Genomic DNA, 57,671 nt, shown 5'->3' with positions numbered 1-57,671 from the left:
TCCCATTGGTTCTATTCTTGGGTTTTCCCAAACACCATTGTTATAATCACAAATAAACATGTGGTCTGTGAATGTTGTACCTAATGGTATGTTGTTGAAGTCTATGTTTGAGACTTTAGATTCGGTTACTTTTTGTATAGATATGTTGTGGCTCATAATTTGCTGTCATTCCTGCGTAGGCAGGAACCTATTTAATTTATTATTTCATAGTGGATTCCTGCCTTCGCAGGAATGACAAATGATTTATATTTCTCTATTAGTATCAAATTGTTCGAAATAATCTGCTACTCTTCTTACAAAACTTCCTCCTAAGAATCCGTCTACTACGCGATGATCGAAAGAAAGCGATAAGTACATCATGCTTCTGATAGCTATTTCATCTCCATTTTCGGTTTCGATGACTTCTGGTCGTTTTTTTATAATTCCTAACGCTAAAATGGCAACCTCTGGTTGGTTAATTATTGGTGTTCCCATGACGCTACCAAATGTTCCAACGTTTGATATTGTGAAGGTGCTACCTTTAATATCGTCGCCTGCTAATTTATTTTCCCTTGCTTTTCCAGCTAATTCATTTACGTTAGCTGCAATGGTTTTTAAATCTTTAGTGTCTGCATTTTTTACTACAGGAACAATTAAATTTCCGCTTGGTAAAGCTGTTGCCATACCAATGTTTATATCTGCTTTAACGATGATGTTATTACCATCGACTGAGGCATTAATATTCGGAAAATCTTTAACAGCTTTGGCTACGGCTTCTACAAATAGTGGTGTAAAGGTTAAGCGTTCGCCGTGTTTTTCTTGAAAAGCTGCTTTGTTAGCATTTCGCCAGTTGACCATGTTTGTTAAATCGGCTTCAACGTAAGCAGTAACATGTGGTGATGTATGTTTTGAATACACCATATGGTCCGCAATCATTTGACGCATTCTGTCCATTTCGATGACTTTCCCTTTGCCTTTATCGAACTGTAATTGTGGAATTCTATAGGCTGTTGGATCTTTTTCGGCTACTGGTTGTGCGAATTTATATGGTCGTCCTTCATCTATATATTGAAACACATCGCTTTTACGAAGTCTGCCTTCATTTCCTGTTGCAGGAATTCGTGCTAATTCTTCAAAACTGATGTGATGCTCTTTTGCTATTTTGATGATTAATGGCGAAAAGAAGGTGTTTGCGTTTGATGTTGAAAATGAAGTAGAACTCGAGTTGGAAGCCTGCTGTACTGGCTTTGGTCTTTTAGACTTTACCTTATTCTCAGCAGCGCTCGAACTTGCAGCTTTAAGTTCATTTTGTAATTTCGATTTCTTCACTTCTGAAACTTCTAAAATCGCAAGAACTTCTCCTACTGGAACGACATCTTTTGCTTGAAACATGGTTTTAATTAAAGTTCCTGCTGCTGGTGCTGGCACTTCGTTATCTACTTTATCTGTAGCGACTTCAAGTATAATATCTCCTTCTTCGAAAGAGTCTCCTTCAGAAATTAACCAATTGATAATGGTGCCTTCGGTTATACTTTCGCCCATTTTAGGCATCTTTAATTCGAAATTCTTCAAGTTATCGTAGTTTAGAAATATAAGAATTAAAGATAATGCATATTGAATTATACAATTGTTAAAATCTTTTAATTTACCATTGAAAAGGATATTATTCTTAAAATAAACACCATTACAGATTATTAGACTTTTAATCATTAAATTTACCGCTTTAAAGCAACTAATTTTCTCATGCCACATACACTCGATAAAATAGACACACAACTGTTAGTTATACTACAAAAGAATAGCAATCGAACAACAAAAAGTATTGCTGAGGAACTCGGCATGAGCACTTCACCAATATTTGAACGTATAAAAAAATTAGAAAAGGAAGGGTATATTGAAAAATATGTCGCTGTTTTAAACAATAAGAAAATAGGTTTAAAGCTGACTGTTTTTATAGGAATCACTTTGCAAGGTCATACGCGAAGTTATTTAGAAAAGTTTGTAAAGGAAATCAACAACTTTCCTGAAGTTGTAGAATGCCATCGCGTCAGTGGAAATTTTGACTATTTATTAAAACTAGTTGTAGAGGATATTGAAGCTTATGAAACGTTTATCATTTCAAAATTAACGCTTCTTCCATATTTAGGGAATGTACAAAGCTTGATTGCTTTGTCTACGAGTAAAGAAACTAATGAGATTGATTTGAGCAGGGTTTTGTAGAATAGCTCATTTGAGACTAAGAGTCCATGTGTTTTTAAATCTCGTTTGTTTTTCGAAAACACCCCTAAAGTCCCCTCAAGGGGACAATCTTTACAATGTTACTTCTTAAACGTTTCTCGAAGTGTTTTATAAACATCATCTTGAATTTTCATGTTTTCCGGCACTTCTCTTAATGGTTCAACTTCTCGTAAACTCTCGTGACAATCTGCTGGTAATTGTTGGTACAACTGTGTGCCTTTTGTTTTCCAGTCTATCATTTCGTCAGTAACACCACGAATTATTTTTGCAGGATTTCCAACCACTAAACTTCGATACGGGATTTTTGTTTCTGCTTTTACAAACGACATAGCTCCTATAATACATTCGTCACCAATTTCGGAATCGTCCATAATAACAGTATTCATACCAATTAGGCAATTTCTACCCAAATTTGCACCATGAATTATCGCTCCATGTCCCACATGTGCACTTTCTTTTAGTGTGATGGACTTACCTGGAAACATATGCACTGTACAATTCTCTTGAATATTTACTCCATCTTCTAAAATAATTTGTCCCCAATCTCCACGAATGGCTGCTCCCGGACCAATATAACAGTTTTTACCAATAATGACATTTCCTGTTACTGCCGCAAGCGGATGTACGAAACTTGATTTATGTACTACTGGTGTGTAACCTTTGAATGAATATATTGCCATTTTTTTCTCGAGTTTATCATTCAGAGCGAAGCGAAGAATCTCATCAAGAGATTACCACGTTTTTCGTCCTCGCAATGAAATTTTTATTTAAATCCTTTTAATTTTTCTTTAGTGAACTCACTCAAAACTAGTTTTCCACTTGTTGCTGCACGTTCTGCTAATAAAGTATCCCAATGGTCTGTGCCTTGCCAGAATACTTTTTTCATTTCTAGCATCGCTTCTGTATTATAGGTACATAAATGCTCTGCTGTTGTTTTTACTGCCTCATCTAGTTCTTCGGTACTTTCATACACTTGCGTGAATAAACCTTTTTGTTTTACCCATTCTGCAGGATAAAATGTATTTGCGTCAATTGCGATTTGCGACATAGCGCTTAATCCCATTTTACGTTCTATTGCTGGCCCGACAACAAATGGTCCAATACCAATATTTAGCTCGCTTAACTTAATAGAAGCAAATTTTGTTGCCATACAATAATCTGTTGCTGCTGCAAGTCCTACTCCACCTCCAACAGTTTTTCCTTGAATACGTCCAATAATGAACTTTGGGCATTTACGCATCGCGTTGATTACGTTTACGAAACCTGAGAAAAACACTTTTCCAGTTGCTGCATCATTGATATTTATTAGCTCAGTAAAACTTGCTCCAGCACAAAATGTTCGGTCTCCTCCACTTTTAAGGACGATTACCTTTATAGCATCATTTTCGCCTGCTTCAGTAATTGTGTTTGCTAATTTTGCTAATACATCTCCCGGAAGAGAATTGTGAGCAGGATGAAAGAATTCTATGTAGCCTACTTCATTTTTGATTTCTAGTTTTACGTATGGTGTGTTCATTTTCTTAGTATGTCAATGCGCACTTGTTGCGCATTCGTATTATTTTAGTTCTTAATATATTTGGAAAGATCCCAGCCTAAACTCAAATCAATCCACTCAGGATTCATTTCCGTTATTTGATTCTTCTTCCATTCTTTTTTCCATTTCTTAATGGTCTTTTCTCTTCGAATTGCAATTCTGATATCAGAATGCTCTTCAAAATAAACTAATTTTTTAATATTATAATGTCCAACATGAGTTCCAAAAGTTGCTGCCTTATGTTCACTCATTCTTCGTTCCATATTATTTGTTACACCAACATAAAAGATGTGATTTCTTTCATGTGTTAGAATGTATGTATAATACTTTTTAGACATTACGTTTCAATTTAAGCGAATGCATTAAAGTTTTCCGTTAACATTAATGCGACTGCGCAACACGTGCGCAGTGACTTTCTATTAATAATTATAGTAATCCAAATTGTTCAAAATGATGATTTAAATGTTTTCTTTCTAACAAATACGATTCGTATTTATTCAATTCTCCGAATACTAAATTCTTTAATTTAGCCTCAGGATTTTCTTTAAAATACGCTAAATACTTTTCTCTTTGTGCTTTAAACTTTTCAATAGCTGTAGCTAAATCGGAATGCTTTAATGTATCTAAAGTGTCTTTTTCTAACTGAGGAAATTGAGAGTTCTTTGGGAATTTATCATAATTCCATAAACTATTATGTACTTTCTCTAGAATTTTTTCTGGTGTTGCTATTTCAAAATCTTGAATTTCTCCAGAAGCAATTTTATAAGTGTATTCTAAATGCTCAATCATATGCTGAGGTGTCATAATTCCCCATTTAGGTTTTGCATCATCTTTTAATGCATAAAGACATTCGTTAATTTTATCCTCGGTCATTTCAGTTAAAACTTCTTGCTTTTTCTGAACCATCGTTAAAACTGTTGCGAATGCTACTTTCTCATCGGTATTAGCATCAAAAATTTCGGCATACCATTTTACAATTCCGCTTGGATGTTCCGCTGAAGCGACATCTCTATCTACTTTTTGCTTACATGTAAGTCTTACATAAATCGTATCGTTGTGATATAATGGACGTAAAAATCTACATTCTTCTAATCCGTAATTTGCTGAAACTGGTCCTTTATTTGGATATACAAATAATCCTGCTGCAGCTGAAATAATAAAATAACCATGTGCAGTTCTTTGTTCAAAAATACTTCCGTCTAAAGATGTAATATCTGTATGCGCATAGAAATGATCCCAAGTTAGATTTGAAAAATTTATGATGTCTGTATCTGTAAATGTTCTGTTATGGGTTTTCATAGACATTCCTGGTTGGATGTCTTCCCAATGGTATTTAAATGGATGTTGTTCTGCTTCCTTATATTTCGCGTTTTGCTGGTAAATACCCGTAATCTCAGTAATAGTGGTTGGCGAACCTTGAATGGCAGTACGTTGCAAATAATGTTTTATACCACGCATGCCTCCCATTTCTTCTCCTCCTCCAGCACGTCCTGGACCACCATGAACTAAATATGGTAATGGTGAACCATGACCAGTACTTTCTTTAGCCATATCACGATTAACCACCATTATACGACCATGATGAGATGCTGCATTTATCACATACTCTTTTGCTATCTTATCGTCATTTGTGGCAATTGAAGACACCAAAGATCCTTTACCCATTTGTGCCAAAGTAATGGCTTCATCTAAATTTTTATAAGGCATTATGGTACTTACTGGACCAAATGCTTCACGTTCGTGAATGATTGTATTTTCAAAAGGATGATCAGAACGTAATAAAATTGGACTAATAAAAGCGCCTTTTTTAGCATCTGCTCCAGTGGTGTTTATTTCATCTAAACTGCCATAAACAATTTGTGCTTCTTTGGATAAATCATTTACAGAATCTCTGACTGCTTGCACTTGTTGATGACTTACTAAAGATCCCATTCGAACTTCTTTAAGTCTTGGATCTCCAATAGTTACTTTATCTAATGCTTTTGACAAGGCAGATTGCACATCTTCCACTAAATTTTGCGGAACAATAATTCTACGTATTGCAGTACATTTTTGTCCTGCTTTAACCGTCATTTCCTTTCTAACTTCTTTGATAAACAAGTCGAATTCTGGTGTTCCTGGAACGGCATCTTCTCCTAAGATGGATGCGTTTAAAGAATCGGCTTCCATTGTAAATGGTACAGATTCTTGTATTAATTGTGGATGCGCTTTTAATAAGCGTCCTACTTTTGCTGAACCTGTAAAGGTTACTACATCTTGAGATTCTACCGTATCTAAAATAGTTTTTACGGTTCCGTTTATAATTTGTAGTGCGCCTTCTGGTAAAATACCGGATGCTATTATTTCTTTTGCTACAGCTTCAGCTAAATAAGAAGATGAAGGTGCTGGTAAAACTACTGCTGGCACTCCAGCCATCCAGTTTACTGCGCACTTTTCTAACATTCCCCAAACAGGGAAATTGAATGCATTAATATGCACTGCAACTCCTTTTTTGGGCACCATAATATGATGTGCCATAAAGCGTCCGCCACGAGATAAATCGATAGCATCTCCTTCTACGTGATATGGCTGATTTGGAAAAAGTTTTCTTAGAGAAGCATTGGCGAATAGGTTTCCGAAACCACCTTCGATGTCGATCCAACTATCTACTTTGGTTGCTCCTGTTCTGTAACTTAATTCGTAAAATGCATTTTTTCTTTTGGTAAGATATAAAGCTAAACTTTTAAGCATGTTTCCACGTTCTTGGAATGTCATTTTTCGAAGAACCTCTCCTCCTTTTGTTCTACCGTAGTTAAGAATTTCAGGAACATCTAAACCTTCGATAGCAATGCTTGTAAAGGCTTCGCCAGTTACAGCGTCTAAGATTGGTGTTCCTTCTTCTTTACCTGTTGTCCATTGTCCTTGAACGTAATGCTGTATTTTATTCATCATTTTTACTTTATAGTGGATTCCTGACTCCGCAGGAATGACAAAACTTTAATTAATCACTAATCTTCACTGATAGGTGCGTTAGCGATTGAACGGTTTGTTTGAGCTCCTTTTTGTTTTTCTCAAAAAGAGCGAGTAGTGAAAGCGCGACCCTTGTGGTAACGCCCAAACTATATTACACATTCACATTTTCAATTATTGCTGCATACCCTTGACCAACTCCTATACACATTGTCACCAAAGCGTAACGTTTGTTGGTTTCATTTAATTCAAGTGCCGCAGAATACGCAACTCTTGCTCCTGTAACGCCAAGCGGATGACCTATAGCAATAGCGCCTCCATTTGGGTTTAGTCTTGGATCATCATCTGCTAATCCCCAAGCACGAGTACAAGCCAAGGCTTGTGCTGCGAATGCTTCATTAAGCTCGATGATATCCATATCTTCCATTGTTAAACCTGCTTTTGCCAATGCTTTATTTGAGGCTTGAACTGGACCAATTCCCATAATTCTTGGCTCTACACCAACAACTGCCGAACTTACTATTCGTGCTATTGGTTTGAGATTGTACTTTTTTACTGCATCTTCACTCGCAATAATGGTTGCTGCTGCTCCATCGTTTAATCCAGAAGAGTTTCCAGCAGTTACGCTTCCACCTTCTTTTTTAAAGGCTGGTCTTAATTTTCCTAAAATTGCTAAAGAGGTTGTTGGTTTTACAAATTCATCTTTTGAAAATTGAATAGGATCTTTTTTACGTTGCGGAATTTCTACCGTTACGATTTCTTTTGCTAAGCGTCCGTTTTCTTGTGCTTTGGTTGCTTTCTGCTGACTCCAAAGTGCGAAGGTATCTTGGTCTTCGCGAGATATATTATATTTTTCTACTAAGTTTTCTGCCGTCATTCCCATGCCATCTGTGCCATACATTTCGTGCATTTTCGGGTTTACAAATCTCCATCCGAAAGTAGAATCGTATAGTTTAGAATCGCCTCCAAATGCGGATGATGGTTTTGCCATGACGTAGGGTCCACGTGTCATGTTCTCGACTCCACCAGAAATAAACACGTCTCCATCACCTGTTTTTATGGCACGATTAGCGTGAATGATTGCGGATAGACCAGAACTACATAATCGGTTTACAGTTTCTCCAGGAACAGTATATGGTAATCCTGCTAAAAGCGAAGCCATACGTGCAACATTACGATTGTCTTCTCCTGCTTGGTTGGCACAACCCATAATAACATCGTCGTATGCTTCTTTTGGGATGTTTGGATTACGTTTTACGATTTCTGAAATTACTAAAGCTGCTAAATCGTCTGTACGAACAGCAGATAAAGTCCCTTTATAGTTTCCTATTGGTGTTCTAATTCCGTCTATTATGTATGCTTCCATTCTTGAATTTGAAATTGAAATTGAAGTCGAAAATTGAAACTTCTATTTCTAATTAATATTTTTATTTATTGTGGATTCCCGCCTTCGCAGGAATGACAAATTGTTATAAACAATAGATTGTCTTGTTTTAGCAGGAATTGGTTAATCTAAAAGTGCAGAAAATGTATCTCCATTTCTAATATCGCCTGTGTTGTAGCCTTTCATAAACCACTCCATACGTTGTTGCGATGTGCCGTGGGTAAAACTATCAGAGTTTACACTTCCTCTAGATCGTTTTTGTATAGCATCGTCACCAACAGCATTGGCAGCGCTTATGGCTTCCTCAATATCTCCTGCTTGTAAATATTTTTTATTGTGATGTGCCCAAACTCCTGCGTAAAAATCGGCTTGTAATTCTTGTGCAACAGACAATTTATTTGCTCCTACTTGATTTGTTTGACTTTGTAATTGTCTTACTTTGTTTGAAGTTCCTAAAAGTGTTTGGATATGATGACCAACCTCGTGTGCTGTGACGTAAGCTATTGCAAAATCGCCACCTTTTGCTCCAAAACGTGTTTTTAGTTCGTCAAAAAAAGCTAAATCCATATATAATTTTTGATCGCCAGGACAGTAAAAAGGTCCAGAAGCTGAAGTTGCACTACCGCAAGCTGTAGAAACCGCATCTGTGAATAATACCATTTTTGGTTCTTTATAATCCCCTAGATTGTAGTCTCTAAATATTTGGTTCCACACATCTTCGGTGTCGGCCAAAACAGTTGCCATAAAATCGCCCATTTCAAGCTCTTCGCTGGTTAAATCTCTTTGTTCTACTTGCTGAGTGGTTTGACTATTAGCTACCTGCTCTATGATTGGTGCTATTTGCTGACCAGTTTCACCTCCAAAAAGTTGCAATAAAATTACAACTACGGCAATAACTCCACCACCAGCTGCAACTTTACCTTTAGTTCCCATGCCGCGTTGGTCTTCAAGATTCCCGCTTTGTCGTCTACCTTTCCATTTCATAATTTTATATTTTTACTATTTTATTCCCAATCTTTTTGAGTTCTATAAACGACACCTTTAAAAAGTGCTACTAATTCTTCTCCTCGTTTTACTTCAATAATATTAAATCCTAATCTGTTTTTTACAGATTCTATTACAGATTCTGCGACAATATAATCACCTTCGTTTAAGGCTTCAATATGATTAATGCTTGTTTCGATAGAAACGGCATATTTACCATGTGTATTTGCAGCAAAACCGAAAGCTGTATCTGCTAATGAATAACTGATACCACCATGTGCTTTGTTCATGCTGTTTAGCATTTCCTTTCTAATGGTCAACGCTACTTTGCATCGTCCGATTTCACATTCTAGAATTTCTATTCCTAGCCACGTGCTGTAGGCGTCTTGGGATAGCATTTTATGTGGAATTTGCTCTGGTTTCATATTTATTCTTTCGTCACTTCGAGTGATTCCGATTTTTCCTCGGAATTGTATCGAGAAGCCTCACTTGTTCTCGATATAAAATTGCAGAAAAAACAATTTCACTCGAACTGACGTTATATTAAAAAAACGTTTTATTTTCTTTATTCATGTTGCGTAATAACGGACTACAACGGTATCTATCTTCGTGATATTCGTTATATAATTCATCCATTTTTTGCACGCACCAATCGATTCCTTTTTCGTCTGCCCAAGCCAATAATCCATTTGGATAATTAACCCCTTTGGTCATGGCATTATCGATGTCTTCAGCTGATGCGATATTTAAAAACAAGGCATCTACGGCTTCGTTGATGAGCATGACTAAGACACGATCAAAAATTTGATTTTTTAAAGTCTCTTCCTCTTCATAGGTTTCAAAAGTCCTTGCATTTGTATGATTAGTGTTAATAATTTTTCCATTTTGATCGTAATTATAATAACCTTTTCCTGATTTTCGTCCTAAATAACCTGCTTCTGAAAATCGTTTTTGGGTTAATGATGGCTTATATCTTGGATCGAAATAGAATGCTGTAAAAACGGTTTCGGTTACTGTGTAATTGACATCGTTTCCTATGAAATCCATTAATTCAAATGGCCCCATTCTGAAATCACCTAAAGATTTTAAACTATGATCGATCGTCGCAAAGTCTGCTAATCCTTCTTCATAAATACGTAAAGCTTCTCCGTAAAAAGGTCTTGCGACTCTATTGACTATAAAACCTGGTGTGTCTTTAGCGACTGCGACTACTTTCTTCCAATCTTTAATGGTTTGTATGGCTTTTTCTAGAACCTCATTTGATGTTTGAATAGCAGGAATAACCTCAACCAATTTCATTAAAGGTGCTGGATTGAAAAAATGAATACCTACACAACGCTCTGGTTTTTGTAATGAAGCCGCAATAGATGCTATTGACAAACTAGAAGTGTTTGATGCGATAATACAATCGTCTGAAACATAATTTTCTAATTCTGAAAATACTTTTTTCTTGATATCCAGATTTTCGATAATCGCTTCGATAGTTAGATTAGAATCTGCTAAATCTTTTATTGTATTTACATAAGAAATGTTGGATTGAATTCTGTTTTTTTCATCCGAATCAATTCTTCCTTTTTCAATTAAACGTGCTAATATTTTTTCTAATGAAGCTTTTGCTTTATCTAAAGCTCCTTGATTGGTGTCGTACAATTTTACTTGACAACCAGAAGTTGCTGCTACTTGTGCGATGCCGCTTCCCATGGTTCCTGAACCTATAATTCCTATTTTCATTTTTTTTACTTTTATTGTGGATTCCTGCCTACGCAGGAATGACAAAACTGTTTCTTTTTTTTATGAGATACTGAAACCAGTTCAGGTTAACAAATCAACCAAACGGTAGATTTTTTACATCTACATTACCACCAGAAATAATAATCCCGATGTTTTTATTTGCAAATTCTTCTTTATTTTTTAATACAGCTGCAAAAGCTACTGCACTTGATGGTTCTACTATAATCTTCATTCGTTCCCAAATTAATTGCATGGCATTTATAATTTCACCTTCTTCAACACGAATAATCTTATCTACATACTTTTGAATAATAGGGAAATTACGATCCCCTAAATGTGTTCTTAACCCATCTGCTACTGTATCAAAACTCTCATTCGTTTCTATTTTACCAGAAATTAATGAACGATATGCGTCATCTGCCTCCAAGGGTTCTCCACCAATCACTTTACAGTTAGTTGAAAAATAATATGCTGCCAAAGCTGTGCCTGCAATAAGACCTCCTCCACCGACTGGTGTTAAAATAACATCCAAATCTGGCTGTTCTTCTAAAAACTCAATTGCTGCTGTACTATTTCCGTAAATCACCTCATCTTGATTTGATGGATGTAAAAAAGTTGCACCTTTTTCTTCTTTTATCTTATTAGCTGTTGCTTCTCTTGCTTGAGGTGTCGATTCACATTCTATAATTTCTCCATCATACGTTTTAACACCATCTTTTTTTACTTGAGGTGCATTTTCTGGCATTACAATATAAGCCTTAACTCCTAATTTTTTAGCTGCCAACGAAACGGCTTGGGCAAAATTACCAGACGAATGTGTCACCACTCCGCGTTCTCTTTCTTTTTTGGAAAGTGAAAGGATGGCATTTGCAGCTCCTCGCATCTTAAAGGCTCCCATTTTTTGAAAGTTCTCACATTTGAAAAACAGGTTACAGCCTGCTTCTTTATTTAGCAATTCTGAGGTTAGCATTGGTGTTTTGTGAATAAATGGTTTTATCCGGTTGTGCGCTTCTATGAGAGTTTGTTTATTCATCCTATAATAGATTCCTGCCTTCGCAGGAATGATAAAACTTTAGTTTCCTTTAAAATTTGGTTGACGTTTTTCTATAAATGCAGCCACTCCTTCTTTGTAATCTTCGCTTTGTGCCGCTTCAATTTGTAATTTAGATTCTAAAGCTAATTGCGATTCTAAATCATTCGTCATCGATTTATTGAACAATTCTTTAATCATACCCAATGCTTTTGTAGGCATGTTTGCTAGTTTCAAAGCTAGTTTATCAATCGTTTCTTCAAATTCTTCTGTTGGAACACATTTATAAATCATGCCCATTTTTTCAGCTTCCTCAGCTCCAATTTTATCGCCTAGCATCGCTAATGCTAATGCTTTTTGAAAACCTATTAATCTTGGTAAAAAGAACGTTCCTGCGCTGTCTGGCACCAAACCTATTAAACTAAAGGCTTGAATAAAACTCACTTTTTCATGAGCGACCACAATATCACAAGCTAAGGCTATGTTTGCTCCAGCTCCTGCAGCCACTCCATTTATGGCTCCAATTATTGGTTTTTTAATGGAACGTATTCTAGTGATGATTGGGTTATAATGCTCTTCTAATATTTTTTTGAATCCTGGGTTTAAATCCGGATCTGTAACTTCTTTTAAATCTTGACCTGCACAGAATGCTTTTCCGTTTCCTGTTAAAACAATGGCTCTAACTTCAGAATTGGTTTCACAATCATCTAAAATACTTTGTAAACTTAAAGCCATTTCACGATTAAAACTATTAAAAACTTCAGGTCTATTTAGCGTGATGGTTGCTATTTTGTTTTCTATTGTTAGTTGGATGCTTTTGCTCATATTTTTCTTTTATTGTGGATTCCTGCCTTCGCAGGAATGACAAATTATTTTAAACATTTAAAATAATCAAATGGCTCTAGGCAATTATCACATTGAAACTGTGCTTTGCATGCTGTGGAACCAAACTGACTTACTAATCTTGTGTTTTGTGAACCGCAATTGGTACATTTTACTAATCGTTTTCCGTTTAGTAAAACCTCTTTATCTGCTTCTGCGCTTAAAGGTGCTGCGATTCCGTAATCTTCTAATGCTTTTCTTCCTCTTGGTGTAATCCAATCGGTGGTCCAAGCAGGATGTAATATCAACTCTATTTTAGACTCGTATCCTGCGGCTTTTAATGCTGATTTTATATCATCTCCAATCACATCCATTGCTGGACAACCACTATAGGTTGGTGTGATTTCGACTTTAACGATTTTATTTTCTATAACAGCAGAACGTATCACTCCCATATCCATGATTGATAATACTGGGATTTCAGGATCGGAAACTTTTTCCAGAATTGGAATTAAGACTTCGTCTATATTTTGTTCTGTTGTTGTCATATTCATTTCCCGTGAAAACGGGAATCTTATTTTATTGCTTCTCGATACAATTCCGATAAAAAAATCGGAATCACTCGAAGTGACATTTTGTTTTAATTTATGAGATTAGCTTCGTTAAACCTAAAGGTTCATCTGCCTTCGCAGGAATTTGTGTTACCATTCCATATTAGGATACGCACGTTGCATATATTGAAGCTCTGCTAATAAATACCCTAAATGTTCGGTGTGAATGCCTTCTTTTCCACCTTTTTGAAACCATTTTGATTCCGGGATTTCGAGTGTTGCTTCTTCTAAAATTTCATTTACCTTTTTATAATAGGTCTCTTTAAGTTTTGTTACATCAACACCAATTCCTTCTGCAACCATTGCTTTATCTGCTTCGGTTTGATGAAATAACTCATCAGTATAGGTCCATAAACCATCAATAGCATCTTGCATTTTCGCTTTACTTTCTTCTGTACCATCACCTAATCGCTTTACCCAATCTGAAGAAAAACGTTCGTGATAACTCACTTCTTTAATACATTTATTGGCAATTGCAGATAGTGTTAAGTCTTTACTTTTTTGAAGTTCCGCAAGAAATGCTAAATGGTACACATCGAATAAAAATTGACGCGCTATAGCGTAGGCAAAATTTGTATTTGGCTGTTCTACCAACAATACGTTTTTATATTCGCGCTCTTTACGTAGCATGGCGATATCGTCTTCTGTTCTATCGTCACCAGCAATTTTTGCCGCATACTGAAAATAGCTTCTTACTTGCCCAAATAAATCTAATGAGATATTAGTACAAGCAATATCTGTTTCTAAACTTGGACCATGACCTGTTAATTCTCCTAGTCTTTGACCGAGAATTAAACTATTGTCTGCGATGCCTAAGATATAATTGTATAGGTTTTCGTTTTTCATGTTTACTTCCCACGGAAATGGGAATCTTTTTAATTAAACATTTATTATTTCTTTATTGAAATTCTTCGCTTTGCTCAGAATAACATTTAGGTTCAATTGATGAATTTCCCACTTTCGTGGGAATTGTAATTTGAGCTTTGCTCAAATTACATATGTTTTACCTCGTCCGGTAAATCGTAAAATGTTGGATGACGATAGACTTTATCTTGAGCAGGCTCAAACATTTCGCCATTATGCTCTGGATTTGATGCTGTAATATTTTTAGATTCTACGACCCAAATGCTTACACCTTCACTTCTTCGAGTGTATACATCACGTGCATTTTCTAATGCCATTTCTTCATCTGCTGCATGTAAACTTCCGCAGTGACGATGTTCTAATCCGTTTTTACTTCTTACGAAGACTTCCCAAAGTGGCCAGTTTTTTTTATCAGACATAATTCTTAATGCCTGCGAAAGCAGGTATCTTATTAATTAAACTTTAGTTATTTATACCTGTCAGGTATTTAAAACCTGACAGGATAATTAAATTGCTTGTTTTTGTTTTCTTGCTTGTTTCTTTTCAGCATAAGCCATTGCAGCATCACGAACCCATTCTCCTTCTTCCCATGCACCAACTCTAGCTTTCATACGTTCTTTATTCATTGGTCCATGACCTTTAACGACTTGCCAAAATTCGTCCCAATCGATTTCTCCGAAATCGTAACTTCCTTTTTCTTCGTTCCATTTTAAATCCGGATCAGGAATGGTGAGTCCGATTAAGTCGGCTTGAGGTACCGTTTGATCTATAAATTGCTGACGCAAATCATCGTTAGACTTACGTTTTAATTTCCATTTCATGGATTGTTCTGTGTGAATAGATTCTGCATCAGTTGGACCTAACATCATTAAGCTTGGCCACCACCAACGATTTAAAGCATCTTGGGCCATGTCCTTTTGCTCAGGTGTTCCGTTTGCCAATTTTATCATGATTTCATACCCTTGACGTTGATGGAAACTTTCTTCCTTACACACGCGAACCATGGCTCTTGCATAAGGTCCGAAAGAGGTATTACACAATGGCACTTGATTGATAATTGCTGCTCCATCTACTAACCAACCAATAGCTCCCATATCTGCCCAAGTCACTGTTGGGTAGTTAAAAATGGATGAATATTTTGCTTTACCTGAGTGTAATTGCTCGTATAATTCATCTCGTGAAATTCCTAAGGTTTCGCAGGCAGAATATAAATATAATCCGTGACCTGCTTCATCTTGTACTTTTGCTAAAAGTGCTACTTTTCTTCGTAATGAAGGTGCACGCGTTATCCAATTACCTTCGGGAAGCATACCTACAATTTCGGAATGTGCATGTTGTGACATTTGCCTAATATGCGTTTTACGATATTTTTCTGGCATCCAGTCTTTGGGTTCGATTTTTTCGTCTCTTGCGATACGAGCCTCGAACTGTGCTTCTAGATTTTTTATTTGTTCTTCACTCATGATTTAGTTATTAGTGAATAGTTATTAGTTTATAGTGGATTAGCTTCGCTGAACCCATAGGTTTATCTGCCTACGCAGGAATGTCAAATTATAGAAATCCCTTTTTGCAAAGGGTTTTATTAAACATCGAAATCTACAATTACTTTTTCTGTTGTTGGTACTGCTTGGCAGCTTAAGACTAGGTTTTGTGAGACTTCTTTATCGCTTAATGCGTAATTTATTTTCATTTCAACAGCACCATCTATAACTTTACATTTACAAGTGCTACAAACTCCTCCTTTACACGCGAAAGGCAAATCAGCACCTGCGCCTAAGGCTGCATCGAGGATATTATCGTATTCTTTAGTCATGGTAAAAGCGAATTCTTTCCCTCCATCTACAATAACGACTTCAGTCCCTTCTACATTTTGTTGCGCTAAGCGTTCTGCACGTTTGATATCTTCGTCTGAAAGTCCTTTTACAAACAATTCAAAATGTATCAATTCTTTCGGCAATCCTGCATTAATTAAATATTCACTGACATAATTGACCATTTTCTCTGGGCCACAGAGAAATACTTCACTTGTATCTGGAATATCGATGAAGGTCTTGGTTAAAACTTTCATTTTTTCATCATCGAAACGTCCATTAAACAACTCAATATCTCTACGTTCTTTGGTTAAGAAATAATAAATTTCTAACCGTCCAAAATATTTGTTTCGCAATTGCTCTAGTTCTTCTTTAAAGATAATAGATTTTGCGGTTTTATTGACATAAAATAATTTACAGGTTGAATTTGGCTCGGCTTGCAAATGTGCTTTAACCATAGACAGAACAGGTGTTATTCCGCTTCCTGCAGCGAAAAACAAATAGTTTTTAGGTTTTTCTGCATTGACCTCTACACCAAACGTTCCGCTCGGAGACATCACTTCTAATTGGTCTCCAGCTTTTAATTCTTCATTTATAAAGGTGGAAAATTTTCCTCCTGGAATTAACTTTACAGCAACTTTCCATTGCTTATCATTTGGACTTGAACATAACGAATAGGAACGACGAACGTCTTCACCATTTAAATCTGCTTTTAATGTTAAATGCTGACCTTGACGAAACTTGAAAGCATCGTGTAATTCTAAAGGAACGTCAAAGGTGATTAACGAAGTGTCTTCGGTTTCCTTATATAGGTCTAAAACTTTTAATTTGTAAAATTCTGCCATCTCGTGCCACACGTTGAGCGTGGTATCTTTTAGTTTACCAATATGTTACACCTATTAGGTTTTATAAACCTTAGAAAATAACTCAAACTAACACTTGTTAGTTTACTTGACAAAGTTATAAAATTTATTCTAAAGATTTTGTTAACTTGATATTATGCTTTTGAATCACTGGTGAAAGCATTGCGTTTTTTAATTAGTCTTTAGCAATACCATTTATAAGTATATTGCTTAAGCTATCTGTTAATTCTTCAAGATTGATATCTTCTTTTTTTGGAATCCAGATGTAAAGGGAACGCAAAGTGGTGAGTATTGAAAACATCATAACGTCTGGTTTTACATTGATGATTTCACCTGAATTTATACCATCTTTTAAAATGGTTTTAAAATCAGTTTCGTAATCGCTACGCAGTTTCTTATAGTAGATTAATTGTTTTTCTAAATGCATCCAATCATTATTTAGGGATGCCATTCCGTAGCTGTTTTTACTTGATATATTAACGTGTAATTCTATGATTTTTTTTAGTTTCTCAATACATGAATCGTTAGACATGCTAATTTCTTTCATACCATTTGTAAACGCTTCTGCTAAAGAAATAATGATGGCATTTAAAATGTCTTTCTTAGAATTGATATGGTTATAAAGACTTGCCGCTTTAATACCCATAGCTTTTGCAAGATCCCGCATAGTTACAGCGCTATAGCCCTTTTCTTTGAAAAGTTTGGCTGCTACTCTTATGATTTCTTGTTGACGTGTTTCTGGTTTCATAGCTATTGTAGCGTACTAAAATAAGAAGATTTTTGGGTTGAAATCAAATTAATGTAACTTTGGTTACGTTTTGTTCCTAATGCTTTTCGGAATTTTGACAAAAAAATATATACTATGGGATTATTTAATGCTTTATTTGGAAAATCGACTAATAACGTTGCTGAATATATTGAAAAAGGAGCTATTATTTTAGATGTTAGAACTAAAAGCGAATATCAAGGTGGACATATCAAGAATGCGAAACATATTCCGCTTCAAGAATTGGGAAATAGAATTAATGAGATTAAAAAATTAAACAAACCTGTTATCGCTTATTGTGCAAGTGGTATGCGTTCTGGAAGTGCTTCAAGCATGTTGAAGTCTAATGGTGTTGATGCTATAAATGGTGGCGGCATAAGTAGTTTGCAACGAAAGTTGGGTTAATTTCCTAAAAGCATTAATACTCCTCACGAATAATCTCTGTATTAAAGGTTGTTACTATTCGCACATTGCATTTAGATAAAAGCTAAGATTTTGCCCATCTTTAGCCCAATTATCCATTGCTTTTTCTCTAAAAAAGGACGTATGCAATGGTGAACTTGCTGTAGAGATTGAAAAATATTTACTGTCTTTGTTTGTTTTTACACTTTCTATCCATTGAATGGTAACAGCAATTTCTTCTACTTCTTCATTAAAAAAAATATCGTAAGGCTCTAAATCGACTTTAAACCAACCTAATGAATTATTTGTTATCTCGAATATAATATTCTCGTGGACTATTAAATCCGTTGGAAGTCCATCTTCAATTTTATAAAAATTAACTCTAAATTTTAAAGATTTAAAATCATTTGAAGTGATATTGAAATTCAAATCCTCGATATGGCAATTCCGTCTCATCTTAAATTTCATTCCTCTTTCTTTACTTAACCTGTCATCCACATCTTTTTCATAATACGTATAAAAATTAGCGTGCATTAACCCGAGCCCTTTTGAGGTTCTTCCAATCTTTTTAGACTTTAACTTTACCTTATTTGAGTTTACAACGACTTCGTCTAATTCCAAATCTTGAGCTTGAAGTAAAATAGGCTCCTTTATTTTTTTCAATTCTGAAATTAAAAATTTTTCGATTTTGAAACCAACAAACGAGAAAACAACAGTATCTTTTGTAGTTATATTATCATTTAAAATCAACTTGAATATTCCATCCTTATTTGAGACTGTTCCAACAGATTTATTTTTAATTCCGATGTTAACATATGCAAGAGGCTCACCGTTATTGTAATTCTGAATCTTTCCTGATAGGGTTTCTTGCGAGTAGGAGAATAAACTTATTTGTAAGCATATAGATGCTATGAAAAATTTCATAAATAGTATTGATTTCATTTTGCAAACCAATATTAGAAAATCAAGACTGATTATCTGTTAAGAATTTTATAATTGGATTAATTTTAAGAATGTAGAGATATAATTTCGCTTGTACTAAACTTAATCCAAGATGCCTTCTAAATTTTGTAACTGAATTAAATCCTCAACAGGGCTTTCATTGTATTGTAATGTCCAACCTAAAGATTTTGTTAGGATAAAGAATTTAGAAAGTTCACTTATTAATCGATTCTGCGCGTTAGATTTTAAATCGGACGCTTCAATTTTTTTCATTAGTGATTTCTTTACTGTGTCCTTTATATTATTGTAGTCTTTCGCTTCGAACTGATTTAGGTAATCGGCTTGAACATCATAATATTCAAAATCTGGATTGATTTTAATTTCTTCTTTAGGAATACTTATAATTTGAAGCGTCTTAGTAGCCTCATCAATCTTGTATTCAATTTTACCTAAATCATAAGCCACGGTTACATCTGCATTCACCACAACAAGTGCTTTCTTTTCAGCAGACATTAAATCACCAAAAATGGCTTTAGAATTCTTATAGCTAAAGACTTCTGAAAAATGACCTTCGGTAACCACTAATTTTCCAACATTTTTAATTTGTTCTTGAATTAACGCACTATGTTCTTCAATAACAATTTTGTCTTCCTTTTTGTCTTCACAATATTTAAAAGTGAATAAAACAACCAAGGTAATTATGACACCAAATAAAATTTTTCGCATAAGCTAATTTAAACAAATTACAACTGAACACACCCAAAATTACGCATAATTAAATCTTGTTTTTTTGCTTTACGTCGTTAGTGAATGTTTATTATCTATGAAAAACGCAACATATCCTATATAAATGCAAGCTAAGTATTTAGGCTGTAAATTAGACCCTAAACACAATAAGTACTGTTACCCAAAAACAGACTAATTGTAAGCCCATTAACCTAAAAACAGTGATTATTATGATTAAAAACATAAGCACATTACTCGTCCTACTTTTGACTACAATTAGCTACGGTCAAAATATTACATTATTGCAAAACACCAACCCAAAAGCTAAAGAGCTAAGACATCGTTTAAACATCACTACGGATAGCTTAGTATTGGAATGTGACTCTAAAATTCAAAAAGTTGAAATTTTCAATAGAGATTATGAACAAACAGTTATAGTCGAAGCTAACAAAACACAAATTTCGTTACTTAATATACCGGTAGGTAATTTCGTTGTAGAGACTAAATTAGCCGAAAAGATTATAGTTATGGATTTAACAAAACATAACGATCCTTATAACACCTTTGATTCGAATATGGAGCAAACAATAGAAGGAAAAGGGATGATGTTAGATGAAGAGTTGAACGTTATTAAGAGTTCTCCAAATAAAAGTGTAGCCTTTCTACTGACTCGTGGAAGCACCAAAAATCATGATAATAAGAATGAAAAATACTTTTGGACTGTAGCACAGATTAATAATGACAGTGGCTCTAGTAAAACAATGAGATTAGTAGATCAGAAGTCTGCAGAAACTATGATTCTTAGACATAAATTGGAGATCAACAGCGATTCTGGAAAATTAAATAAACTGACTGTTTGGGAGGTTTATAACAAGAGTGAATTTATGGAGAACCAAGTTTCAAACCCTGAATTTGTAAATACATTAGCAACGGATTTATTTAATCCCAATCCTTATTATTCTACTTCTAATAATATACAAAGTCTATAATAGTAATCTTGTTTGATTTATCTTTTTCTAATAGCTAGAAATTCAATGTTTAGTATGGATTTTCTCATCATTATCAACGAAATCAAATCATATTAGAATATTAACGTAACACCTTACTCGATATTATTTGTGTTATATCGAGAGTTATAGCACATTAACTAAAAAACTTACCACGCACCTATTAATTAAGGTGGCACATAAAAAAGCCAATAACTTTGCTCCTATCATTAAGACGTTCTAATTGAATTGATTGGTATAAAAATTGTTTCCCCAAAACAAAAAAACCTACTTATTATGAAACTACTATACTTTATTGTATTATTATTTTTGTCAACCTTAGTGTATGGCCAAAAATCCGTTTTACTTCAAAACACAAATACAAGAGCCAAAGAGCTTAAGCACCAACTTAATAAAACTGAAGACAGTATAATCTTTAAATGCGACCGTACTATATACGAACTCATGATTTTTAATGATGATTTTGAACGCGTCATAAAAGTTAAGGATACTGTAGCAAAAATTCAAATTTCCGATATCCCAGTTGGGCGCTATGCTGTTGAAGCCGTACTACGAGATAAGTTAATTATAATTACATTATTAAGAAACGAATCTTTTGGTTTAGAAGAACTTACACCTATAGCACATAAAAGGACAGATCTTAATGACGAAACAATAGTAGACTTAAATACAAGCGTTGCTATTATTGAGAATGCACCTAAAAAGTTAATAAAATATGTGAAACCACTAGAAAAACTTGATTCTTTAGCGAAAAACACACCTTTTGGGTCTGAAAATAATAAAGGTAAAACCGAATTGAGATTATCTGGTAAAACAACCACACCTAGTCCTAAAACGGTCAAAGAAGAAATCAATGCTCCAACAAGGACACGCATTAACAATAGACTTGCGTTGTATACCAGGGAAGACGTAAAATCCGCCAAACCCGAACAGCCAAGAGGTAGAATAGCACGTGCAAAAACATATAATGCTCTTGCAAGATATTGGGTTATTTACAAAATGGACAATGGCTCTACTTCTGAAAAGGTACTAAAAATAGCAGACCAAGAAACTGTTGATCGTATGATTCGTAAGATTGAAATTGACATGAAAACCTCATCTGGTCGATTAAATGAACTTACCGTTTGGCAAATCTATAATACAACAAACTTTGTACAGCATAAAAGAAGAAACAAGAAAAACTACATGAACATTGATTCAGATAGTTTTAATCTCGTTCCTTATTTTAAAGTAACTCAGGATTCTGACAAATTATAAAACGACCTTACTTTTTAAGCTCTAGTTTTTCTGCGAAATAATCACAAAAATCTTTCATGGTTGCTGTCATTTTCTCGTCTTGAGTTGCTCTTAGAAAAGAATCGCTCATGGTTACTAAAGTTTGATGAAAGAAAAGCTTCATTTCATCTACAGGCATATCTTTAGTCCACAAGTCTATTTTTAAAGTTTCTTGTGCATTACTATCCCAAACAGATAACATAATTGCCTTAGCCTCTTCGTTATTAACACCACCATCTTGTGCTGACCAATTTAGTTTTTCTGGCACTCTGTTTTCATCGAGTTCAACGTTTAGTACTATTTTAGATTTTATAACTTTAGACATTACTTTTTTGGTTTAAATTTTGATTTTCTAAATATTTCTTCAGGTTCAGTTTGCATAATTTTCATTATACCATCACCCGAATTTTCTGCATAAGCTTTTACTATTTGCCAGCCAATATACTGACCTAAACGTCCTGGAGACTCATTATCTAACTCCAAATAAAACTTGGTAAACGGAGCATCCGCAATAAATCGGTTGGGTAACCTAGGATCTGTACTGTATAATAATTCTTTTTCAATAAAATAACTCCAAATCTGACTCTCATTGGCTTCAGCCCATTGTATTTGATTTTCAGTATAGCCAATTTTTTCAGCATCTGTTTTAAACGGAATCATTACATCTTTAAAATAGAGTAACTTCCCAAAATAAATCATCTCTTCTAACAATGCTTTTCTGGTTGATTGAAAAGCGTATTTCTTTGCATAACCATCAGCCAAATCTACTACGATTTGTTCTTTTTTAAAGTTTTTAGCGAGATACGCTGGAATATTACCATCGACATAGAACCGATGATCTTCACCTAAATAATTATCCAATGCTACTAGCACAATACTATCTGTTATAATAACTTTATCTCTATACTGAACATTATTAGTTAAGGTAATAATTCTTGGCGTAGAGAATACTTTATCATAATATTTTAGATGCTGAAACATTGACACCAAATCTTCTCTAGTATTGTCAAAATCCTTGAAAGCCGCATTAACCTCTTGTAAAATCTCGTGCTGTAAGCTGTCATTCATTCTATGGATCACAATAGAATCTGGTTCATGCTTAGAAAAGAAAAAAGGATAAGCACTTTTTAAGTTTGGAAGATCTTTTGGTGTCGCTTCATAAAATGCTTTATCAAAACGTTCTATTGTAAAATCTACTTCAACTTTAGCGATTTCTTTTTCAACTTTAGAATCTTCATCACAAGACAGTATTGCAAACCCTAATAATAAAATAAAGTAAATTCTTATCTGCATTTGGTAAAATATTTTTAATCCTAACTCGATTGCGTTATTTTTGTTGTGCAAAGGTACACTTCTTTATGAACTCGTTTCTATTTTTTAGGTTTTAGCAAAAATTAGATGCATATCGTTCAATTGAAAAAGTATAAACGAATTTAATTTAAAATTAGAAATATTATGCAAACCGAAAACGTAGTAAATCACATTGTAAATTGGCTAAAAGACTATGCCACAAAAGCGAAAGTTAACGGTTTTGTTGTGGGAATTTCTGGCGGAATTGATTCTGCAGTCACCTCAACGCTTTGCGCCAAAACAGGTTTAGACGTTTTATGCATAGAAATGCCAATTCACCAAGCGCCAAGTCATGTGACAAGAGCACAAGAACATATTTCATTTTTAAAACGTCAGTTTCCAAATGTGAAAGACACGGTTATAGATTTAACTCCAGTGTTTGAAGAGTTTAAAACCGAAGTCAGCCTAGAAGGCCAACAAACTACCGTAGATATGGCTTTAGCCAATACAAGAGCACGTTTGCGAATGACAACCTTGTATTATCATGCTGGTCTATTAGGGCTTTTAGTCGCAGGAACGGGTAATAAGGTTGAAGATTTTGGCGTTGGTTTTTACACAAAATATGGTGATGGAGGTGTTGATTTAAGTCCTATTGCGGATTTAATGAAGTCAGAAGTCTACGCTATCGGAACGTATTTAAAAGTATCTGAATCCATAATTAAAGCAGCACCAAGTGATGGTTTATTTGGAGATGCGCGAAGTGATGAAGATCAAATTGGCGCCTCTTATCCAGAATTGGAATGGGCTATGCAGGTAACAGAAGAAGGAAAAACGGCAACTGATTTTGAAGGGCGAAAACGCGAGGTAATTGAGATTTATTCTCGTTATAATTCTTCCAACAAACACAAAATGAACCCAATACCGGTTTGCGAAATTCCTAATATTTTTAAATAAATATTACATTTCACAAAATTAAATAGTTAATTTATTTAATTTTTAACTATTTTTACTCAACAGATCTCCACATAGTTTTTGATAATAGCATTTATTAACGTAATTATTAACCCTAACCAAAAACCAAAATATTATCATGATACATATTCTGATTGTAGATAGTCATCCTATTGTGAGAACGGGATTAGAACTATTCTTAAACAGTAAGGCAGATTTTAAAGTCATCGGTAGTTTAGGAAGTGGAATTGAGATATTTGAATTTGTAAGACGTCATAAAGTTGACGTTATAATATCTGAAATCGATTTACCAGAACTTAATGGAATCACTGCACTGAGAGCTATAAAAAAAGAGAACAAATCCGTTCAAGTTTTAATGTTTAGCCACCAACCCGAAGAAATTTATGCCATTAGCACCATTAAAGCAGGTGCATCTGGCTACTTAAACAAAGGAGCTAGTGTTGGCGCCATTGAAACCGCAATACGAAAAATTAGTGCTGGAGAAACGTCACTTAGTGAAAAAATGGATAAACATTATCGCTATGAAGATACGCGCAAAAGCAGAAGCCGTATGTTTAAGAAGCTTTCCACTAGAGAAATTGAAGTTTTAAAACTACTTTCTATTGGCCGTAAAAATAAAGAAATAGCTCAAGAATTAGATATTAACGAAAAAACAGTAAGTACGTATAAAGCGCGACTGTTTAAGAAATTAAATGTCACAAATATTGTAGATTTAATTCACCAAGCGAAGCATCACAATTTAACGTAACAACTAACCAACCACTTTACCTAGCTTACGAGACAATAACATTTTTAAACCAACGTAGTCTTTTACATCCTCAATAATAGAGCGTGTATCTGCATTTTCGTTTAAGGTTTCATTCTTATATTCGGCTACTTTTTGATCGATTAAGTGACAGCGTAGGCTTAAAATGGTTTGACTCACCAATTGCGAAACTGAATCTTTCTTTTCTTTTGGTATAATTAGATTTCGTTCCCAATCATGAAGATTATAACGTTCATCCTCCATTAAAATACTGGTTACTAAACCTGCCGAATCTTGGTCTAATTGGTTAATGAAGTTTTTGGTAGAAAACCCTTCTTCCTGGTTTAATTTATCAATAATTGAATAATAAAGTATTTTAAACTGTGGATTTGAGAATTGCATCTCATCTTCCTGAAGATCTAGATAGATTTTTTCAAATACACGCGTTTCATGTTTTGTTGGCTCTAAAACTAACTCACCTGAACTTTCATCTTCTTGTAAAATTAAATCTTCAAATTGTTCTGTTCGATCACCATAGAGCATTAAGATTTCAATAATTTTCTTTTCTAATTCATATTGAACATTAACTTTTGGCTTACGACTTGGCTCTTCATTCCTAAAAACTTCAAATGGAGGTTCATTTGGATCAGAAGAACTAGATGACATATAAGACTTGGGTTTATTATTATCCTGAGCCTGTTTATTATTAATTTGTGCTAAAGTTGTAAATAGAACATTCTCGCTTATATCCATAATACGCGCACATTCTTGAATGTAAATTTCACGTTTTATTTGATCTGGAATTAAGGCAATACTATTTACGATTTCTCGAATGGTTTCTGCCTTTTTAATCGGATCATTGTTAGCTTCCTTTACTAAAAGTGACGCTTTAAATTGAATAAAATCTTTAGCATTATTGTTAAGGTATTCTGTAAGCTCTTCTAGTGTATTTGATTTTGAAAAACTATCAGGATCTTCACCATCTGGAAACGTACATATTTTAACATTAACTCCTTGTTCTAATATTAAATCGATACCACGAATAGAAGCTCTAATTCCTGCCGCATCACCATCAAAAAGGACCGTAATATTATTCGTTAATCTATTAATTAATCGAATTTGATCAGGAGACAATGCCGTACCGGAAGAAGATACCACATTAGTAATTCCTGTTTGATGAAATTGAATGACATCGGTATAACCTTCAACCAAATAACAATTATCCTCCTTCGCTATACTTTGTTTGGCATGATATAAACCGTACAAAATCTTACTTTTATGATAGATTTCGCTTTCAGGTGAGTTTAAATATTTAGCTGCTTTTTTATCATTGGTTAAAATACGTCCACCAAAACCAAGAACACGCCCACTCATACTATGAATAGGAAACATTACTCGGCCTTTAAATCGGTCAAACCTTTTCTCTCCTTTTACTATGGTTAAACCCGTTTGTTCTAAAAAATTAAGCTGATAGCCTTTACCCAAGGCATCATCTGTAAAACCTTGCCACTCATCTAACGAATAGCCAAGATCAAATTTCTTAATCGTCTCATCTGTAAAGCCACGCTCTTTAAAATAACTTAACCCTATGGCTTTTCCTTGATTGGTTTTATGCAACACATTCTGAAAATAGCTACTTGCATATTCACTTACCAAATACAAGCTTTCTCTCGTATCGGCTTGTGCTTTTTCCTCGTCTGTGCGCTCGGTTTCCTCTATTTCAATATTGTATTTTTTAGCCAAATACTTAATAGCTTCAGGATAGGTGAAATGCTCGTGTTCCATTAAAAAGGTAACTGCATTGCCTCCTTTTCCACTTGAAAAATCTTTCCAAATTTGCTTTACAGGAGATACGACAAAACTTGGAGAACGCTCTTCACTAAAAGGACTTAAGCCTTTGTAATTTGTACCAGCTTTTTTTAACTGTACAAAATCACCAATCACCTCTTCTACGCGAGCGGTTTCAAATACTTGTGCTATGGAATTTTGTGAAATCAATTTTTGGAATTTAGCAAGTTGGTAAATTTAAGACAAAGAAATTGTTTTAAAAATTTAAACGACAAATTAACTTGACTTTAAAATTTGAATTGATTTCAGTCTGAATACTAATTTGTTTTATAACAATGAGATTGAGATCTATGAACTAAACTTCTCATTTAATTCTTCAACAATAGATTCTATTTTTTTATTCTTAGCATTTTTTTCTAAAACAATTGGAGGCACTTTCCTAAGCTTACAATTAGTAATTGCACAACGTTCGCAGGTAACACTTACATTTTGAGTATCAATCTTAGGGTCATCTAAAAAATTAAGCTTTCGCTGTAACTGCTTATTGATTAATAAGCCTATACTAATACTACGATACTGCTTTTCTTTAAATGGATCTTTAGTTGCAGAAGACAAGACCAAATACTGCATGCCATCATTTTCATAGTTGGATATCTGCAAATCAAATTCATGCTTCTTCTTGCTTTTACTAATATCTTTTAAAACTTTTAAAGACACCCAGCGTCTGCAGTAATGCTCATCAGTTTCATTGCCATGTGGTGAATGCTGATGCGATAAATGCAATTCCTTTTTAAGATAAAACGTATCACTTTTAGCCTTATGTGTAAATCTTAAAAAGAATAAATTCTGAATATTGAATGCCTTAGGCAAAATATTAGTTAAACGCTGATAAAAGGACTCGGGAGACGCATTATAGGCTTCAATCGCTTCTAAAAATAATGATTCATCAAAAGTGTCATTTGCAAAGATTTCATTTAATTGCTTGCTAATTTTTTCTCGTGGAATAATCAATGCTCCAGCAAAATAGGACGCATAAAAATTATTCAACACCTGGTCGAACGTGTCAAATTTAATCCAAGGAAATGTATATAATCGTTCCTTTATTTCTAAAAAATTATACGCTAACTCTTTTGCAAAAATAAAAGTGCGCTGCGCCTCATCAATCTCGCTAGTAAGCAACAACGTTTTAGTTTTAGGCACAAATAAAGATCGTAAATTACCTAATGCTTCATACTTACTTAATTCACTAGTCTGAATTCTATAACCGTATTCTTCCACTAATATTTCCGCTAAATCACTCGATGTAATTATATTGTTTAAGTCCACATGATAAGCCTTTGCAAATTTCAAAACACTTTGTTCCAAATCTTCAAAGTAATTATTATTAGCTTCTTGATAAGAACGCACTGAAGCCAAATAAAAACTCTCTTTACTAAAACTATAATGTTGTGCAATTTTAATTATTGTACTAATAAAGGCATTGACTTTTGCTGGTGCATTTGCAACAATATCTATCAGGTTACTTTCCTTAATACCAAAAAGCTCCAAGGGAATTTCTTTTAAGATTTTGGACTGCAATAAATCACCTATTGGAGCCAAGTTTTTATCTAATTTAAGAGACACCATTTGATCATAAGGCACATCTAATTTTTCAGAAAGCGCCACAATCTTATCAGGCTTAGGATATTTTTTTCCGTTTTCTATTTCATTTAAATACGACTTAGATAATCCGGAGAGTTTTGATAAGCCAAACAACGACAAATTCTTATCAGTCCTTATCTGCTTTAGCTTTAGCCCAAAAATAAGTTTAATATAATCTTCTTCCATAATAGCAAATATAATCATTTTTGCGAACTTGTATTTTCTGCGAAAAATAACATTTAGCGAACGTTCGCTTGTTTTTTATAAAACTTTGTTATACTATTGTCCTATAAAATTAAATACTATGGCACACACACTTCTAAAATCACAGAACATTACTTTCGCTAATGATGTTAGTAATTACTACCCAGAAATTTTAACTGATGAAGCACTTAACTTTATATCGGCACTTCATGAAAAATTTAATTCAGAGCGATTAGAATTATTAAATAGGCGCTTAAAACAACAAGCCATATTTGACGAAGGTAAGTTTCCTGAATTCCCAAAGGAAACAGAGAATATTAGACGTAGCGAATGGACAGCTGGCACTATTCCACACGATCTACAAGACAGACGCGTAGAAATCACAGGTCCTGTAGATAGAAAAATGGTGATTAATGCTTTAAATTCTGGAGCCAAAACGTTTATGGCCGACTTAGAAGACAGCAATGCTCCCACTTGGAAAAACACTATAGAAGGACAGCAAAATTTAATTGACGCGAATACAAAAACCATTTCATTAGTAGACTCAAAACGTGGAAAGTCTTATCATTTAAATTCTGAGACAGCGGTTTTATTAGTAAGACCAAGAGGATTGCACTTAAACGAAAGACACCTTATCATTAATAATGAAGAAGCGTCTGGTAGTTTAGTAGATTTTGGTTTGTATGTATTCCACAATACGAAAACCTTATTGGCGCATAATACTGCACCTTATTTTTACCTACCAAAATTGGAACATTATTTAGAAGCACGTTGGTGGAATGACGTTTTCACTTTTGCAGAAGACTATCTTAAAGTATCAAAAGGCACATTCAAAGCAACGGTTTTAGTTGAAACTATTACAGCTAGTTTTCAACTCGATGAAATTATATACGAATTGAAAGATCATATTGTTGGTTTAAACTGTGGACGTTGGGATTATATTTTCTCGTATATCAAAAAATTTAGAAATCACAAGAATTTTGTAGTTCCCAATCGTGATCAGGTTACCATGACCACTCCATTTATGGACGCGTATTCTAAACTCGTAATTCAGCGCTGTCACAAAAGAGGCATTTTGGCTATTGGAGGTATGGCTGCACAAATCCCGATTAAAAATGATGAAAAAGCCAATGCCGCAGCTTTAGAGAAAGTAAGAAAGGACAAAGAACGTGAAGTGAAGAACGGACACGATGGCACTTGGGTTGCACATCCTGCGTTAGTTGACGTGGCAATGGCAGAATTCAACAAACACATGCCCACTCCAAACCAATTACATGTCACTCGAGACGATGTACATATTACGGAGCAAGATTTGGTAGAACTACCAAAAGGTACTGTAACGGAAGCAGGAATTAGAAAAAACATCAATGTTGGAATTTTATATACCGAAGCTTGGCTACGAGGTTATGGAGCCGTCGCCCTTTATAATTTAATGGAAGATGCGGCAACAGCAGAAATCTCTAGAACACAAGTTTGGCAATGGTTAAAAAATGAAGTCATCATAGAAGATGGTCGGCAATTTAATATGGAAATGTACAACGATATCTTTAATGAGGAAATTGAAAAGATTCTAAAAGAAGTAGGAGAAGACACTATCGATAGCACCAAATTTGAGCTTGCGATTAACTTATTTGACAAATTGGTCGTATCAGAAGAATTTGAAGAATTTCTAACCCTTCCTGCATATCAATATCTTTAAAAAAAACAATCCTGCGATTGCGGACACAATCAACAGGATCTAATTATTAATAATAAATAACGTATTACAAAATTATGAAAAATTCATCAAAAACAAATTACAGTTCAGCATTAGACACGGTTAGAAACCTTAAAGCTAAATATGGAGCCACTTGGGATGCTATAAACTCAGAAAATGCCGCTAGAATGGTAGCTCAAAATCGCTTTACTTCTGGTTTAGATATTGCTAAATACACGGCAGCCATCATGAGAAAAGACATGGCAGATTACGACGCTGATTCATCTAATTACACGCAATCTCTAGGTTGCTGGCATGGTTTTATTGCGCAACAAAAAATGATAGCCATTAAAAAACATCATAAAACGACTGATAAAAAGTACTTATATCTCTCTGGTTGGATGGTTGCTGCTTTGCGTTCAGAATTTGGACCATTACCAGATCAATCAATGCATGAAAAAACGGTTGTACCTGCATTGATAAAAGAGATTTATGAATTTTTACGCCAGGCAGATTCAGTAGCCTTGAATGATTTATTCCGTAGAAAAGAAAACGGTGAAAATGTACAAGATGACATCGATAATTTTGAGACACACATCGTTCCTATTATAGCAGATATTGATGCTGGTTTTGGAAATGAAGAAGCCACTTATTTATTAGCAAAGAAAATGATTGAAGCTGGTGCCTGTGCAATTCAAATTGAAAATCAGGTGTCAGACGCCAAGCAATGTGGACATCAAGATGGAAAAGTAACGGTGCCTCATGAAGATTTTATTGCCAAATTAAACGCGGTTCGTTATGCATTTCTAGAATTAGGCGTAGATGATGGCATTATCGTTGCTAGAACAGATTCCGAAGGAGCCGGATTAACTCAAAAACTGCCTGTAAGTCAAGAACCAGGTGATCTAGCGTCTCAATATTTAGCTTTTGTTGAAGCTGAGGAGATTGCTATTTCAGATGCCAAGGAAGACGATGTCCTTTTAAAAAGAGATGGGAAATTAGTGCGTCCTGTAAGACTAGCTAATGGCTTGTATAAATTTAAAGACGGTTCTAATATAGACCGTGTAGTATTAGACTGTATCACGAGTCTTCAAAACGGAGCCGATTTGTTATGGATAGAAACACCAACACCCAATGTGAAGCAAATTGCACATATGGTAAATAGAGTTAGAGCTGTTGTTCCTAATGCTAAATTGGTTTATAACAACTCACCATCTTTCAATTGGACGCTTAGCTTTAGAAAGCAAGTCTATGAAGACATGCTTTTAGAAGGTGAAAATATGACGGCTTATGATCAAAATAATTTAATGGCTGCAGAATATGATGCTTCAGAATTATGTCATCGTGCTGATCAGAAGATTAAATCCTTTCAAATGGACAGTGCAAGAGAAGCTGGTATTTTTCACCATTTAATTACCTTACCAACGTATCACACTACAGCGCTTCACATGAATGATTTAACCGAGGGTTATTTCGGAGAAGAAGGCATGCTAGCTTATGTTAGAGGAGTACAACGACAAGAAATCCGTAAAGGAGTGTCTTGTGTAAAACATCAAAGAATGGCAGGTTCCGATCTTGGTGATGACCATAAAACATTTTTCGCAGGTGAAAAAGCTTTGAAAGCCGGAGGCGAGAAAAACACGTCTAACCAGTTTGAATCGCACACTGCAAATGCTAGAGTAAAACAAACTAGAAAAGTCCCGGCATAACCGTTTTAATTATTATTGAGAACAAAAAGAAGCCTTAATCTAAAACATAGATTAAGGCTTTTTCAGATTCAAAATTTGAATTTCTCATTTAAATGAATGAACTTCGATTTTATATATCAAACTAGTTTTCGTATCATCATTGAAATTTCAAAATTAAATGAATTGGATTTTATTAATCATCGCCGGATTGTTTGAAGTTGCCTTTGCTGCATGCCTTGGAAAAGCCAAAGAATCCACAGGAATAGAAACCACTTACTGGTATATCGGATTCTTAGTTTGCTTAAGCATTAGCATGATTTTATTGGTTAGAGCCACGCAAGAATTACCTATAGGAACCGCCTATGCTGTCTGGACAGGAATTGGAGCTGTAGGAACGGTACTTGTTGGTGTTTTTGTGTTTAAAGAACCTGCCACGTTTTGGCGCTTGTTTTTCATTTCGACATTAATCATTTCGATTGTTGGATTGAAAGTTGTGTCTCATTAAAATAAAAAAGCCCTAATCTATAATAGACTAAGGCCCTTTAACACTCAAAAATTGATTGATTGATTGATTGATTGATTGATTGATGAATTAATCCATATCGAAACGTAATCCTACAGAAATATTATTCTGATCTATTAGTTGATCTTTGAACACTGGGCTAAGATCATACTTTACATACAGAGCAATATCTCCCAAAGCTACATATCCACTTAATCCATATACAAATTCACTAACCTCAAAACCACCACGTTGCTTATTTTTTATTCTATCTCCATCTTCCTTGTACTTTAGTTTTTGCATGCTACCAATATTAAGACCAGCATAACCACCTAACCCAACTTTTAATTTTTTGTACGTTGAATATCTAAAGTAATCGTCTTTTTCAATCTTCTTAGAAGGCCCAAATTCTATGTGCATTGGAAATACTAAATTTGTAGTTCTAAACTTTGCCTTATTTAGATCTGAAGGAAATTCTTGAAGTGAAATTTCACCGTCAGTATTCACTAAATAATTATTGTCCTCCATTTCAAATTTATTCCACTGAAAAGAAAAACCATATTTTAATCTCCAGAAATTAGTGTTTTCAAAAAGTCTTGTTTTCCACGCATAACCTAACTCAAAGAAACCAGAACTTCCTATTTTGTATGGAGAATCGTTTAAACTCTGCCCTTCAATTATAGCATTGTTAAAACCTAATGCGAAAACTACATTTGTTGTAGTGCGTCTGTCGTATTTTCTCGGCTTATCATTAGATTTTTCACCAAAGTAGACAAAGCTTTCTTTATCCTCTTCTCCACTACCTATTCTAAGCACAAATCCGTCTCCGTCTACATCCTCAGTATTATAACCATCATCGTTACGCTCTAATAATGCAATTTTATTATCTATGATAGCTAAACGGTTTTCAATATTTAAAGCTCTATTTTTTGCTGCTTCTTTCTTAAGGGTTTCTGCTTCAGACGCTGTTATTTTACCATCATCTATACGTTGATTAATCGCTGCTATTTCAGATTTTAAAAATTCGCGTTCTTCATTCTCAATATTTGTTTTGAGTTGTTTAAGTGTATCAATTTTCAATTGATTTGATGACGTTTGCGTGCTATCAATCTTCGTGTCTTGAGCTTGTGCTGTTGTAAATGCTAGTGCTATCACTAAGCATACTACTACTCTTGTAATTGTATTCATAATTGTTCGTTTTTTGATTTATTGATTATTGATGTTTAATTTGATTCTTGTTCTAAAGCCTCTTAATGAGCCCCCTTTTTTAAGGAGACTTAGTTATTGCGATCTGCAACTGCTGTTTTTACCGTTTTGTAACTCTCTTTTAAAGCTTCAAAAACTCGGCTTCTAAAAGATTGTCCCATTTCGTCTTCAACGCTCATTAATAAAGCATTTGCATCTACCGCTATTAAAGTTTCATTTTTTAAGTTGTCCTTAAAAAGTTCTTTGCTTGCCAGTTTTAATAAAGAATCAATTTCTTTATCCGAAACCGCTATTTCATCAGAATTAATTGTCTCCACAGCTTCTGCAACCGCTATTTTTAGTTTTGCATCTTCTAAAAGACGGTGTGCTTCATTATGTAACTGCTCTTGCTGATTTAAATTAACAGGTTCTTCAACTGGTTGACTTTGATTGGCAAGTTGAGTTTTTGGCTCTGCCTTTTTCTGAATCACTTTTTTATGATCTTTAACTTTTGAATCTTTAACCGTTGGCAATGTCTCTATTATCGCTTCAATACTGTCGTCTTCATTGACGATTTCTATCGCTTCTTTTTGAATAGGTTCTAGTTGTTTATTATTTAACTGCTCATTAATAACGTCCTCTTTAACGACTTGAGGCAACACGGTTTCCGATTCATTAGCACTAAAAAACTGTGTTGATATCGCTATCATAATTAATAATCCTGCGGCTATACTCAACCACCAGAAAATTGGCTTTTTTGATTTATTCTCTTCCGCATCTAGACGCTCAGATAGTTTAGACCAACTCTCTGATGATGGTGACAACGTGCGCTGTTCTAGCTTCTCTTTTATATTTTCTTCAAACTTAATTGGTGCCATAACTGCTGTTATTTAATTCTTTTAATTTCTTCTGAAGCATCTGTCTAGCTTTAAATAGTTGTGATTTAGAAGTTCCTTCAGAAATTTTTAATAATTCTGCAATTTCATTGTGTTTATACCCTTCTATCGCATACATAACAAAGACCATTCGGTAACCTTCTGGCAAACTATCTATAAGCTGTTGTATTTCTGCAACTTCGATATTGGTGTTAATGTTATTTGACGAGCCTTCATCTAAATAATCATCTTCAACAGCGAATTCAATTTTCTTTTTTTGCCTTAAATAAGATATGGACTCTCTTACCATTATTCGCCTTATCCAACCTTCAAAGCTGCCTTCATGTTTATAAGTCTTCAAATATTTAAACACTTTAAAAAAACCATTCAACATTACCTCTTCAGCTTGGTGTACATCCTTAATATAGTATCTACACACACTTAACATTTTTGGAGCATGTAACTCGTACATTATATGCTGTGCTTCGCGATTTTTATTCGCAGCGCGTTCTATGAGTTTTGTTTCGTTTTTATGAAGCTGTATAACTTTCATGGTTGGGTTTAAATTCTGAATACGTTCAGATGCCTTTCTATTTATAAAGACGCAATTTTGTAGCCAAGGGTTGCTTGGGAAGTGAAAAATAATTAAAATAATTTTTAATTATCTGATTTTAAGACGTTTGGTATTTATTTTTTTCGATCAATTACATAATCTACCATAAGCTTAAGAGATGCTTTGTATGGTGACTCTGGGTAATTTGCTAATATATTTAAGGCTTCTTCTTGAAATGCTTTCATCTTAGCTACAGCATAATCCAAACCTCCATTAGCTTTTACAAAAGCAATAACCGCATTGACGCGTTTCTTATCTTTATTATGATTTTTAACAGAATTAATTAACCATTTTTTCTCTTTCTTGGTACAATTATTTAAAACATATATTAAAGGTAAGGTCATTTTTTGCTCTTTAATATCTATACCTGTAGGTTTGCCGATAGCTTCTTTTCCATAATCGAACAAATCATCTTTAATCTGAAATGCCATACCGATTAACTCACCAAACTTTCGCATTGATTCTACATCTGGAGAATTCGGTTTTACGGAAGCAGCTCCCAAACTACAACAAGCCGCTATTAAGGTGGCTGTTTTTTGTCGGATAATTTCGTAATAAATAGCTTCGGTGATATCGAGTTGTCTCGCTTTTTCTATTTGAAGTAATTCTCCTTCGCTCATTTCGCGCACTGCGACAGAGATAATTTTTAGTAAATCGAAATCATTATTATCAATTGAAAGTAATAACCCTTTAGATAGTAGAAAGTCACCTATAAGAACAGCGATTTTATTTTTCCAGAGGGCGTTAATAGAAAAGAAACCACGTCTTCGGTTACTATCATCTACCACATCATCGTGAACCAAAGTTGCTGTATGAATAAGCTCTATTACCGAAGCACCTCTATAAGTCCGTTCGCTAACTTCACCATTATTCATCATTTTAGCCACTAAAAACACAAACATTGGTCGCATTTGTTTCCCCTTTCGGTTTACGATATAATGTGTAATCCGATTAAGCAGCGCCACCTTACTCGCCATAGAGAGTTGAAACTTTTGTTCAAAAAGATCCATCTCGTAGGCAATAGGTAGTTTTATTTGTTCGGTTATCTTCATTTTTAATTTAAAACATTGCGAAATTACAAATTCTATTAGTATTTATTCCTAAAATGGGAATTATAGAATTTTAACTTTTACTACTCGGATTAATTTGTAACTTTATCCCTACTAATTAAAAAATCAAAAACACATGAAAAAAATTACTTTATTACTTACTCTTTTCTTAACAACGTCCCTAATGTTTGGACAAGTTGTTTTGTCAGAAGATTTTGAAGCAGGAACAACGATACCTGCAACTTGGACTAATAATGATATTGCAGGTGGTGGCGAAGTTTGGGCTATCGGATCTGGTGCAAATGCTATAGGTTATAATGATTTCGGATACAATTATGGTATTGCAGGCATGGCTGGCAACTTTGCTACATTTGATAGTGATGGTTACGGTGGAGATATTGCCGAAAATGCAGCACTTACTAGTCCAATATTTGACACTACTGGTTTAACTACAATTACGCTAAGCTTTAATCATTTTTTTACCGCTGGTTATGGAGGTCAAGGTTATGTAGAAGTCACAACTAATGGATTTGCATGGGCACAAGTAGCCACTTTCACTGGAGCTGACGCATCAGAAAGTTCATTTGGATATGAAGCTATCGATGTATCAACACAGCTTGCTGGTTCTACAACAGCACAAGTTCGTTTTAGATGGACTGGTGACTATTCTTGGGGATGGTCTTTTGATAACGTATCTGTTTTTCAATGTATAGCTAGTGCACCTGATGCTGTAGCAGCAGTAATATCTCCTATAGATACCGCGACAGACGTTGAAATTATTTATGAAATAGACGATAATTTAGTAGGTCCTTTTGAATGGACACCAGCTGCAACGGGTGACGTAGCAACTAGCTACTCAATGAACTTTGGTACAGATCCAGCAGCTTCTAATATTGGTACTGTTCTTGAATTAGGAAATGGAAACTCTGTATTATATGATTGGGAACCAAATACAACTTATTATTGGAGTATCGAAAGTTCAAATTGTGGTGGTAGTACTTCTGGCCCTATTTGGAGTTTCACAACTGCAGCTTGTACTGCAACAGCAGCTCCTGTAGCTGCTAGCACACCTGTACCTGCTGATGGTGCACCTTCTGTAGATTTATCAGAAACACCTGAAGGTGGTTTATCCTTTAGTTGGACTGAAGGTAGTCCTGATGATGTGTACACTTTAAATATAGGTACTGCAAATCCACCAACACAATCTTTCGATTGGGAAAATGGTGACATGCTTACAGGCTTATCAGTAAGTACAACTTACTATTGGAGTGTAGATGTTGTTAACTGCTTTGGAATAACTGAAGGTACTGTATGGAGTTTTACTACAGGAGATGTATTATCTATTGAAGATAATGAATTAGAAGCACCATTGAGTGTATACCCTAATCCAACATCTGGTATTTTAAATATTAAATCTAATCAAGATATTGATACTGTTGCAGTATTTAATTTACTTGGTCAAAATGTAGCAAGTTTTACTAAAAGTTCTATCATTGATTCTTCAGTTAACTTATCTGAATTATCTAACGGACTTTACTTAGTAAAGATTACTTCTGGAGATAAAACTCAGACGATAAGAGTTACTAAAGAATAATATTATATTCAAACAGAAAAAAGCGGCAATTGCCGCTTTTTTTTATGTCTAAAATCTAAATATTTTTTGATTTACTTTAACTTTTATTAGCCAACTGGCCACAAGCCGCATCAATATCTTTCCCTCTACTTCTCCTTACAGTTACCGTAATATTATTAGCTTCTAAAACACTAACATACATGTCTATCGCTTTAGAATCGGCTTGTTGAAACTCACCATCATCAATTGGGTTATACTCTATAAGATTAACTTTACTAGGAGCAAATTTGCAAAAATCCACTAAAGCTTCTGCATCTTTACGCTTATCATTAATACCATCCCAAACCACATACTCATAAGTAATTCTGTTTTTTGTGGCTGCATACCAATATTGAAGAGACTCTCTTAAGTCACTTAATGGAAATGTAGCGTTAAATGGCATAATAGACGTACGTATTTCATCTATTGCAGAATGCAGAGAAACGGCCAACTTAAATTTTACATTATCATCTGCCATCTTCTTAATCATTTTTGGCACTCCAGACGTTGACACCACAATGCGTTTTGGCGACATTCCTAAACCTTCGGGTGATGTAATTTTATCGATGGCTTTAAGAACGTTATTATAGTTCATTAAAGGTTCTCCCATTCCCATGAACACAATATTACTCAAGGGTCTACCGTGGTATAATCTACTTTCGTTATCGATAGCTACAACCTGATCGTATATTTCATCTGGATTAAGATTTCGCATACGTTTTAAACGAGACGTTGCACAAAACCTGCAATCTAAACTACAACCTACTTGAGACGACACACAAGCTGTCGTTCTGGTCGCTGTTGGAATAAGTACAGATTCTACAATTAAATCATCGTGAAGTCTCACAGCGTTCTTAATAGTACCATCAGAGCTACGTTGCATCTGATCTACTTTAATGTGGTTAATTACAAAGTTATCTTCTAGCATTTGCCGCGTTTCTAAGGATACGTTAGTCATATCTTCAAAACTATAGGCTGACTTTTGCCATAGCCATTCGTAAACCTGATTCCCTCTAAAAGCTTTGTCTCCTTGCTTTTCAAAAAAATCTCTTAATTGGTCTTTCGTTAAGGCTCTTATGTCTTTCTTTTTTACTTCCATCGTATGCAAAAGTACTTAAATGAATTTGGATTACTCTTAAAATAAAAAAGCCTCAATAAAGAGACTTTTTTAATATTTTAAAATTTGTATGCTTAGATGATTAACATCGCATCACCATAAGAATAGAATTTATATTTTTCTTTAACAGCTTCTTCGTATGCTTTCTTCATAAAATCATGACCTGCAAAAGCTGATGTCATCATTAACAAGGTCGATTTAGGGGTATGAAAATTTGTAATCATACAGTTAGCGATACTAAAATCATACGGAGGGAATATAAATTTATTGGTCCAACCTTCAAATTCATTTAATCTTCCATTTGATGATACTGAACTCTCAATAGTACGCATTGATGTAGTACCTACTGCACACACACGCTTTTTCTTTTCGATAGCGTCGTTTACAATATCAGCTGCACTTTGTTTTATTATAATCTCTTCACTATCCATTTTGTGCTTAGATAAATCTTCAACCTCAACTGGGTTAAATGTACCTAAACCAACATGCAACGTTACTTCTGCTGTCTTAATTCCTTTAATTTCTAAACGTTTTAATAAATGCTTAGAAAAGTGCAAACCTGCTGTTGGTGCTGCTACAGCTCCTTCGTTTTTTGCATAGATAGTTTGGTAACGCTCTTCATCTTCTGGCTCTACCTCTCTGTTAATATATTTAGGCAATGGTGTTTCTCCAAGTTGCGTTAATTTTGTTCTGAAATCTGAATATGATCCGTCATATAAAAAACGTAACGTTCTTCCTCTAGACGTTGTATTGTCTATAACCTCAGCAACTAAAGTCTCATCGTCACCAAAATATAATTTATTACCAATTCTTATTTTGCGAGCTGGATCTACTAATACATCCCAAAGACGTTGATCTTGGTTTAACTCACGAAGTAAAAACACTTCGATACGTGCTCCTGTTTTTTCTTTGTTACCAAATAAACGTGCAGGAAACACTTTAGTATCATTCATAATCATCACATCACCTTCATCAAAATAATCGATAAGATCTTTGAATTGTTTGTGTTCAATAGTTTGTTCTGCTCTATTTAGAACCATTAGTCTTGATTCATCTCTGTGTTCTGCAGGATGCTCGGCTAATAATTCGTCTGGAAGGTCAAAATGGAAATGTGATAATTTCATGTATATTATATTTTTTTCGAATTGCAAAGATACAATCTCAACATAGGCCTTGTCAAGTAAATGAGGGTTTATTTTAAATTGAACCCAATCGCTGTAAAATCTTCCCAAAATTGAGGGTATGATTTACTCACCACATCAGCGTTTTCAATAACAATTGGCACTTTTAATCCTAAAGGAGCAAAAGCCATAGCCATCCTATGATCATTGTATGTTGCTATTGCGATATCACTATTAATTTTATTTGACGATTTTAAGTATAAAGAAAGGTCTGTAATAAGTACTTCGGCTCCTAACTTTTCTAATTCGGTTTTAAGCGCAACTAAACGATCTGTTTCTTTTATTTTTAAAGTATGTAAGCCAACCATATAACATTCTAGTCCTAAACCAAATGCTGTTACAGCTATGGTTTGTGCAATATCTGGAGCGTTTTTTAAATCTAATTCGATTTTAGAGGTGTTATCAATAGTTGCTGATTTATGAAGTGTTATGGATTCATTTTCAAAAGTAGTGGTAACCCCAAATTTCTCATATATAACTGCTAATACGGAATCTCCTTGTAAGCTTTTATTTTTATAGGCTGCAATCGTAATTTCTGTACCCACAGCACTTAACGCTATTAAGCTATAAAAATACGATGCCGATGACCAATCAGATTCAACCGTTAGTGTTTGAGGTTTTAGATGCATTGTATTAGGCTGTACCGAAATGGTATTATCTACAAAATCAGTTTCAATACCAATACTATTTAATAAGCTCAAGGTCATATTAATATAGGGTACTGAGGTGATTTTCCCTTTTAAAGTAAGTTCTAATCCATTTTCTAATTTAGACGCAATTAGCAATAATGCCGAAATATACTGACTACTTACATTGGCTTCTAAAGTCACCTTATGCTCCGTTAATTCTTTACCTATTATTCGTAAAGGTGGAAAACCATCATTTTCTAAATAAGTGATTTCTGCACCTAACATTTTTAAAGCATCAACCAATATTTTAATTGGTCGTTCTTTCATACGAGGTGAACCTGTAATTATAGTTTCTCTATCCTTTAGAGTTGAAAAATAAGCTGTTAAAAATCGCATAGCTGTGCCAGCATGATGGATATCTATCAGCTTTTCATCCGAAGTTAGTGCTTTTTGCATCAACACAGAATCATCTGAATTAGATACATTAGTAATACTAATTTGAGGGTACAAGGCCTGAAGTAACAACAAGCGATTAGATTCACTTTTTGATCCCGTAATTTGAACCTTTTGGTGATTAACAAGTTTTGATTTTTGGATACTAATGTCCATAAGAAAGCTCTAAAATAAAATGAATGACAAAACTACTTTAATTTATCATTATTGTGATGTCTGTTATGATCTCGTTTTGCTTTTTTATCCATTTTTTCATCAAAAGCAGCCTGTAAGTCGATACCTGTTTGGTTTGCTAAACATAGAACTACAAACATAACATCAGATAACTCTTCACCTAAATCTTTATTTTTATCACTTTCTTTTTCGCTTTGTTCTCCATAACGCCTCGCTATAATACGTGCCACTTCACCAACCTCTTCGGTGAGCTGCGCCATGTTAGTCAGCTCGTTAAAGTATCTTACACCATGTTCATTTATCCAATCATCAACTTCCTTTTGTGCGTTTTTAATATTCATGTTTAAACTTTAGTTAATACAATTTGTTCGGCTTGTTTTTCTACAATTTTACTGTAAAAAGCCTTAAATGCTTTATAATCTTCTGGTAAAATTAATGGATTAAGAATATCTAATTGTGCTTTTAGCTGCAGATATTTTCCATTTTGTTGAATAAGGTATGAAAATGCGACATTAGAATCCTTAAATTCTAATCCTTCAGATTTTGGTAATGACTCTACATCATAGCCATCTGGTATCATAATATTAACCATAAATTTATCTGTAAACGGAATAATAAAGTCAATTGGATACTCACGTTCTTCCAATTTAAAAGGGTTTTCTTTTGTCGCTAAAAATAATAGAGGCGAAAAGTAAAGTTTATCACCAACCTCATCAATACCATCCATTAATTCGTATTCATAACTCACTTTTATTGGTTGCGTAATATCTTTTGTGTTTTCGATTGTTAATTCGCTGATTTCAATATCCCCTTTGTCTTTTTCTAGAGATTTAATATGATCTTCAGTTGTTAAGACCGCATATTTGTTTCTATGAAAATAAGCCACGTAATCCGTAAGATGTTGAGCTACTTTTCCGGATACTGAAAAATCGTCATTGATCGAAACATTAAGCATTGAAGACTCTAATGATTTTTTATTAGGTTGAATAGAAATCCATCGCGATACTTTATTATCTTCAATCAATCTACCTTGCCAATTTAATACACGTTGTGGCAATACATTATCCGTACTATATTCTTCAGTAGCATCAATTAATAAATAGTCATCACCTTTTTGAACACTACAAATTACATAGTTAAAACCTTCGCGAGTTGGGAAAAGTGGAATACCATTATTTCTTGTACTAATTAACACCGGATTTGCATTAACCCCTTGAGAACGTAACATTGAAACAAGCATTAAATTAATATCAGCATCATTACCTTCACCATCTTTATATGCCGATCTTATTCCGTTTTGAGCATATTTACCATATCTACCGTTCCATTTGACTTTAGATTTAACTAACTTTTCTACTGCTGCAGCTTTTTCAAAATCGTCTTCAATGCCAACTAATGCCGCTTCTAAATCGTCTTTATAAATGCTGAATCGGGATAGTTGCCCACCAAAATCCTCACTATCATAAATGGTTTTTGAAACCGCCTCCCAAGTTGTGGAATACGTATTATTAATAATTTTCATATTATTTAACGTCGCTGTCAACTCCATTGCCATTTTACTTCTGTAGTTGTTAATACTACCAGCATAGGCCTCAGATCGTATTGCAGGAATATCTACTTCGTTAATATCAATGATATTAATTTTATAATCAAACGGAGTCCGTGTATTTTTATAAGTTTCATTTATTTTAGGCGTAAATTTCGCTCTAAAATTAGTCTGCTTTTTATAAACATAATACTCAGGTGTTGCAATGCTAATATCTAATTTATTAACAGGCACACTAAATTGAAAATTGATATCGTCTATACTAATCCGAGGAGAGGCAACAGTGTATTGATATTCAATTACAGTACCTTCTTTAACGTTTGGCAGTGTAAACGAATTAATTTTTGTGAATTCACTATAATCCTCTTCAAATTTACCATCATTTTTTAGCTTGTCCTTCTCAATTTTTCCATCTACGAGGTTATATGAAAACCCTTTTAAACCATTAACAGTTTCTCTTTGTCCAGTGCCTTGATATAAATAGATTTTTTTCGTTGCCCAATCAAAACCATCTTTGTTGTATATTTTTATACGTTCATGCACTTTTCGTTGTTGCATAAAACCTTCATTTGAAGAGAAAAAGAAACTTATATCTTCATTTCGGTATAATATCGCAGCTGAAGATGCGGAATCTTTTGGATGGTACTTTTCTTCAAGTTCGGCTTTTGAAATTTTACCGAAGCCATAATCCTGTGCACTTAAAAAGTTAAAACTTAAGACTATTGCGAGTGTAAGCAGTAGATTTTTCATGATTAATTAGATTGATTGTTAGATTGGATTGGATTGTTATATTAGAAATTATTAAGCTTTAATTAATACAATTTTACTTTTATCGTGCTTTACAATTTGTCTTCTAAAGTCTCTAAAGGCTTTATAATCTTCCTTTGGATAGTCTCCTTTGAGTAAAATATAAGTTCTTGTATATTTCAACTTATTACCGTCTAAAGGTTCTACCTTAAAATTATAAGATCCAAATTGAGTTTTAATTTCTTTTGAATCTGTCATGGCTTCCACTATAAAACCTTCTGGTAATTGAATAATAAATTCATCTGTATCTTTAAAAGAACGGTCGACTTTAAATTCTAATTTTCGATCAATATATCGTGTAGGAATTGTGGTTACAGTATTGAACATGTTAGGCTGAAAAATAAGTCGATCACCACTTTTAGACGCATAATTTGATGCTGATAATATTACGTTTTCGTTTAAAACAATGCTTTCTTTATCATTTTTAACAGTAATATTTTCAATAGTGATGTTATTGATATTATCCCAATAATCTTTGTAATGACTATGTTGATCGCGTTCTGTGTTGTTTTCAATACCTTCATGAAGACTATACTGAAATCCTGTAGTTTCAATATTGACATCTGCAGTAAAACCACCAGCAGCGTCCATAATTACTTCGGCATTTGTTTTTTGAACGCTTTCTTCAGCTTCATAAATTTTTGTTCGCACTATTTCTCCACCTTCTGGCTTTACTAACAGCACTGCTCTATCATCAGTAAAGCCGGCTGAAAACCCGAATGGATTAGTCTGACTCGTGCATTCTAAAAAAATATTTTCATCATCATTAGGAACACACAAAATGGCATGGTTACCCTGAGCAGATGAAAATTCATCATCAATGTCTAAGATAGTTCTACCACCAAATACCAACGTATAATAGGACGGCACATCTACAGCCTCTAACAACGCTTTAGTATAATTCGTTAATCCTTTACAGTCTCCGTAACCCAATTTATTTACATCGTCTGCCAACATTGGCTTCCAACCTCCAATCCCGATCTGAACACTGATATAGCGTGTTTTATCTTGCATGTATTTATAAACGAGTTTTGCACGCTCAATCTTATCATCTACACCTGCAGTTAACGCTTTTACATCATCTATGGCAGATTGCGGTAAAATATCTGTACCTGTTAGCAATTCACCATAAACCCATTTTCCAAAATCTTGCCAATTGGTATTTACTCCTTCAACACCATTCATATTAAATTTAGTTAATGCTGGTTTTATGTTAGGAGTAAATGTTACAAGCGAAGGACTATAGGATTCGTAATTAACACCTGGTAAATTCTCTATTGTAAAATGATGCTCTGAAACTTCAACAACATTATTGTTTTCAATATTTTCCTTCTTTAGTTTTAATGGTATTCCAGAATTATTTTCAATCTTATATTCTGCATGTTGAATGGCTAAAAAGTAACCATTTATTGGTCGCCATTGTGGAATAAATGCTGTAGTATTATGTTTTACTTCCGATATAAACTCAATGGTGTAGGGATAATCTATGGGTGTATAATCATAATATTTAATACGACTATCAGAATATAATGTTCCTCCACTTACGGCACTATTATCTGTGAAATCATTCTTCTTTATCTTTTTTATTTCCTCCCCAAAACCATCGTAAATTCTTGCTTCTATCGTTTTAATACTAGAGTTATCACTATAAAACTCTAAAGAGTTTGCATGCTTATCTCCGTATTTGTTATAAATAGTTACAATACGTTTGGTGTGTACAACCATATCATCAATGGCGTTAATTTCAACCTTTTGATTATCGTACCTGACTATAGCATTAACTTTAGTCATTAATTCTTGAGGAGCAAGTAAGGCAATGTAGCTATCTTCTGATTGAGAAAAGCTGAAGATTGAAATAAAAAATAAGCACGTAAAAAGCCTGATTTTTTTAGAGAGAATTGTAGGCATTAGTTTAGTTTTAATAGGTTTAGCTTTTAAAGATAAAAAGTAAAATCTACTTACCAAAACAATTCTTTAACATTTTTTTCACACTTAAAAAGCACTCACGAATCACATGATTTATTTGAATTTTTGAGCATTGTATTATTGTTTTTTTTATTACAAAAAGAACTACTCTATGCTAAATAATGGCATGTTGTGGTTGTTTTTTAGAATAAATATCAGTCCTTATTCTTAGAATCAATAATTATAGTGACTGGACCATCATTAACTAAATGCACTTTCATATCTGCACCAAACTCTCCAGTTTGTATAGTTTTGCCTAAATTATTTTGAAGTGTTTCAATAAATTTCTCGTACAATGGAATGGCAACCTCTGGTTTTGCTGCCTTAATATAGCTTGGCCGGTTTCCTTTTTTTGTACTAGCGTGAAGTGTGAATTGACTCACCAAAATCACATCTCCTTCGGAAGCTTTTAAAGACGTATTCATCACACCATCCACATCTGGAAAAATTCGGAGATTAATAATTTTATTACAGAGCCAATTGATATCTTCTTGGTTATCCTCATTTTCGATTCCCAATAAAATTACAAGTCCGTTTTGAATACTGGCAACTTCAGAATTATTTACAATAACCGAAGCTTCAGAAACTCTTTGTATTACTATTTTCATAATTCAACTGTTTATGCACCATCTGAAGATGCTCTACTGAACCTCGTCCCAATTATCCGTTCTATAGTGCTCATCTTCACCTTCTAAAATCTGAACATAACTCTTATACCTAGAGTAGGAAACCTCATTGGCTTCTAAAGCATCTTTAACCGCACATTTTGGTTCGTTTAAGTGAATACAATTATTGAATTTACAATCTTGTTTTAGTGCAAAAAACTCAGGAAAGTAATCACCGACTTCTTCTTTTTCCATATCAACAACTCCAAAACCTTTAATTCCTGGTGTGTCAATAATAACCGCATCGAAACTTAAATCAAACATCTCTGCAAAAGTTGTGGTATGTTGCCCTTGACTGTGTTGTGTAGAAATGGCCTTTGTTTTTAAATCTAATGATGGCTCTATAGCGTTTACTAAAGTAGATTTACCAACACCTGAATGGCCTGCAAACATACTTACTTTACCTTGCATCAACGCTTTTACCTTATCTATGTTTTTTCCTGTAGTCGCAGAAATACCAATACATTCGTAACCTATGGCTCTATAAACACTAGCCAAATATTTTACCTCGAGTAAGGTTTCTTCGTTATACGTATCTACCTTATTAAATAGTAAAACTGTCTTAATAGAATACGCTTCTGCAGTAACTAAAAACCGATCTATAAAAGTTGTAAACGTTGGCGGATTATCTATGGTCACCAACAAAAATACCTGATCGATGTTAGACGCAATAATATGAGTTTGCTTAGAAAGGTTTACCGATTTACGAACGATGTAGTTTTTACGTTCTTCAATGCGATGAATTACACCAGTCTCGGTATTATTTTTGGTTTCAAGTTCAAATTCTACTTTATCACCAACAGCAATTGGGTTGGTACTTTTAATACCATCCAATCTAAAACGGCCTTTAATTCTACATTCATAGAATTTACCATTTAAGGTTTTTACAGTGTACCAACTGCCTGTAGATTTATATACTGTTCCTGTCATTACAACAAAGATGGTCATTATTGTTTAATGGAACAAAAAAAGACAGCCTTATGACTGTCTTTATATGAAATATTTAGGATGTTAATTATTGATTAACGCTCATTCTTCCTAATTTGTCTTTACTTTTTCTTGAAGAATAAATAATATATTCCGATGGAGATGTTCTATAGTATACTCTTGGACGCAAGACTAATTGATATTTTTCAACATTTTCTTGATCTAATCTTGTAAAACTTCCATCATTATTAAAAGTCATGGCTGCTGGTACCGCTTTATTATAGTTCCCTAACCATTTGATGTCTTCAATATCTGTAACACCATAATTTTTAGTATTATCGTTAAAAATAACAGTTAGTTTACCGTTATGATAAATCGGCATTGCACTTAAATATTCAGGTCCTTTTCCCATAACAGTTAGTGGCACCATAATACCCGCACTTACGGTAAAATTCCCTTGATTTGAAAACCCAAAAATACCTAAAGACAGTGTTGTATAACTTGCCTTTTGTTTTTTAGGAATAACATTGGACCAAGCAACAGTGCCATCAGAATTTAATGATGTTACAATAATTTCGTTATTTATAAAAGTAACAGGAGTAAATGCTAACGGTCCAATACCAGAAGTTTGACCTTCTATTATTAATTGATATTCTGATAACAATATTAAACCACCATCATTTTTTTCAATTAAACTATGCGTTACATATAAAGGTTTAACATCTTTTCCTTTTTTTGCACGACGCTCTCCAATTAATTTAGCTTTAGTTTCGTAGTCAAATTCATTAAAATTAAGACGTTCAACTTCATTATTAGCTACTGATATGGCTGCAGCATAAATTCCTTTTAATTCTTTATTAGCCTTACCATTCTTTCTTACGCTAGAATAAAAACCAACCAAATGAAGCTTACCTTCTTTATTAGCTAGCATTTCACAGTTTATAATTTCTTTATCTGTAAATTTTATATCAATTACCTCTTTAGCATAGCCGTTAGCACTTTTAAAAGCATGTACTTCAAATTTTTCATTATTTGTTTTTGTTTTTCGGTCTCTAAAACTTTCATTAATAACCAAAAAGACATCATCATTAACGCTAACGTCGTAATCTGATATTGTAAACTCAAGATCTTTTCTATCCTCAAAAGGCACTTTTTCAATGTGCGACATAGCCGTATCTAAATTTTCATCTAGTAGCTTAAGCTCATATTGAATAACTTCTTCTTTATCAAAAAGGGCAGCATGCATAATTAATAGACGGTCACCTGTTGGTGAATCTTTAAAATAAAATGCTCCCTGTTCTCTTTTCTTGGTGACTTTAGTAGAGAACAATTTCACTTGTTCGTTAGATAGCTGACCATTTTCTAAAACTTCAACTCCAAATAAATTTGAAATCTTAGCTTTTTTATCATACACGCTTCCAAAAACATATACCTTACTCCCAATTAAAGTTATCTCTTCAAAATCTATTGACCTATCCTTATAACTAGATAAATCTATTTCACTGGTTGAAATAAGCGACATATCTGACGACTTAAACACTTTAATAAAATAATTTTTTTTCTTATTGGCAAGGACAAACACTTTTCCATTTACTTCGCCAGCGATGCGAACAATTTTTTGAGAATTGTCATCTATTTCAGTTCCATGTGTAAAGGTAAAATCCCCAACTTGTATTTGAGAATACATGGTTATAGAAACTAATAAAGTAAGAATAAGTAATAGCGGTTTTTTATAAATCATTTTAATTTGGTTGATGAGCTCACAATTATAGGTGTTTTATTACATAAATACTTAATGAATTTAACATTTAATCTTAGCACAAGAATTATTAAAGTGCAAACAAAAAGGTTTCACCCCTAATAATGAGCATTTTAAATAGAAAAAGGCTCGCAAATCGCGAGCCTTTTTCTTAACTTTTTATCGCTTTGATAGATTCTAATTGTTTTCCATCTGCTATGATACTTACTATATATAATCCTGCCGCAAATTGCGAGACATCAATAATTATATTCTCTCCAAACTTTTGATGTGTCGTCTTTTTAAGCATTTGACCAGAACTATTCGCTATTGAAATTTTAACTTCATCATAATCTTCCACCAACTTTAATTGGAAAATGCCATTTGAAGATGGGTTTGGGAAGAGTTTATTTCTTTTCTCAGATTTATTGTACAGCTCAGATTTTTCTACACTGAACCCACCACAAGCTCTTTTATACCATGTTTTAGTAACATTTTGATATCCAACAATTACAACCTCATCAAAACTATCTTCTTCAAGATTAATTCCTATTTCCTCAGTGTTATTTAAAACAAGCTCTTTAGTTTCATAGCCTAAATAAGAAACAACTAAGGTATCCCCTTTTTTTGCTTCAAGTTTAAATTCTCCTTTTTCATTTGTAGCAATTCCGTTGGTAGAGTTTTTAATAATTACACTGGCCGATTCTAATGGAATAGAATCGTTAGCTACAGTTCCTGTTATTGAAATTTGTGCCGAGGCAAAAAAACTTAAACTTAAGGCGATGAGGACTAAAGTACTTTTTTTCATGAGTTATTGGTTTTGGTTAATACCTCAAACCTACTCCGAAACTGAATTAAAAAAAACAACCCTTACGTAAACTCTACGTTTGAGTGAGTAAACATGTCATACAAAAAAGGCTCGCAATTTGCGAGCCTTTGTAAAAGTTATTATTCAATTTATTTATTGATTATCTTTTCTTGATGATTAATTGATTCTTGATGAATTGCTTTAAACATCTTTAAAATAAATTCTTCACTTAACCCTCTTTCTTCTCCTTCTAGTACCATATGGCCTAAAATCTCGTTCCAACGTTTGTTTTGTAATACAGCCACGTTCTTTTGTTTTTTAAGAGTTCCAATGCCATCAGCAACTTTCATACGTTTGCCTAATAAATCAATAATCTGATTATCTACAACATCTATCTGAGCTCTTAAATTATTAAGATCTTTATTATACTCTGCTTCAGGATCTGATTCTTTTCTGATTTTTAAGTCTTTCATAATTTGAACAAGACTACTTGGTGTTACCTGCTGTGCCGCATCACTCCATGCATTCTCAGGATCGAAATGCGTTTCTATCATTAACCCATCAAAGTTAAGATCTAAAGCCGTTTGAGACACTTCAAAAATCATCTCTCTATTTCCTGTTATATGAGAAGGATCATTAATTAAAGGCAAATCTGGAAATCTATTTTGAAATTCAATTGCCAATTGCCATTCTGGTATATTTCTATATTTAGACTTTTCATACGTAGAAAAACCTCTATGTATAGCACCTAAATTTTTAATTCCTGCAGAATATAATCTTTCAATACCACCTAACCATAACGATAAATCTGGATTTACTGGATTTTTAACCAATACAATTTTATCAGTTCCTTGTAAAGCATCAGCAATCTCTTGCATGATGAATGGACTCACAGTAGAACGTGCACCAATCCATAATAAATCTACATCATACTCTAAGGCTAATTTTACATGCGCTGCATTGGCAACTTCTGTACAGGTTTTCATTCCTGTTTCTGCCTTTACTTTTTGTAACCATTTTAAGCCTAATGCTCCAACACCTTCAAAATTACCTGGACGTGTTCTTGGTTTCCAAATACCTGCTCTATAGTAATTAACATCGGTATCTTTTAGCTCGTGTGCTATTCTTAATACTTGTTCTTCTGTTTCCGCACTGCAAGGACCTGCAATTACTAATGGATGATCTAGATTCATATCATCCAACCAAGTTCTCATTTCTTTCTTGTTTTCCATTTTTGCTTTTATTCTTAATTACTATTGTATTCCGTTTAATATGTCTTTTATATAATTTGTTTGTTCCATTTCGTTATACACAGCCTCAAAATCATCTTCTTCCATCAACTGCTTAAAGTGTTTTAGATTATCTATATATTCTTCTAAAGTTTCTATAACATTGGCTTTATTTTGTTTAAAAATAGGTGTCCACATGGCTGGTGAACTTTTTGCTAAACGCACTGTACTCGCAAATCCACTACCTGCCATATCAAAAATATCGCGTTCATTTCGTTCTTTATCAATAACCGTTTTCCCCAACATAAATGCACTTATATGCGATAAATGTGAGACATAAGCAATATGTTTATCATGTGCTTTAGGATTCATATAACGAATACGCATCCCTAAATCTGAAAACAACTTTAACGCTTTTTCTTGAAGCTTGAAGGCCGTTTCCTCCACTTCACATATAATATTGGTCTTGTTTTGATACAGGTTATAAATTGCTGCTTTTGGACCAGAATGTTCCGTACCCGCAATAGGATGCACTGCTAAATAATTTCTACGTTTTGGATGATTCCTAACCTTGTCGCAAATATCTTCTTTGGTAGAACCTGCATCAAAAACAATGGCATTATCTGAAACACCATCTAAAACTTTAGGCAAAACATTTAAAGTTGCGTCTACAGGAATTGCTACAATAACGACATCTGCTTTTTCTAAATCTTCAAAATTTGCTTTTTGATCTATAACTTTTAGTTGAATAGCCTCATCTAAATGCGCTTCATTATTATCAATACCAAAAATGGTACACTCTGGATGTAATTTTTTTATATCCAAAGCGAAGCTTCCTCCAATTAACCCAACTCCTATGATAAATATAGTATTCACTTTAATTTATTTCTTTAACTGTAATTGTTCACTGATTATACTCTGGCTATCGCTTCCTTAATAATGTCTTCATCTGCACATAACGAAAACCGCACATATCCCTCTCCATTACTTCCAAAAACAGTACCTGGTGTAATAAATATGGAATGCTCCTTTAGTACTAAATCTGTAAATTCTTCTGATTTCATATGTGGTGGCAACTTTGCCCAAACAAACAATCCGGAAGCATCTTCATCATAAGTACAATTGAGTCCTTGAGCCAGTTTCCATACTAGTTCTCTTCGGGTTTGATACACACTGTTCAAACTCTTAAACCACATTTCAGAACATTTTAAAGCCTCAATTGCTCCTTTTTGTATACCATAAAACATACCAGAATCCATATTACTTTTCACGCGTAAAACAGCACTTAAAAAATCGTAATTACCAACTAACATTCCAACTCTCCAGCCAGCCATATTAAAGGTTTTACTTAATGAATTCAACTCCAAACAAACGTCCTTTGCATTCTTATATCTTAAAATACTTATTGGTTTATCATTCAGAATAAAACTATACGGATTATCATTTACGATTAAAATATCGTGTCGTTTTCCAAACGCAATTATTTTATCATAAAATTTATTAGTAGCATTTGCTCCTGTTGGCATGTGCGGATAATTAATCCACATAATTTTTACACGTTTTAAATCTAAACGCTCTAAAGCACTAAAGTCTGGTTCCCAATTATTGTCTTCTTTTAAATCATAAAACACAGGTTTTGCCTCTAAAAGTTTAGTTACTGAAGCGTACGTCGGATATCCAGGATTTGGAATTAACACTTTATCACCTTTATTTAAAAAAGCCATAGAAATGTGCATAATACCTTCCTTGCTTCCCATTAATGGTAATACTTCGGTTTGCGAACTTAAATTTACATCATAATGCATTTTATAAAAGTTGGCAATTCCTTCTCTCAGTTCTGGCAAGCCTTGGTAACTTTGATATTGGTGTGCTTTTTCATCAATTAAACTATCTTGAAGCAACATAGAGGCCTTAAAAGGCGGCTCTAAATCTGGACTACCAATACCTAAATTAATAATAGGTTTGCCTTGCGATTTTAAAAGTGCTACTTCTCTCAATTTCTTAGAAAAGTAGTATTCTTCGACATTTTGTAAACGTTTTGCAACTTCTATCATAGTCTTGCATTTTTATATTCTCCCAATATTTTAAAATTCTCAGCCATTAAACTTATAATAGACTTCGCTTTATCGTAATCTTTATAATCTACAAAAGTAACATCTACAAAAAACGCATACTTCCATGGTGTATCAATTTTTGGTAATGATTGTATTTTGGTAAGGTTAAGTTTGCAATCACTCAACACATTTAACAAAGCTGCTAAACTGCCACGTTTATGATCTAATTCAAACTTTAAAGATGCCTTATTAATATGGCTGTTATCCGTTTGGTTATTTTCACGTCGTACAATCACAAAACGCGTTTCATTATGTTTTATAGTTTGAATACTTTCTGCCAAAACATTAAGTCCATATAATTGTGCTGCATTTTTACTTGCTATGGCTGCAATGCCTTTTATATGCTGTTCTGAAATTTGTTTCGCCACATCGGCTGTATCTTTAGCTTCTACTAATTTTATATGCGGATAATCTCTAAAAAATAGTTTACATTGTAATAACGCCATGGGATGTGAATGCACCTCTAAAATATCTTCAATAGATTGCTCCGCTAGAGCCATTAAACTATGCTGAATATCTAAATACCATTCACCAACTATACTTAAGTTATGACTATCAATTAACGCATAATTAGGTATAATTGAACCTGCAATAGAATTTTCTAAAGCCATTACAATTTCATCCGTTTGCCCTTCGAGTAAGGTGTCAATAACACTATCAAAGGTCATACATTCAACGACATCTGTTTCAGCATTAAAATAATGCTGAACAACTTCATGATGAAATGAGCCCTTAATGCCTTGTATTGCTATTGGTTTTTTCACAATTTATTTTTCTTAGTTATCGATTCTAAAAACAGTTAAAAGTTGGCATAAAAAAAGTCCCGATTAAATCGAGACTTTTAAAACTATATTTTAAATAAAACATACTCAGTCTCGTTCCTTTAGCTAAAAAAGAAATAAAACCAGTTATAATATGCTTTAGATATGTTCATATTCATTTTCCACATTAGTGGAAATCTTTAATTATATCGCTAATGTAATTATTATTTTCGCAAATCAAAATTGTTGAATTGTTTTTTTGAAAATAATTGTAAAAATTTAAAGAATTACTAATAATTGCAATACAATATTCGGAAATACCTATTTTTGAATAAATTCTATTTGTATGGCCATCGAAGTTTCAAATATAACCAAACTTTATAAAGATCAGAAAGCACTTAACAATGTTTCTTTCAAGATAAATGATGCTGAAATCGTTGGTTTCTTAGGACCTAATGGTGCTGGAAAATCGACAATGATGAAAATCCTAACCACGTATATCGAAGCTTCTGAAGGTTCTGCTAATGTGAATGGATTTGATGTTACTACAGAAAAGAAAAATGTACAAAGTAGTGTTGGGTATTTGCCAGAGCACAATCCGCTTTATACCGACTTATACGTTAAAGAATATTTGAATTTTAACGCGAATGTTTACGACACGCCTAAATCGCGTATTGACGAGGTTATAGAATTAACAGGATTACAACCAGAAGCTCACAAAAAAATAAGTCAGCTTTCTAAAGGGTACAGACAACGTGTTGGCTTGGCAAATGCGTTGTTGCACAATCCTGATGTATTAATTTTAGATGAACCTACAACGGGTTTAGACCCTAACCAATTAGTAGATATTAGAAACCTCATCAAAAATATTGGTAAAGAAAAAACAGTGTTTTTGTCTACACATATCATGCAAGAAGTTGAGGCCATGTGCGACCGTGTTATAATCATTAACAAAGGCGAAGTGGTTGCCGATAAATATTTAAAAGATTTACGAGACGGCCAAGAACAAATTGTGATTGTTGAATTTGACTTTAGAGTGGAAGATGCCTTTTTATTAAAATTACCAAAAGTAAAAGCGGTAAAAAACACATACGACTTTGTTTATGAGATTACGTTTTCTACCATAGAAGATATGCGCTCACATGTGTTTGATTTTGCACACGATAATGAATTAAAAATTCTACAACTCAATCAGAAAAATGCGAGTTTAGAGAGTTTGTTTAGAGAATTGACGAGTAAATAGAACCCCAACCTAGCTTTTCTTACTTCAACTATGCTTAAATGGAACTGGTACTGTAATGATTAAATTAATCAAAATGCAATTCACCAATATAAAAACGCTCTATATTTACAAGTGGTGGTTCATTAACGGAAATCAAATCACCAGTACCGTAAAGTTGACCTGTTAAAGATTGTTGCGGATTTACAACCATATCATTACTACCACGATGATAAACTTCAACATTTTCAGCTATTAAATTTTCACCTTCAAAACGACCGGCTCCTGCATAAAAACCAACGAACAAATTATCTACAGTACCATTTATGTAATAAAATGAAAGATTATTAGATGAAATTGAAAGGTTATTAGAATTAATACTGAGTCTAAAATCACCAACTGTGAATTCGTTTGTTTCATTATAATCTTCAGAAAGCAAGTTTAGCGTATCATAATTTAAAACGCCATCAGAAGAAATATCATACTGCGTAGAGGTTCTTATTTCAGTAAGCGTTGGTGTTTCAATATATATTTTAGTGAGGCCAAAATCTCTTACGTAATTGCAAGAATTATGATCTGTGAGTACCAAGCGATTATCTATAACTTCCACCTCTACATCATTAATTAAATTTTCGCCAGTTTCAATCGTGACTTTATAATCTGGGGCGTCTTTAATAATTAATTCAATATCTCTATGCACAAGAATACGATCAAAACTAGTCACGGAAACTTCTTGTTGAACAATACTTCCTGATGTTTGAAAACAATCGTTAGCATCCTCGCTATTACAAGCTAAAAGGAACAAACTAAATATGTAAATTAATTTTCTCATAACCTTACGCCTATTCCAAATTCTACAGCTTCTGCTTTTGCTCCATGCGATTTCAACGTTATGGCACCAAATAGTTTTTTTCCAAAATAGCGTTTTAATCCTATTCTTATATACGTTCTGCCTTCAAAATCAAAAGGGTAATATACATAATAGCCTAACTGCGTTTCAACGGACATTCTATTAATAAACAATTCATGTCCTACAAAAAGCCCAACACGTTTATAATCTTCATCTCCACTCACATTTTCTTCTGGTAGCGAAACCGATGAGTAATAGATTAATTCCTTTAAGAAGTTTGAGAAAAACACATCGGCACCAAACTGAATGGCACTTACATGGCTTAAGCGTTTATCGGCATAAGCAGACAATACATAGAATGGAAATTGTCCACTTCCTATGACATCACTTTCATTAATTCCTGACCTAAACGCAAAGTTATATTTTACGGTTTTAGTGAATTTTTCATCCTCTATAGTTTCGATAAATTCCGGATCTTCCGAATCTAACTGATATGTTACACCCAAATTAATCGCAATTGTATTTACACTTGTATTTGGTGCTCTAAAATTAGCATTAGAATAATGAATTAATGACAAACCTGTTTGCAAACCGAAACGATTAATGAGTCGATCCTTTTTGTAATTAATCATTAAATACGTTGAACTCAAAATATCAGAACCAAAAGCTACATTTTTAGCATTTTCAAGCTTATCATAAGGATTGGTAGATAAAGCCAAACCTTGTCCGATGCGTAACATGACATTACGTTTTAAAAAATAGAAATTATAATGTGCGTAGAGTCCAACAGCATTCCCTAAGGTTTTATTCTTTAAATCTTGATACATTAAAGAAGCACCATAATCTGGATAATTAAAGCGTTGTTCCCAAGCTTCGTTTCCAAACGTTTTTTTATTCCAACTAAAAATAAAACCTTCAGGATGACCTTTTATTAAGTGAAGAATACTGTTATTATGAAGTGCTATATTGCCACCAAAATAATTGAGGTCAAAATATGCGCTATGTTTTTCTTCTTGTCCATAAAGTCCTATAGATAGTAGTGATACAATTAAACATAATAGATTTCGCATGGCAATTATTGAGCTGCAAAAATAGTCAATAATTACAATTAGCTACCAAACTAACTTACAGGTTTTTACACAAACAAAGTAGCGATTAATGATATGGCTGTTAACACCAAAAGCTGCAGAGCAAATTTAAAATCTGATTTATACTTATTTATTAATTTCATGATTAAGGGCTTAATAATAAAGTGCAAATATCTAACTAAAACAACTGTCTTTTGTTAATTAAAACCTAAGAAATAGTTAACTGTTTGTAGTGATCTTAACATTCTGGCGCTAGTTCTATTTCTAACTCATTTAAGATATCTGAAATAGGAATTTGACAACTCAACCGACTATTATTCTTTACATTAAAAGCTTCAGATAACATTGCCTCTTCCTCGTCTTCCATTGTATTTATCCTATGCTTTGAGGTTACATAACATTGACAAGAGGCACACATCGCCATACCACCACAAATTCCAATTGTACCCTCTGGTGCTAACTCGTAAGAACGTATAATTTCCATTAAATTCATGGCCATGTCTGTTGGCGCTAAAACGGTGTGTTTTTCACCATCTCTATCTGTGATATGTATGGTAACATCTTGCATTATACTATAGCTTTTACAACAGCTTTTGGTGATTCTTTACGTGAACCATCAAAA

Annotated in this window: 57 protein-coding genes (2 of these 57 running past the window's edge); 11 read left to right on the top strand and 46 right to left on the bottom strand. The window is 33.8% G+C overall.

Translation table 11 applies throughout. The annotated features are described in order from the left end of the window. Together HM992_RS06620 and HM992_RS06615 are read right to left on the bottom strand one after the other, a co-directional pair. A protein-coding gene (locus HM992_RS06620) for a branched-chain amino acid aminotransferase (RefSeq protein WP_179319134.1) crosses the window boundary here: on the bottom strand, nucleotides 1–156 show its start. 912 nt of this gene lie to the left of the window's left edge; only the first 156 of its 1,068 coding nucleotides appear in the window; it begins with the start codon at nucleotides 154–156; the stop codon falls past the left edge of the window. Nucleotides 157–243: 87 nt separating this feature from the next. Beyond that, nucleotides 244–1,521, bottom strand: a complete 1,278-nt coding sequence (locus HM992_RS06615) for a dihydrolipoamide acetyltransferase family protein (RefSeq protein ID WP_229720543.1) — start codon at nucleotides 1,519–1,521, stop codon at nucleotides 244–246. A gap of 201 nt (nucleotides 1,522–1,722) precedes the next feature. On the opposite strand from HM992_RS06615, the gene HM992_RS06610 reads away from it, so the two are divergent. Further along, nucleotides 1,723–2,199, top strand: a complete 477-nt coding sequence (locus HM992_RS06610; protein WP_179319133.1) for an Lrp/AsnC family transcriptional regulator — start codon at nucleotides 1,723–1,725, stop codon at nucleotides 2,197–2,199. Nucleotides 2,200–2,297: 98 nt separating this feature from the next. On the opposite strand, the gene HM992_RS06605 is transcribed toward HM992_RS06610, so the two are convergent. The 16 genes from HM992_RS06605 to HM992_RS06530 all read right to left on the bottom strand — a co-directional run bounded on the left by HM992_RS06605 (nucleotide 2,298) and on the right by HM992_RS06530 (nucleotide 17,548). Beyond that, a complete protein-coding gene (locus HM992_RS06605) occupies nucleotides 2,298–2,897 on the bottom strand; it encodes an acyltransferase (protein ID WP_179319132.1) in 600 nt (199 codons plus the stop codon). A gap of 83 nt (nucleotides 2,898–2,980) precedes the next feature. Next, entirely contained in the window at nucleotides 2,981–3,733 is a 753-nt protein-coding gene (locus HM992_RS06600) for an enoyl-CoA hydratase/isomerase family protein (RefSeq protein ID WP_179319131.1), read from the bottom strand. Nucleotides 3,734–3,777: 44 nt separating this feature from the next. Next, nucleotides 3,778–4,089 (bottom strand): GIY-YIG nuclease family protein, encoded by a 312-nt coding sequence (locus tag HM992_RS06595; RefSeq protein ID WP_178985807.1) that lies wholly within the window; start codon nucleotides 4,087–4,089, stop codon nucleotides 3,778–3,780. Nucleotides 4,090–4,177: 88 nt separating this feature from the next. Beyond that, nucleotides 4,178–6,679 (bottom strand): phenylacetic acid degradation bifunctional protein PaaZ, encoded by a 2,502-nt coding sequence (gene paaZ, locus HM992_RS06590; protein ID WP_179321045.1) that lies wholly within the window; start codon nucleotides 6,677–6,679, stop codon nucleotides 4,178–4,180. A gap of 175 nt (nucleotides 6,680–6,854) precedes the next feature. Continuing rightward, entirely contained in the window at nucleotides 6,855–8,066 is a 1,212-nt protein-coding gene (gene pcaF, locus HM992_RS06585; protein WP_178985808.1) for a 3-oxoadipyl-CoA thiolase, read from the bottom strand. A 141-nt stretch (nucleotides 8,067–8,207) separates the two neighbouring features. Beyond that, nucleotides 8,208–9,068, bottom strand: a complete 861-nt coding sequence (gene ypfJ, locus HM992_RS06580; protein WP_178985809.1) for a KPN_02809 family neutral zinc metallopeptidase — start codon at nucleotides 9,066–9,068, stop codon at nucleotides 8,208–8,210. Between the two features lie 20 nt (nucleotides 9,069–9,088). Further along, nucleotides 9,089–9,493 carry a hotdog fold thioesterase gene (locus HM992_RS06575; protein ID WP_179319130.1) on the bottom strand — a complete coding sequence of 135 codons (405 nt, stop codon included), beginning with the start codon at nucleotides 9,491–9,493 and terminating at the stop codon, nucleotides 9,089–9,091. Nucleotides 9,494–9,611: 118 nt separating this feature from the next. Then, on the bottom strand, nucleotides 9,612–10,799 hold the full coding sequence (locus HM992_RS06570) for a 3-hydroxyacyl-CoA dehydrogenase NAD-binding domain-containing protein (protein WP_179319129.1): 1,188 nt from the start codon (nucleotides 10,797–10,799) through the stop codon (nucleotides 9,612–9,614). Nucleotides 10,800–10,893: 94 nt separating this feature from the next. Then, nucleotides 10,894–11,832 carry a pyridoxal-phosphate dependent enzyme gene (locus tag HM992_RS06565; RefSeq protein ID WP_179319128.1) on the bottom strand — a complete coding sequence of 313 codons (939 nt, stop codon included), beginning with the start codon at nucleotides 11,830–11,832 and terminating at the stop codon, nucleotides 10,894–10,896. Between the two features lie 39 nt (nucleotides 11,833–11,871). Continuing rightward, a complete protein-coding gene (locus HM992_RS06560) occupies nucleotides 11,872–12,654 on the bottom strand; it encodes an enoyl-CoA hydratase-related protein (RefSeq protein WP_179319127.1) in 783 nt (260 codons plus the stop codon). A gap of 44 nt (nucleotides 12,655–12,698) precedes the next feature. Next, nucleotides 12,699–13,199, bottom strand: coding sequence for a 1,2-phenylacetyl-CoA epoxidase subunit PaaD (paaD, locus tag HM992_RS06555; RefSeq protein ID WP_179319126.1), 501 nt, complete (start codon nucleotides 13,197–13,199; stop codon nucleotides 12,699–12,701). A gap of 153 nt (nucleotides 13,200–13,352) precedes the next feature. Then, on the bottom strand, nucleotides 13,353–14,108 hold the full coding sequence (gene paaC / locus HM992_RS06550) for a 1,2-phenylacetyl-CoA epoxidase subunit PaaC (protein ID WP_179319125.1): 756 nt from the start codon (nucleotides 14,106–14,108) through the stop codon (nucleotides 13,353–13,355). Nucleotides 14,109–14,254: 146 nt separating this feature from the next. Continuing rightward, the gene (gene paaB, locus HM992_RS06545) at nucleotides 14,255–14,545 is read right to left on the bottom strand and encodes a 1,2-phenylacetyl-CoA epoxidase subunit PaaB (protein ID WP_179319124.1); all 291 of its coding nucleotides are present in this window, start codon (nucleotides 14,543–14,545) and stop codon (nucleotides 14,255–14,257) included. 87 nt (nucleotides 14,546–14,632) lie between these two features. After that, entirely contained in the window at nucleotides 14,633–15,589 is a 957-nt protein-coding gene (paaA, locus tag HM992_RS06540) for a 1,2-phenylacetyl-CoA epoxidase subunit PaaA (protein WP_179319123.1), read from the bottom strand. 119 nt (nucleotides 15,590–15,708) lie between these two features. Further along, nucleotides 15,709–16,782 (bottom strand): 2Fe-2S iron-sulfur cluster-binding protein, encoded by a 1,074-nt coding sequence (locus HM992_RS06535; RefSeq protein ID WP_179319122.1) that lies wholly within the window; start codon nucleotides 16,780–16,782, stop codon nucleotides 15,709–15,711. A gap of 193 nt (nucleotides 16,783–16,975) precedes the next feature. After that, a complete protein-coding gene (locus tag HM992_RS06530) occupies nucleotides 16,976–17,548 on the bottom strand; it encodes a TetR/AcrR family transcriptional regulator (RefSeq protein WP_179319121.1) in 573 nt (190 codons plus the stop codon). Nucleotides 17,549–17,662: 114 nt separating this feature from the next. Between HM992_RS06530 and HM992_RS06525 the strand changes: the two genes are divergently transcribed. Further along, the gene (locus HM992_RS06525; RefSeq protein WP_179319120.1) at nucleotides 17,663–17,971 is read left to right on the top strand and encodes a rhodanese-like domain-containing protein; all 309 of its coding nucleotides are present in this window, start codon (nucleotides 17,663–17,665) and stop codon (nucleotides 17,969–17,971) included. Between the two features lie 54 nt (nucleotides 17,972–18,025). On the opposite strand, the gene HM992_RS06520 is transcribed toward HM992_RS06525, so the two are convergent. Beyond that, nucleotides 18,026–18,892 carry a carboxypeptidase-like regulatory domain-containing protein gene (locus HM992_RS06520; RefSeq protein ID WP_179319119.1) on the bottom strand — a complete coding sequence of 289 codons (867 nt, stop codon included), beginning with the start codon at nucleotides 18,890–18,892 and terminating at the stop codon, nucleotides 18,026–18,028. Nucleotides 18,893–19,012: 120 nt separating this feature from the next. After that, nucleotides 19,013–19,636, bottom strand: coding sequence for a DUF4230 domain-containing protein (locus HM992_RS06515; protein ID WP_178985822.1), 624 nt, complete (start codon nucleotides 19,634–19,636; stop codon nucleotides 19,013–19,015). Between the two features lie 230 nt (nucleotides 19,637–19,866). Between HM992_RS06515 and HM992_RS06510 the strand changes: the two genes are divergently transcribed. Then, complete coding sequence (locus HM992_RS06510) at nucleotides 19,867–20,625, top strand: hypothetical protein (protein ID WP_179319118.1); 759 nt, start codon at nucleotides 19,867–19,869, stop codon at nucleotides 20,623–20,625. Between the two features lie 294 nt (nucleotides 20,626–20,919). Next, the gene (locus HM992_RS06505; protein WP_179319117.1) at nucleotides 20,920–21,900 is read left to right on the top strand and encodes a hypothetical protein; all 981 of its coding nucleotides are present in this window, start codon (nucleotides 20,920–20,922) and stop codon (nucleotides 21,898–21,900) included. 7 nt (nucleotides 21,901–21,907) lie between these two features. Here the strand turns inward: HM992_RS06505 and gldC are convergent, their stop codons facing one another. Both gldC and gldB read right to left on the bottom strand, forming a co-directional pair. Further along, a complete protein-coding gene (gene gldC, locus HM992_RS06500; protein ID WP_178985825.1) occupies nucleotides 21,908–22,243 on the bottom strand; it encodes a gliding motility protein GldC in 336 nt (111 codons plus the stop codon). Next, nucleotides 22,243–23,211 (bottom strand): gliding motility lipoprotein GldB, encoded by a 969-nt coding sequence (gene gldB / locus HM992_RS06495; protein WP_179319116.1) that lies wholly within the window; start codon nucleotides 23,209–23,211, stop codon nucleotides 22,243–22,245. Before gldB ends, gldC begins: the two co-directional genes overlap by 1 nt. Before the next feature lie 162 nt (nucleotides 23,212–23,373). Here gldB and nadE point away from each other — a divergent pair, with 162 nt between their 5' ends. Continuing rightward, nucleotides 23,374–24,162 (top strand): NAD(+) synthase, encoded by a 789-nt coding sequence (nadE, locus tag HM992_RS06490; RefSeq protein WP_178985827.1) that lies wholly within the window; start codon nucleotides 23,374–23,376, stop codon nucleotides 24,160–24,162. Nucleotides 24,163–24,298: 136 nt separating this feature from the next. Next, nucleotides 24,299–24,928 (top strand): response regulator, encoded by a 630-nt coding sequence (locus HM992_RS06485; protein ID WP_178985828.1) that lies wholly within the window; start codon nucleotides 24,299–24,301, stop codon nucleotides 24,926–24,928. A 3-nt stretch (nucleotides 24,929–24,931) separates the two neighbouring features. Here HM992_RS06485 and dnaG read toward each other — a convergent pair whose 3' ends face one another. Both dnaG and HM992_RS06475 read right to left on the bottom strand, forming a co-directional pair. Continuing rightward, entirely contained in the window at nucleotides 24,932–26,923 is a 1,992-nt protein-coding gene (dnaG, locus tag HM992_RS06480) for a DNA primase (protein WP_178985829.1), read from the bottom strand. Nucleotides 26,924–27,061: 138 nt separating this feature from the next. Further along, entirely contained in the window at nucleotides 27,062–28,540 is a 1,479-nt protein-coding gene (locus HM992_RS06475) for a helix-turn-helix domain-containing protein (protein WP_179321044.1), read from the bottom strand. A gap of 118 nt (nucleotides 28,541–28,658) precedes the next feature. Between HM992_RS06475 and aceB the strand changes: the two genes are divergently transcribed. From aceB to HM992_RS06460, 3 genes are all read left to right on the top strand, one after another. Beyond that, nucleotides 28,659–30,257: a malate synthase A gene (aceB, locus tag HM992_RS06470; RefSeq protein WP_179319115.1), complete on the top strand. Its 1,599-nt coding sequence runs from the start codon at nucleotides 28,659–28,661 to the stop codon at nucleotides 30,255–30,257. Nucleotides 30,258–30,331: 74 nt separating this feature from the next. Next, nucleotides 30,332–31,963, top strand: a complete 1,632-nt coding sequence (locus HM992_RS06465; protein WP_179319114.1) for an isocitrate lyase — start codon at nucleotides 30,332–30,334, stop codon at nucleotides 31,961–31,963. A 157-nt stretch (nucleotides 31,964–32,120) separates the two neighbouring features. Next, nucleotides 32,121–32,447 carry a DMT family transporter gene (locus tag HM992_RS06460; protein WP_179319113.1) on the top strand — a complete coding sequence of 109 codons (327 nt, stop codon included), beginning with the start codon at nucleotides 32,121–32,123 and terminating at the stop codon, nucleotides 32,445–32,447. 87 nt (nucleotides 32,448–32,534) lie between these two features. Here HM992_RS06460 and HM992_RS06455 read toward each other — a convergent pair whose 3' ends face one another. From HM992_RS06455 to HM992_RS06440, 4 genes are all read right to left on the bottom strand, one after another. Then, on the bottom strand, nucleotides 32,535–33,632 hold the full coding sequence (locus tag HM992_RS06455) for a hypothetical protein (protein WP_179319112.1): 1,098 nt from the start codon (nucleotides 33,630–33,632) through the stop codon (nucleotides 32,535–32,537). 89 nt (nucleotides 33,633–33,721) lie between these two features. Further along, the gene (locus HM992_RS06450) at nucleotides 33,722–34,507 is read right to left on the bottom strand and encodes a hypothetical protein (protein ID WP_179319111.1); all 786 of its coding nucleotides are present in this window, start codon (nucleotides 34,505–34,507) and stop codon (nucleotides 33,722–33,724) included. Continuing rightward, nucleotides 34,494–35,057 (bottom strand): RNA polymerase sigma factor, encoded by a 564-nt coding sequence (locus HM992_RS06445; protein ID WP_178985835.1) that lies wholly within the window; start codon nucleotides 35,055–35,057, stop codon nucleotides 34,494–34,496. The genes HM992_RS06450 and HM992_RS06445 overlap by 14 nt, the downstream gene beginning before the upstream one ends. Nucleotides 35,058–35,191: 134 nt before the next feature. Then, nucleotides 35,192–36,169: a polyprenyl synthetase family protein gene (locus HM992_RS06440; protein ID WP_178985836.1), complete on the bottom strand. Its 978-nt coding sequence runs from the start codon at nucleotides 36,167–36,169 to the stop codon at nucleotides 35,192–35,194. Nucleotides 36,170–36,302: 133 nt separating this feature from the next. On the opposite strand from HM992_RS06440, the gene HM992_RS06435 reads away from it, so the two are divergent. Then, the gene (locus tag HM992_RS06435) at nucleotides 36,303–37,760 is read left to right on the top strand and encodes a T9SS type A sorting domain-containing protein (protein WP_179319110.1); all 1,458 of its coding nucleotides are present in this window, start codon (nucleotides 36,303–36,305) and stop codon (nucleotides 37,758–37,760) included. A 76-nt stretch (nucleotides 37,761–37,836) separates the two neighbouring features. Here HM992_RS06435 and rlmN read toward each other — a convergent pair whose 3' ends face one another. The 14 genes from rlmN to HM992_RS06365 form a co-directional block, all read right to left on the bottom strand. Then, nucleotides 37,837–38,877 (bottom strand): 23S rRNA (adenine(2503)-C(2))-methyltransferase RlmN, encoded by a 1,041-nt coding sequence (gene rlmN, locus HM992_RS06430; RefSeq protein WP_178985838.1) that lies wholly within the window; start codon nucleotides 38,875–38,877, stop codon nucleotides 37,837–37,839. A 92-nt stretch (nucleotides 38,878–38,969) separates the two neighbouring features. Next, complete coding sequence (gene queA, locus HM992_RS06425) at nucleotides 38,970–40,019, bottom strand: tRNA preQ1(34) S-adenosylmethionine ribosyltransferase-isomerase QueA (RefSeq protein WP_178985839.1); 1,050 nt, start codon at nucleotides 40,017–40,019, stop codon at nucleotides 38,970–38,972. 68 nt (nucleotides 40,020–40,087) lie between these two features. Next, complete coding sequence (locus HM992_RS06420; RefSeq protein WP_179319109.1) at nucleotides 40,088–41,314, bottom strand: 3-phosphoshikimate 1-carboxyvinyltransferase; 1,227 nt, start codon at nucleotides 41,312–41,314, stop codon at nucleotides 40,088–40,090. Between the two features lie 32 nt (nucleotides 41,315–41,346). Continuing rightward, nucleotides 41,347–41,673 (bottom strand): nucleotide pyrophosphohydrolase, encoded by a 327-nt coding sequence (locus HM992_RS06415; RefSeq protein ID WP_179319108.1) that lies wholly within the window; start codon nucleotides 41,671–41,673, stop codon nucleotides 41,347–41,349. A gap of 2 nt (nucleotides 41,674–41,675) precedes the next feature. After that, the gene (locus HM992_RS06410) at nucleotides 41,676–43,628 is read right to left on the bottom strand and encodes a transglutaminase domain-containing protein (RefSeq protein WP_179319107.1); all 1,953 of its coding nucleotides are present in this window, start codon (nucleotides 43,626–43,628) and stop codon (nucleotides 41,676–41,678) included. Nucleotides 43,629–43,679: 51 nt separating this feature from the next. Beyond that, nucleotides 43,680–45,593, bottom strand: a complete 1,914-nt coding sequence (locus HM992_RS06405) for a DUF3857 domain-containing protein (protein ID WP_179319106.1) — start codon at nucleotides 45,591–45,593, stop codon at nucleotides 43,680–43,682. A 212-nt stretch (nucleotides 45,594–45,805) separates the two neighbouring features. Continuing rightward, entirely contained in the window at nucleotides 45,806–46,258 is a 453-nt protein-coding gene (gene dtd, locus HM992_RS06400) for a D-aminoacyl-tRNA deacylase (protein WP_179319105.1), read from the bottom strand. Nucleotides 46,259–46,291: 33 nt separating this feature from the next. Then, nucleotides 46,292–47,245 carry a ribosome small subunit-dependent GTPase A gene (gene rsgA / locus HM992_RS06395; protein WP_179321043.1) on the bottom strand — a complete coding sequence of 318 codons (954 nt, stop codon included), beginning with the start codon at nucleotides 47,243–47,245 and terminating at the stop codon, nucleotides 46,292–46,294. A gap of 85 nt (nucleotides 47,246–47,330) precedes the next feature. Next, nucleotides 47,331–48,983 (bottom strand): hypothetical protein, encoded by a 1,653-nt coding sequence (locus tag HM992_RS06390; RefSeq protein ID WP_179319104.1) that lies wholly within the window; start codon nucleotides 48,981–48,983, stop codon nucleotides 47,331–47,333. Nucleotides 48,984–49,152: 169 nt separating this feature from the next. Then, nucleotides 49,153–49,788 carry a carboxypeptidase-like regulatory domain-containing protein gene (locus tag HM992_RS06385; RefSeq protein WP_179319103.1) on the bottom strand — a complete coding sequence of 212 codons (636 nt, stop codon included), beginning with the start codon at nucleotides 49,786–49,788 and terminating at the stop codon, nucleotides 49,153–49,155. Between the two features lie 149 nt (nucleotides 49,789–49,937). Further along, a complete protein-coding gene (locus HM992_RS06380; protein ID WP_179319102.1) occupies nucleotides 49,938–51,020 on the bottom strand; it encodes a bifunctional 3-deoxy-7-phosphoheptulonate synthase/chorismate mutase type II in 1,083 nt (360 codons plus the stop codon). A 21-nt stretch (nucleotides 51,021–51,041) separates the two neighbouring features. Next, a complete protein-coding gene (locus tag HM992_RS06375) occupies nucleotides 51,042–51,893 on the bottom strand; it encodes a prephenate dehydrogenase (protein WP_178985848.1) in 852 nt (283 codons plus the stop codon). 35 nt (nucleotides 51,894–51,928) lie between these two features. Further along, complete coding sequence (locus HM992_RS06370; protein WP_179319101.1) at nucleotides 51,929–53,071, bottom strand: pyridoxal phosphate-dependent aminotransferase; 1,143 nt, start codon at nucleotides 53,069–53,071, stop codon at nucleotides 51,929–51,931. Further along, nucleotides 53,068–53,895: a prephenate dehydratase gene (locus HM992_RS06365; RefSeq protein WP_179319100.1), complete on the bottom strand. Its 828-nt coding sequence runs from the start codon at nucleotides 53,893–53,895 to the stop codon at nucleotides 53,068–53,070. Before HM992_RS06365 ends, HM992_RS06370 begins: the two co-directional genes overlap by 4 nt. A gap of 343 nt (nucleotides 53,896–54,238) precedes the next feature. On the opposite strand from HM992_RS06365, the gene gldA reads away from it, so the two are divergent. Further along, the gene (gldA, locus tag HM992_RS06360) at nucleotides 54,239–55,135 is read left to right on the top strand and encodes a gliding motility-associated ABC transporter ATP-binding subunit GldA (protein ID WP_179319099.1); all 897 of its coding nucleotides are present in this window, start codon (nucleotides 54,239–54,241) and stop codon (nucleotides 55,133–55,135) included. A 64-nt stretch (nucleotides 55,136–55,199) separates the two neighbouring features. On the opposite strand, the gene HM992_RS06355 is transcribed toward gldA, so the two are convergent. From HM992_RS06355 to HM992_RS06340, 4 genes are all read right to left on the bottom strand, one after another. Beyond that, complete coding sequence (locus HM992_RS06355) at nucleotides 55,200–55,943, bottom strand: head GIN domain-containing protein (protein ID WP_179319098.1); 744 nt, start codon at nucleotides 55,941–55,943, stop codon at nucleotides 55,200–55,202. After that, nucleotides 55,940–57,031 (bottom strand): acyloxyacyl hydrolase, encoded by a 1,092-nt coding sequence (locus HM992_RS06350; RefSeq protein WP_179319097.1) that lies wholly within the window; start codon nucleotides 57,029–57,031, stop codon nucleotides 55,940–55,942. The genes HM992_RS06355 and HM992_RS06350 overlap by 4 nt, the downstream gene beginning before the upstream one ends. 256 nt (nucleotides 57,032–57,287) lie before the next feature. Continuing rightward, a complete protein-coding gene (locus tag HM992_RS06345; protein ID WP_179319096.1) occupies nucleotides 57,288–57,617 on the bottom strand; it encodes a 2Fe-2S iron-sulfur cluster-binding family protein in 330 nt (109 codons plus the stop codon). Beyond that, on the bottom strand, nucleotides 57,617–57,671 hold the 3' portion of the coding sequence (locus HM992_RS06340) for an NAD(P)/FAD-dependent oxidoreductase (protein ID WP_179319095.1). Its footprint extends 995 nt past the window's final position; only the last 55 of its 1,050 coding nucleotides appear in the window; the start codon falls outside the window, past its right edge; it ends in the stop codon at nucleotides 57,617–57,619. The genes HM992_RS06345 and HM992_RS06340 overlap by 1 nt, the downstream gene beginning before the upstream one ends.

Origin of the sequence: Winogradskyella helgolandensis, from assembly GCF_013404085.1 — a bacterium.
Lineage (GTDB): Bacteria > Bacteroidota > Bacteroidia > Flavobacteriales > Flavobacteriaceae > Winogradskyella > Winogradskyella helgolandensis.
The sequence above is the reverse complement of the archived record's forward strand: the minus strand, read 5'-3'. Positions and strand labels throughout refer to the sequence as shown.

Excerpts from the sequence above, each read along its gene's own strand:
- HM992_RS06615 (WP_229720543.1), bottom strand. The coding sequence starts at position 1,521 with ATGGGCGAAAGTATAACCGAAGGCACCATTATCAATTGGTTAATTTCT.
- HM992_RS06610 (WP_179319133.1), top strand. The coding sequence starts at position 1,723 with ATGCCACATACACTCGATAAAATAGACACACAACTGTTAGTTATACTA.
- HM992_RS06605 (WP_179319132.1), bottom strand. The coding sequence starts at position 2,897 with ATGGCAATATATTCATTCAAAGGTTACACACCAGTAGTACATAAATCA.
- HM992_RS06600 (WP_179319131.1), bottom strand. The coding sequence starts at position 3,733 with ATGAACACACCATACGTAAAACTAGAAATCAAAAATGAAGTAGGCTAC.
- HM992_RS06595 (WP_178985807.1), bottom strand. The coding sequence starts at position 4,089 with ATGTCTAAAAAGTATTATACATACATTCTAACACATGAAAGAAATCAC.
- paaZ (WP_179321045.1), bottom strand. The coding sequence starts at position 6,679 with ATGAATAAAATACAGCATTACGTTCAAGGACAATGGACAACAGGTAAA.
- pcaF (WP_178985808.1), bottom strand. The coding sequence starts at position 8,066 with ATGGAAGCATACATAATAGACGGAATTAGAACACCAATAGGAAACTAT.
- ypfJ (WP_178985809.1), bottom strand. The coding sequence starts at position 9,068 with ATGAAATGGAAAGGTAGACGACAAAGCGGGAATCTTGAAGACCAACGC.
- HM992_RS06575 (WP_179319130.1), bottom strand. The coding sequence starts at position 9,493 with ATGAAACCAGAGCAAATTCCACATAAAATGCTATCCCAAGACGCCTAC.
- HM992_RS06570 (WP_179319129.1), bottom strand. The coding sequence starts at position 10,799 with ATGAAAATAGGAATTATAGGTTCAGGAACCATGGGAAGCGGCATCGCA.
- HM992_RS06565 (WP_179319128.1), bottom strand. The coding sequence starts at position 11,832 with ATGAATAAACAAACTCTCATAGAAGCGCACAACCGGATAAAACCATTT.
- HM992_RS06560 (WP_179319127.1), bottom strand. The coding sequence starts at position 12,654 with ATGAGCAAAAGCATCCAACTAACAATAGAAAACAAAATAGCAACCATC.
- paaD (WP_179319126.1), bottom strand. The coding sequence starts at position 13,199 with ATGACAACAACAGAACAAAATATAGACGAAGTCTTAATTCCAATTCTG.
- paaC (WP_179319125.1), bottom strand. The coding sequence starts at position 14,108 with ATGAAAAACGAAAACCTATACAATTATATCTTAGGCATCGCAGACAAT.
- paaB (WP_179319124.1), bottom strand. The coding sequence starts at position 14,545 with ATGTCTGATAAAAAAAACTGGCCACTTTGGGAAGTCTTCGTAAGAAGT.
- paaA (WP_179319123.1), bottom strand. The coding sequence starts at position 15,589 with ATGAGTGAAGAACAAATAAAAAATCTAGAAGCACAGTTCGAGGCTCGT.
- HM992_RS06535 (WP_179319122.1), bottom strand. The coding sequence starts at position 16,782 with ATGGCAGAATTTTACAAATTAAAAGTTTTAGACCTATATAAGGAAACC.
- HM992_RS06530 (WP_179319121.1), bottom strand. The coding sequence starts at position 17,548 with ATGAAACCAGAAACACGTCAACAAGAAATCATAAGAGTAGCAGCCAAA.
- HM992_RS06525 (WP_179319120.1), top strand. The coding sequence starts at position 17,663 with ATGGGATTATTTAATGCTTTATTTGGAAAATCGACTAATAACGTTGCT.
- HM992_RS06520 (WP_179319119.1), bottom strand. The coding sequence starts at position 18,892 with ATGAAATTTTTCATAGCATCTATATGCTTACAAATAAGTTTATTCTCC.
- HM992_RS06515 (WP_178985822.1), bottom strand. The coding sequence starts at position 19,636 with ATGCGAAAAATTTTATTTGGTGTCATAATTACCTTGGTTGTTTTATTC.
- HM992_RS06510 (WP_179319118.1), top strand. The coding sequence starts at position 19,867 with ATGATTAAAAACATAAGCACATTACTCGTCCTACTTTTGACTACAATT.
- HM992_RS06505 (WP_179319117.1), top strand. The coding sequence starts at position 20,920 with ATGAAACTACTATACTTTATTGTATTATTATTTTTGTCAACCTTAGTG.
- gldC (WP_178985825.1), bottom strand. The coding sequence starts at position 22,243 with ATGTCTAAAGTTATAAAATCTAAAATAGTACTAAACGTTGAACTCGAT.
- gldB (WP_179319116.1), bottom strand. The coding sequence starts at position 23,211 with ATGCAGATAAGAATTTACTTTATTTTATTATTAGGGTTTGCAATACTG.
- nadE (WP_178985827.1), top strand. The coding sequence starts at position 23,374 with ATGCAAACCGAAAACGTAGTAAATCACATTGTAAATTGGCTAAAAGAC.
- HM992_RS06485 (WP_178985828.1), top strand. The coding sequence starts at position 24,299 with ATGATACATATTCTGATTGTAGATAGTCATCCTATTGTGAGAACGGGA.
- HM992_RS06475 (WP_179321044.1), bottom strand. The coding sequence starts at position 28,540 with ATGGAAGAAGATTATATTAAACTTATTTTTGGGCTAAAGCTAAAGCAG.
- aceB (WP_179319115.1), top strand. The coding sequence starts at position 28,659 with ATGGCACACACACTTCTAAAATCACAGAACATTACTTTCGCTAATGAT.
- HM992_RS06465 (WP_179319114.1), top strand. The coding sequence starts at position 30,332 with ATGAAAAATTCATCAAAAACAAATTACAGTTCAGCATTAGACACGGTT.
- HM992_RS06460 (WP_179319113.1), top strand. The coding sequence starts at position 32,121 with ATGAATTGGATTTTATTAATCATCGCCGGATTGTTTGAAGTTGCCTTT.
- HM992_RS06455 (WP_179319112.1), bottom strand. The coding sequence starts at position 33,632 with ATGAATACAATTACAAGAGTAGTAGTATGCTTAGTGATAGCACTAGCA.
- HM992_RS06450 (WP_179319111.1), bottom strand. The coding sequence starts at position 34,507 with ATGGCACCAATTAAGTTTGAAGAAAATATAAAAGAGAAGCTAGAACAG.
- HM992_RS06445 (WP_178985835.1), bottom strand. The coding sequence starts at position 35,057 with ATGAAAGTTATACAGCTTCATAAAAACGAAACAAAACTCATAGAACGC.
- HM992_RS06440 (WP_178985836.1), bottom strand. The coding sequence starts at position 36,169 with ATGAAGATAACCGAACAAATAAAACTACCTATTGCCTACGAGATGGAT.
- HM992_RS06435 (WP_179319110.1), top strand. The coding sequence starts at position 36,303 with ATGAAAAAAATTACTTTATTACTTACTCTTTTCTTAACAACGTCCCTA.
- rlmN (WP_178985838.1), bottom strand. The coding sequence starts at position 38,877 with ATGGAAGTAAAAAAGAAAGACATAAGAGCCTTAACGAAAGACCAATTA.
- queA (WP_178985839.1), bottom strand. The coding sequence starts at position 40,019 with ATGAAATTATCACATTTCCATTTTGACCTTCCAGACGAATTATTAGCC.
- HM992_RS06420 (WP_179319109.1), bottom strand. The coding sequence starts at position 41,314 with ATGGACATTAGTATCCAAAAATCAAAACTTGTTAATCACCAAAAGGTT.
- HM992_RS06415 (WP_179319108.1), bottom strand. The coding sequence starts at position 41,673 with ATGAATATTAAAAACGCACAAAAGGAAGTTGATGATTGGATAAATGAA.
- HM992_RS06410 (WP_179319107.1), bottom strand. The coding sequence starts at position 43,628 with ATGAAAAATCTACTGCTTACACTCGCAATAGTCTTAAGTTTTAACTTT.
- HM992_RS06405 (WP_179319106.1), bottom strand. The coding sequence starts at position 45,593 with ATGCCTACAATTCTCTCTAAAAAAATCAGGCTTTTTACGTGCTTATTT.
- dtd (WP_179319105.1), bottom strand. The coding sequence starts at position 46,258 with ATGAAAATAGTAATACAAAGAGTTTCTGAAGCTTCGGTTATTGTAAAT.
- rsgA (WP_179321043.1), bottom strand. The coding sequence starts at position 47,245 with ATGACAGGAACAGTATATAAATCTACAGGCAGTTGGTACACTGTAAAA.
- HM992_RS06390 (WP_179319104.1), bottom strand. The coding sequence starts at position 48,983 with ATGATTTATAAAAAACCGCTATTACTTATTCTTACTTTATTAGTTTCT.
- HM992_RS06385 (WP_179319103.1), bottom strand. The coding sequence starts at position 49,788 with ATGAAAAAAAGTACTTTAGTCCTCATCGCCTTAAGTTTAAGTTTTTTT.
- HM992_RS06380 (WP_179319102.1), bottom strand. The coding sequence starts at position 51,020 with ATGGAAAACAAGAAAGAAATGAGAACTTGGTTGGATGATATGAATCTA.
- HM992_RS06370 (WP_179319101.1), bottom strand. The coding sequence starts at position 53,071 with ATGATAGAAGTTGCAAAACGTTTACAAAATGTCGAAGAATACTACTTT.
- gldA (WP_179319099.1), top strand. The coding sequence starts at position 54,239 with ATGGCCATCGAAGTTTCAAATATAACCAAACTTTATAAAGATCAGAAA.
- HM992_RS06355 (WP_179319098.1), bottom strand. The coding sequence starts at position 55,943 with ATGAGAAAATTAATTTACATATTTAGTTTGTTCCTTTTAGCTTGTAAT.
- HM992_RS06350 (WP_179319097.1), bottom strand. The coding sequence starts at position 57,031 with ATGCGAAATCTATTATGTTTAATTGTATCACTACTATCTATAGGACTT.
- HM992_RS06345 (WP_179319096.1), bottom strand. The coding sequence starts at position 57,617 with ATGCAAGATGTTACCATACATATCACAGATAGAGATGGTGAAAAACAC.